This is a genomic window from Agrobacterium sp. 22-221-1, from assembly GCF_053522445.1.
This window is the reverse complement of the sequence record NZ_JBNWCL010000008.1, coordinates 115,344-173,014: the sequence shown is the minus strand read 5'-3', so window position 1 is coordinate 173,014 and position 57,671 is coordinate 115,344. Positions and strand designations below refer to the sequence as shown.

Genomic DNA, 57,671 nt, shown 5'->3' with positions numbered 1-57,671 from the left:
CGTCTTCAGGCCTTCGCGGCCGACTGGTTCAGTCGTATCGCCGCATTGGCGATGCGGCTTTCGGATATGGATCGCGCCACCCGCTGCAATGTCGGATAGCTGGCCCCCTCACCCGTGGCGATATAGCCCGGGCAAAGGAAATCGGCGGAACCTTCCGCCACCTTTCCGAGGGTCAGCGGCTCATAGGTTCCGCCGGCGTTTTTGAGAATGAGAATGGCGGCTGCCACATCCCAGGCATTGACGCCGAAACCGGCGGCCGCATCCGTCCAGCCGGCCGCGACATGGGCAATGCTGAGCGCAGCGCTGCCGGGCCGACGCAATGTCGAAAAGGTCTCAGTGAGAGTGCCAAAATTGGCGAGCGCCGCTTCCCGCCCATCCAGCCGGAAATCGCGCGAGACGGGATAGCCTGTGATGAGAGTCGCCCGCGTCTCATCTGCAACGCTGCGGGAATGCAGCCTTTCGCCATCAAGATAGGAGGTTTTGAGATCGGCGGAAAACATCTGGTCCGCCACGGGATCGTAAACCACGCCCGCGACGGCTTCTCCATCGATGACGGCAGCGATGGACACGCACCAGAAAGCAAGGCCGCGGGCGAAATTTGCCGTGCCGTCGATGGGGTCGACATACCATTGCACCTCACCGCTACCGATCTGGCCGCCCTCCTCGCCCATGATCGCCGAATTGGGCTCCCGTTCGAGAATGACGGCGCGGATGGCAGCCTCGGCGCGCTTGTCATGGATGGTCACGATATCGTGGAGATCGACCTTGTAGTCCACCGCCATATCCGACCGAAACGCCGCCAGCAGCGGATCGCGCACGGCACGCGCCGCCGTTTCCGCGATCTTCATCAACCGCACAGAGCGGGAAAACGCATCCTCGTCTCCAGGTTTCCGTTCGCTCAATGAGGTCTGCATCGGCATGTCCAGTCCGTTCGTTCGCAAAAAGGAGGAGGCGGCGCGGCACGGGCCGCGCCAGCCGGGGTTATTTCGTATAGTTGACGCGCCAGAAATCCTGCCATTCCTCGCGGCGGTCGAAATCATCGAGACCGGTGGCGGAATCGTAGCCCATCAGCCGGTCGGCGACCTTCATCAGCCCCGAAGGCTCGTCATCCGGCATCTTGATGTCGGTATTGGTCGGCAGCTTGCCGTCCTTCATCTGCGGGGCGATGCCCTCTTCCGTCAGGACGTAATGGATAAAGAGCTTGGCCGTGTTCGGGCTTCTGGTCTTGGAGGCCATCAGGCCGAGCTTGATATAGGTCCAGCCGACCCAGGGATCGAGATCGGTGCAGAGGCCGAGCTTGTAGCCCTTGTCGGCATTGTCGCGAAACTTGGCCGAACTCAGCAGGCCGAAGAAGGGCTGCTTCTGGCCGGGGGCGCCCACCGCCTCCGCCACCGGGTCGTCGCCATCCGTGGCGAGCGGACCATTCGCGGCCAGCGCCTTGATCCAGGCGGCTGCGGCCCCCTTTTCCTCCATCTCCTTGCCGGAATGGGCCTTGTAGGCTGCCGCCACCTTTTCATTGCCGTGGGCTTCAAGCTGGTTGAACCAGTCCGTATAGGTGCTCTTGCTGAGCGGATCGACCATGGCGACCTTGCCTTTCCATTTCGGCTCGGTCAGTTCCCAGATATTCGTCACCGGGCATTTGTCATAGGCTTCGGTATTATAGGCCCAGACGTTGGCATTGGTGGAAATGGCCAGCGGGTTTTGAAACTGCGCCGGGATTTTAGAGGTCATGTCGCCCGGCAAATAATTCTCGACGAAACCTGCCGGCAGAAGCTGGGCGAGCGCCGATGGCGCATCGGTAATCAGCACCACATCGCCCTGCACATTGTTCGACTGGCTTTCGCGGATAATCATCTCCAGCTGGCTATTGGCGGAAACCTTCACTCCCGTCGCCTTCAGCCCGTATTTGGCGCTGAATTTATCGGCCATCTCAACGATCTTGCCAGTGCTGTCATAGATGTTGATCGGCTTCTCCTGCTTCGCAGCCGCAAGAACAGCATCGAGATCGAAAGTCTCTTCAGCCGCGGCGGTGAGTGCGGAAACGCCCATAATCGCTGCAGCTGCGGCCATGGCCGAGGCGGTCCTCAAATTGGTTCTTCGCATCGTTTCCCCTCCCAAGGAAAAGACAGGCGGGCTCGCACCCGCCTTCCGTTTATTTTTTGTAGTTCACACGCCAGAAATCCTGCCAGCCTTCGCGCTTGTCGAGATCGTCGGCCGCCGTTGCGGCGTCGAAAGCCATCAACTCATCGAGATGATTGGCGACCTTCGAGGGCTCATCCGCCGGCAGGGCTATTTTCATATTGCCGGAGAGTTTGCCGTCAGCGGTCTGCGGCGCGATGCCTTCTTCCGTCATCAGGTAATGCAGGAAAAGCTTCGCCGCATTAGGGCTTTTCGTTTGCCCGGCAATCAGCCCGAAACCGGGATAGAGAAAACCGGAAAAGGGCTTTACGCCGCTGCAAAGACCGAGCTCCAACCCCTTGGCCTCGTTGTCACGATACTTCGCTACCGAAGTGATGACGAAGAAGGGATCGGCCTGCCCCGGCGCACCGGCCGCATCCGCCACCGAACTCGAATCCGTCAGCAGCGGCGCATTTTCGGCAAAGGCTTTCACCCAGGCCGCCGTTGCGCTTTTTTCGCCCGTCTCCAGCTTCTTGCCGTAAAGGTCCTCATAGGCCCTGGCGACATCGGCATCGTGATGGGTTTCGATCTGATTGAACCAGTCGGCATAAAGCGGCTTGTCGAAGAGATCGAGCATGGCCAGCTTGCCCTTCCACCGCGGCTCCGTCAGCTGCCAGATATTGTTGACCGGGCACGTATCGTATTTCTCGGTATTGTAGGTAAACACATGCGGGTCCGAGACGACGACCAGCGGATCGCGCAGCTTTTGCGGAATATCGCCTTCCATATCCGGCGGTGACCAACTGGTGGCGATGCCTTCCGGCAAAAGCTCCCCCATGGCGGAGGCGACATCGGTTGCGACGCTGACATCGCCGACGACATTGCCGGCCCGATGCTCGCGGATCATCAGCTCAACCTGCGTCGCCTCGTTCACCTTCTTGCCGCTCGCCTGCACGCCGTATTTGGCGGTGAAGGCCTGCGCGGTATCAACGATCTTGCCGGTCACCGCATAAACGGTGATCGGCTTTTCCTTCTTCGCAGCATCGATGAGCGCATCGAGATTAAAAGCGTCCTGCGCATACACGGCCCCGCTGAGTGCCAGCGAGAAGCCAAGGCAAATTGCGGAGGCGGTCCCCCGCCGCCTGCGCTCATTGCCATTCTTGTTCTGAGTAGTGATCGTCACCAAGTGCTCCCCCGTTATTTTTTGTAGTTCACGCGCCAGAAGTCCTGCCAGGTTTCGCGCGCATCCCAGTCGTCAAGGCTGGTGGCCATGCTGTAGGGCAGGATGTCATTAAGAACCGCGCCGATACCCGAAGGCTCGTCGGCAGGCAGGCTCACCTCCTTGTTCGTCGACATCTTGCCGTCGATTGCCTGCGGCGCGATGCCTTCAGCGGTCATGATGTAGTGAATGAAGAGCTTCGCCGCGTTCGGGCTGTTAGTGCCCTTGGTAATCAGGCCGACGCCCGGATAAAGCCAGCCGGCCCACGGCTTCAGCTCCTTGCAGAGGCCGAGTTTCATTCCCTTCTCGGCATTGTCACGGAACTTGGCCGAGCTGATGAGGCCCATGAACGCGTCCTTCTGGCCGGGCGAACCCACGGCTTCGGCGGCCGCCGCATCGGCGTCGGTCAGCAGCGGGGCGTTGGCGGCAAGTGCCTTTACCCAGGCTGCGGTCGCGCTCGTCTCTGCTGTTTCGAGATCCTTGCCATAGAGCGCCTTGTAGGCGGCTTTCACCTCGCCATCGCCGTGCTTGGCCATCTGGTTGAACCAGTCGACATAGGATGCCTTGCCGAGCGGATCCTGCATCGCCACCTTGCCCTTCCACTTCGGGTCGGTCAGTTCCCAGATGTTGGAAACGGGGCATTTGTCGAAAAGCTCACTGTTATAGGCCCAGACATTGGCGCTGGTGACGACGGTAAGCGGGTCCTGATATTCCGGGGGAATATTGCCGGCCATATCCGGCGGCAGCCAGCTTTCGACGAAACCGAGCGGAATAAGCTGCGCCATTGCCGCAGGCGCGTCGCTGATGATCGAGACATCGCCCTGAATATTGTTGGCGCGCGCCTCGCGGATGATCATCTCCAGCTGGGCCGAGGCCTTCACCTTCGCGCCCTCTGCGCCGACACCATATTTTGCCGCGAAGTTCTTCGCCATTTCGACGATCTTTCCCGTGCTGTCATAGACGGTGATCGGCTTTTCCTTTTTCGCCGCCTCGATCAGGGCATTGAGGTCGAAAGGTTCTCCCGCCTTCGCCGCGCCGCCAAGCGTTGCGGCGATCGCCGTTGCGCATAACAGCTGGCTCAGGCCCGTCATTGTCCGCTTCATACTGCTTCTCCTTCAGCCGTCTCGGCGGCGTTTTCAGTTGTAGGTGCTGTTGCGCAGAACGGCGTCCGCCTCGGTGATGCGCTGCCCCCTCACGTCAAAGGCGTGCAGGGCCTCGGGCGGCACGTGGAAAAACACGCGGTCGCCGCTGTCGATACGCGGCAGGGAATGGGTGGTCAGGAACAACGTGTGGTTCTCGCTTCTGAGTTCGAGAATCCAGCTGCCGCCGGTCGGCAGCACGCCGGTCACCGTCATCTCGCCGGAGAAGCTGCCCTGCGGCACATCCTCGGGCTTCATCGCATAACCCATCGCCTCTGGCCGCATGCCGATCGAGGCGATGCCGCGCAGTTGCGGATAACGCGTTGCGAAATAGGCTTCCGCCCTGTCGGCTATATCCGACACGCCGGGCTGGCCGAAGGTCAGGATATTGATCGGCGGGCTTCCCACGAATTCGGCGACGAAACGATTGGCCGGACGGTCATAGATATCGTTCGGCGTGCCCATCTGCTGCAGCGTGCCCTCGTTCATGACGGCGATGGTGGTGGCAAGCGTCATGGCTTCCCACTGGTCATGCGTCACGAAGACAATGGTGGTCTTGAACTCCTTGTGCAGCCGCTTCAGCTCGGCGCGCATTTCCAGCCGCAGCCGGGCATCCAGATTGGAGAGCGGCTCATCGAGAAGCAGAACGCCCGGATTGACCGCAAGCATGCGGGCGAGCGCCACGCGCTGCTGCTGTCCGCCGGAAAGCTGCGACGGATAGCGGTCGCGATACTTGGCGATATCGAGCGCCTGCATGACGCGCTCCACCCGTGCTTCGCGCTCCGCTTTCGGCAGCTTGCGCAGGCGCAGACCGAAATCCGTGTTGCGCTCAATGGTCAGATGCGGCCACAAAGCATAGCTCTGGAAAACGAGGCCCATTTCACGTTTTTCCGGCGGCACGAAGATGCCTTCGGTAACGGAATCGATCACCCGGTCGCCGACGCGGATTTCCCCGCCGGAGAGGTTTTCAAGGCCGGCGATCATGCGCAGCGTCGTGGTCTTGCCGCAGCCGGAAGGGCCGAGCAGACACATGAACTCGCCGTCGCGAATTTCGAGATCGAGATCGGAAACCGCATTTGCGGAGTTCACGCCATAGTTTTTCTGCGCACCGCGCAGGTTGATGGTAGGCATCAGCTTCCAAGTCCTTCTGCAAGATTTGTGCGGGTCAGCTTCTGGGCCAACAGCGTGCCGAAATAGGCGATGGCGGCGATGATCAGCACCACGGCGTTGGCGGCCTGCGTGTAGTGGTAGTCGACCAGCCGCAGCGAATAGGTGGTCAGAACATCCGTGCTCGGCACGGCGAGGATCACGAAGAGGCTCAAGCCCTTGATGCCCGAAATGAAGGGCAGGAGAACCCCGGTCACCAGCGATCCCTTCTGGATCGGGATAACGATGGAGATCATGCGGCGGAACCAGCCCGCGCCGGCGATCTGCGCCGCCTCTTCCGGATCCTTTCCAAGCTGCGTCATTGCTGAAATGCCGGCGCGCGAGGCATAGGGCATCTGGTCGGCAATCAGCGCCAGGATGAGGATCGTCACCGTGCCATAAAGCGCCGGCATCGGCCCGCGCGGAACGGCAAAGAGCGACAGATAGGCGGCGGCAAAAGCGATGCCGGGCACGAGATAAGGCAGGAACGTCACCTGTCGCAGATAGACCGACAGGGCCCGCACCGGTGTGCGGATGACGACATAACCGACAAGCAGGCCGAGAATACCGGATGTGAGCGAGGCAAGACCGACGATCATCATCGTGTTTTTCGCGGCTGCCCACAGATCGGGGCTCAGGAGCACGCCGGTCTGCAAAGCCACCGTGTTGAGATTGCTGCCGATCCAGTAATCGAGCGTGAAGTTGTCGAACGTGAAGCGGGCCGGCATTTTCATGACGGTCGAAAGCGCCAGGGTCAGAAGCGGCAGACCGACGCTGAGGATGAAGATGGCAGCCGCAAAGCCGGTTGCCGGAAGCCGCATCTTGCCGAGACGGCTCTGCCGGTTCATCGAACCCTTCGAACCGATGGTCACGAAACGGCGGGCTTCGCGAACGAGCCGGGCGTCGATCATGAGCGTAATGATGCCGATGAGCATGATCGAGGCCGCAACGACGCCGGCAACGCCGGTCTGGCGCGAGGCGATGCTGCGAAACAGCGAGGTCGACAGGACTTCGAACTTCACGGGCAGCCCGAGAACATAGGGTACGCCGAACTCACCGAGGCACTTCGCAAAGATCAGCACCATGGAAGAAAGCAGCGCCGGGCGCATCAGCGGCAGGATGACCTGCAACGCCACCTGATAACGATGGGCGCCGAGAATGCGGGCGGAATCTTCAAGCTGCGAATCGAAGCGGCGAAGCGCCGAACCGAACAGCAGGATGACGAAAGGCGTGTAGTGCAGGGCAAGGATAATGGTGATCGGGAAGCGCCCATAAGCCACCCAATCCGGCGGAGTGAGGCCTATCGCCTCGAACCAGCCGGGCTGACCGCCAACGGTGCGATTTTTAAACAGCGTCGTCCAGGCAAGCGCAAAGGTCCAGGCCGGCAGCATATAGGGCACGATCAAGGCGGTGGCGAACCAGCGACGGCCGAACATGTCCGTCCGGCTGATAAGCCAGGCGAGCACGGTGCCGATGACGAGCGAAAGCGCAATCGCCCCGAATGCCACGGTCAGCGTATTGAAGAGCGGACGCCAGAAAAGATCCGATGCGACCGGCGAAAAAAACGCCCTGTCGAGATAATAAAGCGTGAGATCGCCGACATCCTTGCCGAGACGCCGTTCGTGGCCGAACTGGACGCGGACGGCGTCGAGAATGATCGAAATGATCGGAACGACGATCAGATAGGTGAAAAGCAGCGCCGTCAGGACGCCGATCAGCGTCGTCGGTTCCCTGAGCGCGACCTTGAGACGATACCGCCAGGCCTGCCATGCCGAAGGCGCGGTCGCCGGGGGACTTCCCAGCGCTTCCGCCTTCGTCGATTCGCTTAAAAGAGCCATTATCTCTCCCCATATGGCCACGCAATTGCCGCCACACGCCGGCAAGCACCCGCCTTCGCGCGACCCGCGGAACAGGCGGCGCGTGCGTTGACCTTCAGCAATGCGTCAATGCTTCACAAGCGGGCGTCCAGCCCACAAATAACGATGATCCAGCTCCTCCCGAAAACATCGCCGGCAAGGCTGATGTAGAATAAAAATTCTATATCTTCCTTAACCTTGGAATGCATGATCCGTCTTAAAAGACATTTTGTCAATGAAAAAATGCACACGTGATCACTAACTTATTTATTTGTTTTAAAATAGTTTTTTGTCACAAAACTGTAATTTTTGAACGAGCTTGCATGGGAAATGTTTTTCCCCTGCATGGCGACAATGGAACGGATGAGACATTTTCCTGGAATGCGGGCGGCCTTTTCTCAGCGTGGCCGAGCACAGGTGAAAAATTTCAATTGGAATAGCCGACATCATATGGCCTGTGATATCAGGCATAGGATTTCGCAACGGGGGAGTTGAATGGCGAGAGGGTTCGTGACGGCCGAAGAAGTGGCGAAAAAGGCCGGGGTTTCGCGCTCCGCCGTCTCGCGTACCTTCACACCCGGCGGCAGCGTATCGAAGGCCGTCCGGCGCAAGGTACTGAAAGCCGCGCAGGAACTCGGCTACCGCGTCAACCGGCTGGCGCAGGGCCTCAACAATGACCGCTCCAATCTCATCGGGGTCGTCGGCGCCAACCTCAGCTCTCCCTTCATTTCAAAGCAGCTCGATCTCCTCAGTATCGGCCTTCTGCGTCGTGGCCTGCAATGCCTGCTGCTGAATGCGGCGGATGCCCGCAAGGACATTGCGCCGCTGATCGAGCTTCTCTTCGAATTCCGTGCGCAGGCCATCGTCGTTCTCTCCGGCGAACCGCCGGCCTCGATCGTCGATGAATGCATCGCCAATGGCGTGCGGCTCATTCTCATCAATCAGCGTCTTGATCGCACCGATACGAATATGGTGCTGAGCGACGATTCGCGCGGCGCCGATCTTGCTGCCATGCGGCTTGTGGAAGCGAAATGCAAAAAGGTCGCGGTTATTTCCAGCGGTAGCCAGACGCCGGCACAGTTGCGCCGCGCCGCCGCCTTTACCCAGCGCATGACCATCGAAGGCATCGAGGTCGTTCCATGGTCCGGCGGGCCGACGAGCTATGACAGCGGTTATCAGGCCGGCTGCGAGTTGCTATCCGACAAGACGATAGACGGCGCCTTCTGCGTGACCGATCTGCTGGCGCTCGGTTTCATGGACGCCGCGCGGCTGGAAATGGGCCGCCGGGTGCCGGAAGATCTCTCGATTGTCGGCTTCGACGATATTCCGCAGGCGGGCTGGAAAAGCTACCAGCTGACCACCGTTGCCCAATCCTTCGACGCATTGACCGAGAAGGTTTTAACCGCGCTCGATAGCGATGAACCGGAAACCCGGCTTCAGGTCGTACCCGTTTCCATGGTCGAGCGTATCACCGCGCGCTAGAGCAAATGCATTCCAGGCATAAGCCGCCATGCAGCTTTACCATATCCCCTAACCGACCTGCTTGATGCGGCTTTCGATAAGAAGGCCGCTTTCATCGAGGATCGGATGGGCGACGGCGGCAATATGGGCGTTGATGCGTTTCAGATCGCGCAACATGTCGAGATGCACCGAGCTGGTCTGAATGCTGTCAGCCCGCCCGTCGCGCAGGCGCTGGAGATGGCGCTCCGACGACTGCTTTTCGAGGCGCCGCACATCTTCCTTCACCTCCACCAGCCGGCGTGCAAGCGCGGCATTGCGGGTTGCGAAGACGGATTGCGCCATGCGGATATTGTCGAGAGTGACGGTAAAAAGACGCTCTAGCTCGCTCTTGCCATCATCGGAAAACCGCAGTCCGAGATCGATCTTCTTGGCGATTTCCGGGCGGATGCCTTTCTCGATGATATCGCCGATATGTTCGAGATTGATGGCATATTCGACGATATCCATCGCACGCCTCTGGTCTTTCCCGCTCAAGCCGTCCTGCCCCACCTTCGAGACATAGACCTTAATGTCGTGCTGTATCCGGTCGACCCGGCCTTCCAGCGCGCTGATATCATTGAGTTTCGCAACGTCGCTGTCACGCATGGCCTCGCCCGCCTGCCGCAGCATGCGCTCGATCAGATCGCCGACCAGCAGGACCTCGCGGCTCGCGCCGGCAAGAGCGGCAACCGGCTGATCGAGATCGTGGCTGTCGAGATAGCTGCGATGACTTTCGCTTTTCTCTTTTTCCGGAAACAGCGCCGTCGTTACCCGCAGCAACAGCGGCGAGAGCGGCCAGGCGATGGCGGCGACGGCCAGGTTGAAGAAAAGATGCGCATCGACCGCAAGATTGGCGTGCAAGAAAGGCGACATCTCCAACAGCGCAGCGCCATATCCGGCAAGAGGCAGCGCCGCGAGACAGCCGATTGCCCTGACGATGAGGTTACCGACGGCCACCCGGCGCGCTGCAACCGGTACTTTCAGCGTCGCCAGCACCGGCGGCACCGCGCCGCCGAGATTGGCGCCGAGCACCAGAACGATCACGAGGCTCGTTTCAACCCCGCCGCTTGCGGCAAGCGACAGAATGAGAACGACAATCGCCAGACTGGAGGAGGCGAGCGCGGCCAATACGGCGGAGAAGATCAGCGCCACCGGCCAGGCATTGCCGAGCATGCCGATGAAGAGACCGAGCACCGGCGATTGCCTTATGGGATCTGTCGCAGCCGAAAGAAGATGCAGCGAAAGCAGCATCAGGCCGACACCGGCGAGCGCCGCACCGGCCCCCTGCGGTTGCACCGATTTCCCGCGTGACAGGACAACACCGGCAAGGATGAGCATCGGCGACAGCCAGCCAAGCCCAAGCGCCACAATCCAGGCGGTCATCGCCGTGCCGACATTGGCCCCGAGCAACACGATCTGCGCCATGGCCGGCGCGATGAGGTCCTTTTCGACGAAGGAGGCGACCATCAACGCCGTGGCGGTCGAACTCTGCAGGGCGATTGTCGCCACGAGACCGGCGATGAAAGAACGAAACCCACCCCGCGTGCCGGCCGCAAGGCCGGTGCGAAGACGGGCGCCGAAGGCGCGCGACATTCCGTCCTTGATTTGCCCAAGGCCGAAAAGCAGCAGCGCCACTGCGCCGAACAGATTGATGCTGACCACGACAGATTCCATCGGATCACCCCGCTTGTCATCCTCGCCGCCGGTCTGGGTTCAGCCCCAGCATGGCGGCCGCGCTTGTTGCAAACACCTCAGATCAAACCGCAACCCGTTCACGCTGCGGTACAAGCCCAAGCTCCAGATCGCGCGGGCTGCCTTCGGCACGCTCGAGAAACAGGCCGAGGGCTCCGAAGAAGATTTCGAGAAAGCTTTCGACCGAACCATCGTGATGATCCGGCTCTCGGCCGAAGCGCTCCGCCAGCATTCGGTAAAGGGAAAGCCGTTGCGGCGCGATGTGCGGCAGCGCCAGACCTGCGCCCTGGCGCAGGCAATACCAGTCGGCAATCAGTTCGAACATCGGCAGGTCCAAGGAAAGGACAGCAGCATCGGACGAAGATCGGCCTTCCCCTCCAAGCAGGCCGAGAACCTCCCGAACGCTTTTATCGGCGATTGCCGTAACAACCTCGGCCGGCCATTCCTTGGGGAAATAACGGTGCCTGATCAGCGCCCGCTTGTGGCCCAGCAGAAATTCACCGTAATTGCCGGCGGCAAAAGCCAGGTCGTTCGCCTCGCCCGCCAGTGCTGTCTCCTGCGCGTAACCATCGCAAATGCGGCCATTGACCGGCAGGGCAGCCATCTCCACCGTCTCGACAAGGATTGCCTGCCGCGACGGGTGAACGACCTTGAAGGCGGGTGGAAAGGCGACGAGCGACGGCACGGCGATATTGGTGAGCGAGTTTTCGCCTTCCCCGCGACGGGTCACGCCTTCCACGTGCAGGTGCCCGCTGAAATGAACGGCAAGCCCGGCCTGTAACAGCGCATCCTCCACCGCCTTGCGAGGCGTGCGGCGCACGACATTGGTTTGACCGAACAGGGCGCCTTCCGCACCGCTTGCGCCATCGAAAGGATCGAGCGCCGGATAGTGGGAAAAGCCGAGCAATGTCTTGCCGTGCAGCTCCGCCCTGCGGCGCACATCAGCGATCCAGTCGATGAGGAAGGGCTTGCAGCGCAAAAGCGCATTCCAGCCACCGGAGGTGCTGTCGATGAAAGCCGCCTCCTCGCCCGCTTCGAATTCACCATCGAGCGGCTCGAAAATATTGGCGTCGATCATCAGCAGCCACAGACCCGGCTCCGGTTCGACCAGATAGGAGGCATCCATCAGGCGGTAGACATTGCGCCCATCGGGTGAACGCACCGTGTACAGCCGGTCCTCCGGCGCATCGGAAACACCGAAGGGGGTTTCCCAATGCAGATAATCCGGCTGGCGGAAATAACCGAAAGCCGCCATCGGGCCAAGACCTGCAGGATAGCCTTCGCAATACATCCCGTCGCTCACGACGACGCGCTCACCGGCCCGCCGCGCATCGCTTGAAACGGAAAGGCATTTGCCGTTCTCCGTCAGAAACTCCTTGGTATGGTGCCGGCCGCGCGGTCCGAAAATATCGTGGTTTCCGGGCAATGCGTAGAAGACCGTGCCGTGGGCGTCGCTATGGCGCTGCAGGATGCCCTTCAGCGTTTCGGTCGTCACCCGCTGGCCATCATCGGTATAGTCGCCAAGCAGCACCACATGGCGAATGCCGCGCTGCCGCACCTCCTCCAGCGCCGCATGCAATGCATCGGCGCTTTCGTTGAAAACCCGGGTGGATTCACGCGTATCCGACCAGCTGCGCATGGTGATGCGCTGGCCATCGATTTCGATGCCGGGAAATCCGAAATCGGCTGCCGTGTCATGGAAATGCGCGTCTGCGATGACGGCAACGGAGGGAAGCGTGCGTGTCAGCATGGTTGAGCGGTCTTTCTGCCCTCGACCATGTCGATCCAGTCGGAAGCACGGCGGGCGGCGGCGTAAAGCATCGGTTTCGGCGTCTCGAACCATTCGTCAGGCCGCAATTCCCGCTTCGTGCGGATCACGGCCAGCGCATCGTCGAGGGTCGGATAGAAATCCGGCTGCTGCTTGTGCAGGAAAAGCGCCACCAGTGAGACGGAACGGCTGCGGCCGCTGCGGCAATTGACGAGCACATTGCCGCCATCAGCAAAGGGATAGGTTTCCCGCTTCGGCATGGTCTGGCGAAGCGCGCCATCGAGAATGTAATAGGCGCCCAGCATCATGGTGTCGGGGCTGCCCTCGCCATCGATAAGGCCGAGCTTGTAATAACGGATATCGCCATAACCCACGGCGCGCCTGTCGCCCTTTTCCGCCACCGCCTGCACGAGATTGATATCCAGATTGACGGCGCAATTGACGACGGTGGTGATGCCATGCCGGCGCAGGAGCCCGAGATCGCTCGCACCATCGCTGCCGCCAATGTAAAGCGCGGCATTGTGCGGGCCGAGCCCTTCCGCAATCAGACTGATTGCAGGCCGGGCATAAACGGGTCCATCCATTTCATTCCTCCACATGCATGAAGCATGAGGCCCTCTCAGCGAAAGGGCCTCCGCCATAAATCACGCCGATACCGCCCGCGGACGATCCGACAGCTGCCGCGCGGCCAGCGCTATATTCGATGCCTGGCTGACGCCTCTGGCAACACCGGCGGCTGCGGCCAGCACCGGTCCGCCCTCCCGAAGACTGCCGATCTCCAGAAAAGGACACACATCGCCGCCAGCTTCGCTGACGAGTAGCAGCCCCGCAAGACAATCCCATGAATTCATGTGCAATTCGAGATAACCATCGGAACGGCCATCAGCCACATAGGCAAGCGCCAGCGCGCCGGAGCCGGCGCGGCGGACATTGGCGCCCATATCGAGCAGTTTCCTGACGACATCGAGATAAGTCGCATTCGCGATACGGGTGGACCACCCCATCTCGATCGAAGCCGCATCGAAGCGCTCCGTTTCCGCAGTCCTGATCGGTTGCCCGTTGCGCGTCGCTCCCTCGCCGCGGCGGGCGAAATAAAGCTCGCCAAGGGCGGGACTATAGATCGCCCCGATTTCGGTCTGGCCGTTTTCGACATAGGCGATGGAGATGCAGAAATGCGGAATGCCACGGGCAAAATTGGCGGTGCCATCGATGGGATCCACGACCCAGACGCGCTCACCGATCTCGCCGCCGCCCTCTTCTCCGAAAAAACTGTCTTCCGGGAAAGCGGCCATGATCGCGCCGCGAATATGCGCTTCGGAGGCAGCATCCGTCACCGTCAGAAAATCCTGCGGCCCCTTCATCGAAAAGCTGCGCGTCGCCTCGCCCTGAAAACCTTTCAGCACCAGCTCCCCGGCGGAAAGAATAACGCTGCGGCACAATTCGGCACGCGCCGCCAATGTATCGGGATAGTGGATCGAATCCATGCGCAAGAACCATTTCTCAAAGTTTGAACACGCGTTCATATTGCACACGCGTTCAAACTTTTCAAGGGGCGTTGAAACGGAGCTGATGAACATTGGAAGCGGGCAGACCGATCATGCCAATTCAATGAATTCGCCGCAACACGTGGCATGAAGCAAAGAGCTTCCTCCCCGATCAGGAATATCCCCGCAGGAAACATTTAATACTGAAAACATTGGAATGTTGCGAAACGCAGCGCCTGCATCTTGCGGTTGATGCAGTTGTCTGTCGGTTAACCCTGTGTATTTCCAATGATGTAACGGGAATTATGTTACAAATGCCGCTCTGTATTTGAAGAGCCATGAATGAAAATACTGACCGCCACACAAAAACTGCGGGACTTCATGTCCGTCCGGTCCGACAATCCTGATCTGCTGAAAGCACAGTACCGCGCTTTCACCAGACAGATGCCGATGATGTATTTCATCCTGCTTTCAAGCACATGGGCGCTTGCCGTGACGCATATGCGATTGGCGCCGCCTTGGCTCACCGTTGGAGTTCCCGCCCTCTTCACACTCGGCTGCACGCTCAGGGTCGCCTTCTGGTGGAGGACGCGCGGCATGGATCCCGAACCGCGGGTGGCGCATGCAGCCCTTCGGCGCACGAATCGCCTCGCTGCCGGCATCGCCATGGCATTCACGCTCTGGTCTTTCCTGCTGGTGCCCTATGGGGATGCCTATACGCAATCCCACGTCGCCTTCTATATGGCGATTACCGTCATTTCCTGCATTTTCTGTCTGATGTATGTGCGCTCGGCCGCCTTCATGGTGACGCTCATCGTCAATGGCGCCTTCATCGCCTTCTTTCTGGCCTCGCGGCAACCGACATTTGTTGCCATCGCCATCAACGTGCTGCTGGTCTGCACCGGCATGATGTCCATCCTGCTGACCAACTACCGCAATTTCGAGCGCATGGTCATTTCACAACAGCGCACGGAAGCGCTCAGCAACGAAAATCTGCTGCTTGCCAATATCGACAGCCTGACGGAACTGCCCAACCGCCGCGCCTTTTTCGCCCATCTTGAGGCCGAGCTCGAAAAAGCCAGGGCCAACGGAACCCGGCTGGCGCTGGGTGTCATCGATCTGGACGGGTTCAAGCCGGTCAACGATCTTTACGGACACTCCGTGGGAGACAGGCTGCTTGTCAATGTCAGCAAACGCCTCACCGCCAATCTGAAAGCCAGCAGGGCCTTTCGGCTGGGCGGTGACGAATTCGCCATCGTCGCCCCGATCATACCGGATGACGCGCAACTCGTCGCAAATGCCAATGCGATCTCCGAGCAGTTGAGGGCGCCCTACCATATGCCGGAAGGCACCGTGCATGTTTCCGCTTCCATGGGAATTGCCGTGTTTCCGAACCTCGCCTCCACGCTTGAACAGCTTTTCGACAGGGCGGATTATGCCCTTTACCACGCCAAGAAAACCCGGCGTGGCGATGCCGTTCTGTTCGATGCGGAGCACGAAAAGCAGATCAATATCGAAGCCCGCGTCGAGCACCTGCTCAAACAGCGGGATATGGAAAACGAGCTTTCGGTCGTATTCCAGCCGATCGTCGATATACGCGACGGAAGAACGGCAGGTTTTGAAGCGCTGGCGCGCTGGCACAGCCCGGTTCTCGGACATGTGCCGCCTTGCCAGTTCTTCCCCATCGCCGAGCGAGCCGGCATCGTCGGTTCGCTAACGCGGCCGCTTCTCAAGATGGCGCTCGCCTCCGCAGCCACGTGGGAACCGTCCCTGCGCCTGTCGTTCAACCTTTCGGCCCAGGACCTCAATTCCCATGAGGGCGTGCTTTCCCTGCTCGGCATCATCGAAAACAGCGGTTTCGATGCACGACGGCTGGACCTTGAAATTACCGAGACGGCTTTTGCCCATGATTTCGAACAGGTCAGGCAATCGGTCGAAATGCTGCGCCGTCTCGGCTGCGGCATATCGCTGGACGATTTCGGCACCGGCTATTCCAGCCTGACGCGACTGCATGCGCTGCCGCTGACCAAAATCAAGATCGACCGCAGCTTCGTCACGGACCTGCACGAAAAACCAGCTAGCTACAAAATCGTGAAATCCCTTCTCACCCTCAGCCGCGACATGGAACTGGAATGCGTGGTGGAGGGGGTGGAAACACCAGCCGAGCTCACCGCACTCGAAGGCCTCGGCGCCACGCTGGTGCAGGGCTATATCTATGCGCCGCCGCTTCGGGAAGAGGATGTCGGTGCGTTTCTTTCGGAGCAGGCGACTAGAAGCGGAACTTCCATGGGCAAACGCAGAAACAGGCTGCGCTAGTCAAACCGGAGACGCCATTTCACGGTCTCGTCCAAACCGCCACATGGCTCCGGTCAAGACTATGAGAGATGACCGGAATCAAGATGGTCATAGTCAAAGACACGCAACGGATCATCCCCGGCAAAAACCGCGGACAAGGCGAAAACTAACACGGATTTATATTAGCTTCTCTTTCTGCAAGAGAGATAAATATTTGGGGTCCGCTTCCGCAAAGAGATCGTAGCCTTCCAGCATGTATGCGCGCAAAAGATGTTCTTTCGCCGCAAAAGTATCTCCTAGCTCGAAAAAGGAAATTCCGAGTCCGAATTGAACAAATGCATTGGAGAAGCCGTTCCCACTATTTTCCGCCTCCCGAAAGGCACGACAAGCGTTTTCCCAGTCACCAACCTGTAGGAATGCATCACCAATGGAAGCGTTCAACCATACCGATGCATCCCATATCCGCTTCGGAGTTGGCAAAAGAGCGAGAGCTTGCCGCCACGAAGTTATCGCTTCCACCGGCAAACCGCGCTCATCGAACTCGTCACCGATGGATGAAAGGCGAACTACTTCACGGTAGATATCGTCGGGGAGTTCCTGCTCGTTATTATTCACGGCCTTCTTTCCGTTTGAGGTAGAAATCCAGGTACTGTTTTTGATCCCCTGCGAATCCTTTCTGCCCATATATTTCGAATATTCTACCAAATACGTAGTACGCTCGCTCTCTATCGCCGAGTTTGTACATTGCTTCCCCTTCCGTCATAAGAACAAGGTGGTCCTCATGATTTGGATCATCATACATTTTCGCCATGATTTCGATCCATTTGGAGGCGTTGTCCTTATCTCCCAGATCGACATAATCTTGGACAAAGCCCGCTGATAGGCTCTGCGGGTAATAGTCCCATTTTTCTTTAGGTTCAGGTACCAACGCCCAAGCCTGTAGCCCCAGTTCGACAGATCCCGCCAAATCTCCGGCCTGAAATTTCTGACCAGATAAATCCAGCAATTTGTCAATCTGTGCCTTCAGGCTTGCTTCTATTTCAGGCTTTCTAGTCATTTTTTTCCTCAGTTGACAGGCGGCAGGTAACGGGAGCGAGTTTGCCCCCCTCGACTCGAGTTTGATGGCCCCCATTCAAACCGATAATTGTCAGAGTTCAACATCCAATCTCGCACTTCTTGTGATCGGGCACCATGGAAGCGTCCCGTAGAATTCCAATAGTCGACAGCGTCAACCGGGTGGTGCCCCATATGCGTTTGAGGTGAATCGACCGGTCTCCAGACATTGTTTTCGTCAAGAAATTCATCCTGCCCCCTACGGTTCGTCCGCAACAGGCCTTCTTCACGCATCCGTTCACGAACCTCGTTGCCGGTGCGTGAGGTTTTGGAAGGAGTATTGCCCAGATACTGCCTGCGAAGGCTTATGCGCCGAGTACTTCTTGCACCTTGCTCACCTGTCTCCACCGCCGTTCGGCCAGCTGTCTGTGTCTGACTTCTCGCCAAAGCACCAGCCTCAGCAGTTGCGGCAGTTCTGCCTGCGACTTTCATGCCTGCAGCAACAGCTCCGGTACCACCTGCAACACCTTGGACCATTCCGACGGTGTTTTCGACCTGTTGTGCAGTCTGTTCGGATGCACCAGCAAGCCTAGCGACATCGCCGGAGGCGCTTGCAATGGCGGTTGAAGTCGCTTCACCCGTCCACGCCTGACGCAGGCCAGCCTGGAAATTATCATAGCCGTTAGCAACAAGAAGGCCACCGCCGATCATGGCCGGGATACCCGGTGCTGCACCGACACCCGTGCCGGTTGCCGCGCCCCCAACCCCGGCAAGGGCAGCGCCGGCAACTGCCTCCGCAGCACCGCCAACCGCCTGCAGACCACCTACCGTTCGAGTAACAATCCTCCCATTGTTTTCATCGAATTCGCTGATCGCCTTTCCAGCTTCATCAAGCTTCTGGCCGGTCCAGTCCAACGCTTGTTCATACCACGCCTTATCCTGCTCATCATTCGCGTCTGGCGGAGTACTTGTCTCGGTCGATTTGACGTTGACGTATTCGCCTGGGCAATTTCCGTTGTTGAGCGTGCAGCGATCTGTGTGCCGTTGAACAGGTATTCCGTTCGCCCTTACGATAGTGGACGAAGTGACAGGTTCAACGATATTACCGACGGTTCCTGACTTTACACCAAGGCCTACGCCGGGCTCATCGCCATACGAGCAACGGAACTGCGAATTCTGGCGCTTGACGACGAGGCCGTTTGATCGCACATCGGGCGAATAGTTGCTCTTGTCATCTCCTTTGCCCCAGCACATGTAAGGAACCGGTTTGTCCGGTGATTTGCAAACATCTGGGGACAGGCATACAGCCAACGCTGAAGCATCATCTGGAATAAATTCCGGCGGGCTCGGATCCGCGGTCGTTGGCGGCGGATGATATTCGTCTCCCTCTTCGGGGTCATTGAAGTATGCGCGCTGCTCTTCCGCATCAAGGCTGCTTTTGTAATCTACGTACCCTGCAGCGCGGTCGGGTTCGTGGAAGAGAGTGGTCTGCGGCAGGTTCAGTTCTTTCGCCAAGGCGATGTTCGGCTGAGGATCTGAGCCGTAAACAGTAATTGGCTCCAGAACGGTGACATCATCGCTCATGCCATCGTCTCCGCGTGCCTGTCGGCGATTGACAGTATCGGAACACCGCGCCGTTCGGGCCAAGAAAATCCTATCCGCCACGTAAGAAATACTCGGCCAATTCCGGGCCTCATGTCGAAGTGGACACCGTCGAGAACAAGAGGGGACCACTGAACGCCCCGTCCCTGGTCGAGCTCCACCCGCAGCGAGATGTCAGGTAAAAACCCTTCCAGAGTTTCAAACTGCGGCAAGAGTCTGTGAAGCTCAAATGCTTCGTTCCCCGTCAACCAAGGTTCGGCAACCTGGTCTTTCGGTGCGGCCTGCCAAAACGAGAAATTGAAATCCGCCGGAAGCAGGGGATGCCGCTTCTCCAACCATTCGTCATCATAGGTTCCTGCGAGATCGGCGCGATCCAGCCAGAAGGGTGAAATCGGAGCAAGACCTGCAGGCGTCGGCCTGTCGCTTACCGCGCGAATTGGCAGGTTTTCGTCTTCAATCTGCGGAGCGGGCCATTCGGATCGTTCCCTGAACCGCGATTCGTCTACGAGGCCTATGCCGACGGGATTTGCCTCTATAGCCTCATGGCCCAGCCGCCCTCCAAATGCCAGCCGCCAGTCCAACGGGACGTGAGGTACCGGTTGGCCTTCTGTGAGTTCCCAACCATCCAGGGCATCCTCATGCGCCCGATCCATCAAACCACGCCAAGTCTTGCGCGTTTTTGCCCGCCAGAAACGTGGACCGTGGACGCGGAGACGCTTCTCGATAGAGCCTACCCGTAAACCGCAAGTCCACGAGGATGAAGGCTCTCCACCCGGTGAAAATGTTGCGCCTATAAATGTCACGTCGGTTCCGGGCTTGAATGGCGCAAGATCGGTGCATACCATCTGAGGTGATTGATGCGGGTCACCGTCATAGACATCTGACATGACAAGGGGCGATTGCTTGTCCGAGAGTTGGAGAGGCCCTCCATTTGTCAGCTTGAAACTACCCCTTGCAACCACGACTCCCATCAGCTCCCCGAGCAAGTTGTATTGTCGGAAAGCAAGGGCGGGAAATGGCGTCCTGTTATCGACGGACATCTCAGATCAACCTTTTGCTGATGAGTCCGCCGATGTCGGCGCGGCGTCTGAAAAACCGCCGCCGGGTTTGTTCAAGTCAACGACCACGCCATTGATCTGTGTCGGGCCAGATGCGGTAAAATTAAAGTTCGTGCCGAGAATAATGACGGTGCCGTCTTTTCTCATGATGAATTTCGAAGCGCCGCACTCGATGACAAACTCCTCGCCGACAATTGTTTTTTTGAATTTCCCGACATTTTCCAACGAGGTCTGGCCGACATTCGTGACCTTGCTGACCCCAACCTGCTCGGTTTTCGCCACCCCGACGGATGTAGACTGAAACGAACTGACGATCGTGTTCATGATACCCGGCAGTGGAAACAATCCCGAAGCATCGGAACCGACGCCCGAACCGGAACCGGCGAGCGCCGTGCCCGCATCCGCACGCGGGCTTGAGCCGGAAACGACACCCTCACGCGAGGAAAGACCGCCTGCGCCGAGGAAGCCGAGTGCGGATGAGGCAAGCGTGGTGGCGAAGGCCGCGACGCCCGGGCCACCGCCGCCGGCGATCTGGGCGGCCTGCGAAAGCAGGCCCGCTGTCTGTCCTGAAAGGGCCTGCACACCCGCCATGGCCATCATCGCCATCGGCCCCGTGCCGCCGACGACGGTGTTCACCGAGCCGCCGATCTCGTGTTTCTGGTTGCCGGAAACTTCCACCGCGCGGTTGCCGCCGACCGAGGCGACCTCATGCCGGTCGATGCGCTTGGTCCGGTCATTCAATACCCGCGTCGTCTGGTCCTTCTGGGCGTGGAAGAACTGGTTTTCCTTGCCGGCCTCATCCTCGAAGGTGATTTCGTTGAAACCGTCGCCCTTGTGGCTGTTGGAACGCAGCACCATGCGTGTCTTGTTGGCCGGCAGGTCGTAGGGCACGGAATTGGCCGGATTGTTGACCACACCGATGACCAGCGGCTTATCCGGGTCGCCATCGACAAAGGCCACCATCACCTCCATGCCGATGCGCGGAATGACCTGCGCACCCCATGTGCCGCCGCCCCATGCCTGGCTGACCCGCACCCAGCACGTATCCGTGCCATCCTTCTTCGCCTTGCGGTCCCACGGGAACCACAGCTTGATGCGGCCATATTGGTCAGGATGGATTTCCTCGCCTTCAGGGCCGGCGACGATCGCCACCTGCGTGCCTTCGATACGCGGGCGTTTCGTTGACCGGTGCGGCGTCAGCGGCACACGGGCCGGAATTGCCTCGAAGATGTTGCGATATTCCGGCTCGTTGCCATTGGTCTCATAGGAGAGGTCGACGATGCTGTGGCTTGCCCTGATGATCACATGCTCTTCATAGGCGTGTTCGGGATGGGCGACCTCGTAAGGCGTGAAGCGGCGGCCGGCTTCCAGAATGCGCGCGGTCGACGAACCGAAAACCCGGTCGTGATCGGCTTCGATGGATTGGGTGCGCAGTTTTTGCGCGCGCTCGGCCTCTTCCACCGTCTTGATGCGGGCCGGATATTCGTAAAGCTCGCGCTTCGTCGCATCCGGCATCTGCACCAGCGACGGCGTCATCGTGCCCGGCACCATGCCCGGCGTCTCGAAATTCCAGTCGGCACCCGCACGCTGGCCCGAGACATAGGAAAAACGTCGCGCCCAGTCGTTGATGTGATTGCGATCCGACGACCCCTGCGCCAGACGCACCGTCCCCTCCCCCTGGGCGGCCGGCGACGGCCCAAGCCAGCCGCTGGCGCTATCGGCCACATGCAGCTTGTGGAAACCATCCTCGTGGCTGAACCAATAAAACAGGCCGTCCTCTTCAAAACGGCGGGTGAGATAATCGAGATCGGTCTCGTTAAATTGCACGCTGTAGTGCTGCGCAGGCGGCGGCGAGATGATGCCCGATGTATCGGGTGCCGGAATGCCGTGTTCGGAAAACAGCGTCTCGACGACCTCCACCGCCGTCTTGTCCATCCAGATACGGCAATCCGACCGGCGCGACAGTAGCCACATTTGCGGGCGGATGGTCAGCGCATAAGAGCGCATGCCGCGTGTGATCGGCGGGCCCTCATGCAGCTCCGTCACCAGGCCGTTGAACGGGCGGCGAACACCGCCGCCATCGCCGTCGCCCTGGCTTATCTCGATGGAGATATCGACCAGCCGTCCGATCAGTTCTTCGGGCTTGACCGCTTCCTTCTTCGCACGCACGGTCAGGCGAATGTCGAAGAGCTGCGATACGCCCTCCTCGACGGACAGGCGCTCCGGCAGAAGCTGGTCTTCGCCGAGTGGCGAAGACACCTTCAGAACGCGGCTCGCCTGAACGAAATCGGAAAACGAAGGCTGGTCGTTCATGGGATACTCCTAATCAGGACCCGCGGCTGGATTGCAGGGGCCAGAACCAGATCGTTTCCGAATTGTAGTAGCAGGCCGATGCGCATTGGGTAGCCTCCGAGCCGCCGCGCACAAGATCGATATGACCGCCGCCGGTGTAGCCGGGGATATTGTTGAACGCCACGACACCGTTGCGCGCGCCGATGCCGTTGCGCGCCGTCGCGGGGGTGAAAGGCTCGGGTTCGCTAAGATAGCTCGTCCGCTTCATCAGGTTGGCAAGGCGGCGCATGTTCACCTCTATGCCCTTACCGGCATGGGGGCCCTTCTGGATGCGGTGCGAGGCGGGCACGATGTTGATGCCCGACTTCACGAAAGCGATGCTGACGCGGATGGCGCAGGTATTGTGATAGTTCGGATTGCCGATGAAATCGTCCCAGCCGATTTCCGTGAACAGATCACGCTGGCTGAGATAGTTCGGATGCGACGGGTCGCTGCTCGGATAATTCTTATAGAGAGTGTCAAAGTTAACACGCATGGTTCGTCCCACTAGTTACTTTTCTGCTCACAGGGAAAGGAGACCTTGAGCGCCTCCCGCACGAGAGTGGCTGCCTGTTCATCCAGTTTTTCCGCAGGAAGATCGCCGAGATAGGTGTAAATCCGGTCGGTGAGTTCATGGGGCGCCACGGCACCCGCACCGCACCAGTCCGATCCGCTTGTCAGATCGGCCACACCGGCGATATAGGCGCTCGATTTTGCGACGGAAACCAGCCGCCGCATTTCCGGATCAGACACTTCCGGGGCAAGTTTGCCCTCGATGGCCTGCTTGAGTTCGGCACCGGAGAATATCCATGTCCGTTCCTCGGCACCCGCCGGCGAAAGACCGGACAGAGCCAGAACAACCGGCACAGAAACAAAAAACGCATATAGGGAGCGCATTAAAAACCCGCCTCGTCCAACGTGGATGAGAAACATCACGACGTGAGCTGCAAAACTGCAATGAAAACGTTCCGGTGCCGGCAAATGCCGACACCGGGTCGCGTCGCTATCAAGCGGCCTTCGTCGTCGCCAGATCGTAAGAGGCGATCATCGGAGACTGCGGCGAGTTGTTGTCGTCGAACGGCGTGTACTTCACTTCCATCTTGGTGAAGTTGAGCTTGATGGTTTCCACCGGGCGGTCGCCGCTGGAATCCACCGAGTAGCTGGCGATGAGTGTGTTCGTCAGCAGATACTCGATATAGGTGTTGCCCGGATTGCCCGTGGTCACCAGATGGATGGTTGCCAGCTTGCCAGTGCGGCCGGCGCAGGCTTCCTGGAAAAGCTTGGTGGAAGAAGAATCGCTAACCTTGGTCAGAATGACTTCCGAAATGGTCGGTTCGGATGCTTCGCGGTTTGCAGCAGAACCGGCAGACGTGTTCATGTTGCGAGCTACGTTCCAGTGAATGGCTTCGATGTCCATCCACTTGCGGTGTTCCTCATGCGTGGCGTCGCCCTGGATACCGTCAATCTGCAGATAAATTGGCATGCTGTAAGCTCCTGTAGCTGAAATGACCTCTTGCTTCGAGGCCGCGTTACCCTTCGTTTAATGCCGCATGCGTCGGGTAGCCCCATCCGACGCGGCAACTTTATCCACCCCACCCTCTTCGGACGCGGCGAATTCATCTGTTTCCCCAGCCGCTTCGGCACGAATGCCGAACCTGTTTTCACCAAAATCGACAACGATCTTGCCCACGCGTTCTCCCGCGATGACTTTTTCGAGGAAAAAGCTGGAAAGAGGCGGCAGGAGATCCTTGCCGATCATGATTTCGATGGCGCGTGCGCCAATTTCACTTGCACCGGCGCGCGCCACCAACGCGTCGCGCGCGGCATCGGAAAGGGTCAGGTCGGCGCCGTATGTTGCGAGCACGCGTTCCCTGATCTTGCCGATCTGCATATCCACGATCCTTGCGAGCTCTTCCGCACCGAGCGGCATGAAAGGCAGGATGATCGTGCGCCCGAGGAATGCGGGCTTGAACTGTCTGGTCAGCTCCGGCATCAGCAGCGCTTCCAGCGCCTCGCCTTCCGGCATCGTATCCGGATCGGCGGAGAGCGCGGCCAGCAGTTCCGAACCGGTATTGGCCGTCATGAAGATCGTGGTGTTCTTGAAATCGACATCGCGGCCTTCACCATCGCGGAGCACGCCCTTGTCGAACACCTGATAGAAAATATCCTGGACGCCGGGATGGGCCTTATCGATCTCATCGAGAAGGAGAACGCCGAACGGCCGGCGGCGAACCGCTTCCGTCAACACGCCGCCTTCGCCGAAACCGACATAACCGGGCGGCGAACCGAGAAGCAGCGAAACCTTGTGCTCCTCCTTGAACTCCGACATGTTGATCGTCGTCAGATGGCTGTTGCCGCCATAGAGCAGATCGGCGAGCGACAGCGCCGTCTCGGTCTTACCCGTTCCGGACATGCCGACGAGGAAGAACACGGCGGGCGGGCGGCGTGGATCGGACAATCCGGCACGGGCGGTGCGCATGGCATCGGCAATGCGGGTAATTGCAGCATCCTGCCCCACGACCCGCTGGCGCATGCGCGCATCCAATGTGCGCGCGCTTTCGATTTGGTCGGCCAGAAGCTTACCGAGCGGAATTCCGGTCCAGCGCGATACGACGGATGCAATCGCTTCACGATCGACCACCGTCGGCACTAGTCTTTCGGCATTTGCCGGTTTGGTCTCAGCCGCAGGCCGCAAGCGCGACACATTCGACGCGCCGGTTTCAACGGGCTGCTCTTCGCTGAGTTCAGCCATTTCCGCATCGTAACGGCCGCGCAGATCGTCGATCCCGCTCTCAAGCTTCTCGACTTCGTCGCGTATCGACTGGATACGGCTTTGCATCTCTTCGTCCTGCGGTTCACGCAGAAGCCAGTTCAACTCATCGGTCAGAAGACGCCGCTCGCTTTCCATGGCACGCAGCCGTTCCGGCAGGGTCTGCCGCGCCAGCGAAACGGCGGCCGCCGCCGTATCGAGAAGGCTGACGGCCTTGTCCGGCAATTGCCGCGCCGGCATGTAACGCGCCGATAATTGCACCGCCGCCACAATCGCCTCGTCACGAACGATAACGTTATGATGGCTGACGAAGCTGTCGGCGACACCGCGCAACATGCGGATCGCAGTCGTCTCATCCGGCTCGCGCACATGCACGGGCTGGAAACGACGCGTCAGCGCCGCATCCTTTTCGAAGTATTTCTTGTATTCGCTCCAGGTCGTCGCCGCGACGGTGCGCACTTCTCCCCGTGCGAGAGCGGGCTTGAGAATATTGGCCGCATCGCCCTGTCCGGCCGCACCGCCTGCGCCGACAAGGCCATGCGCCTCGTCGATGAACAGGATGACCGGCTCGGCCGAGCGTTTTACCGCATCGATCACGCCATGAAGACGGCGCTCGAACTCACCCTTCACGCCGGCGCCGGCCTGCAGCAGCGAAATATCGAGGTTCAGCAGGCGGACGTTGCGCAATTTTTCCGGCACATTTCCGGAAGCGATTTCCAGCGCCAGCGCTTCGGCGACCGCCGTTTTGCCGACACCGGCCTCACCCACCAGAATAGGGTTGTTCTGACGACGGCGCGTAAGAATATCAACGAGTTGGCGCAATTCATCATCGCGCCCGATCACCGGATCGACCTTGCCGTTCCGGGCGTCGGCGGTCATGTCCTGGGTGTAAAGGCGCAGAAAATCGTTCTGGCCGGCGGCCGGCGCGGCACCTGCCGCCGCGGAAGGAACCTCTCTTCCGCTGCTGTCTTCAACTGAACTGCGAAGGCGTTCGAGAGCCGCGCGATCCATCGCCTTCAGCGACGGAAATGCAGAGCGGACGAAAGAGCGGAGCGAGGTTTCCTCATCCATCGCCAGAAGCAGGTCGCAAAGCGTCACGCGGTCGCGCCCGGCCTCCAGCGACGCGAGAACCCATGCCTCGCGGCCCGCCGTCAGGACGTTCTGGGAGAGCGACAATGCCTCTCCATCGCCGATAACGGCCTCTTCCAGACTGCGGCCGATTTCCGCCTGCAATACCGGAAGTGGAATTTTTAATTCCTCGAATGTTTTCGCATAGATGCCGGCATCTACAACCGCCAGCAGCCAATGCGGGATATCCACGTACCTGTGCCCCATACGCACCGCAACGGAAGCCGCAGCTTCAAGGGTGACGCGCAGGTCAGGCTCAAGCGCTTCAACGAGGCGATTGAGATCGATATGCGACATGCAATGAGCCTCCTGCCCGGGTTCATTCCACAACGTGACGTGGAATAACTATGATGATGAAACCGGGTTGTCCACCCCGAAGTTTATTTTTTATCGGGTTAGATTAGGCAGTAGACGCCACAATTTAGACACATTTTGAATAAGTCTGTCTGAGGAATAGCCTTACGTAAGGGAAGTAACTACAAAAAATCCATTACTATTTTCTGGGGATAGACTGCTCTTGAACGCGCCGCATGTTAAAAGAGATATAGAATTTTTTGGAGATTGCGGAGAAAACATCCGCATCGATTCAAGAACGCGTGAAATATACTATAGAATTAAGGATGAAAGAAACCAGGCACGCACAGAAGAGCGCGCCGCGTCCCCACAGGATAACTTAAAGATCTCCAATAGCTGGGACAGTGTCAGCAATCTTGGATTGCAGATTATATATTCCGAAAGCAAGGACATAGAAATATTGGCGTGGCTTGCCGAAGCAAGCCTGCGGCTGCGCGGCTTTCCTGGACTGCGCGAAATCTATGAGCTTTGTGGCGATCTTTTTTACAACCACTGGGACTCATTGCGCTCCATCAGCGATGATAATGATGAGGAAAAATTTGCACCTTTTGCGGGATTGAACGGCATCGGCACCGAGGGAACGCTTGTGCAGCCGCTCCGGCTTGCGCCGCTGATCCCCGGAGGGAAATTTGGAGAGCACAGCCTCTGGGATTTCCAGCTGGCGCAACGGCCGAACGAGAGCAAACGGCGCGAAGAACTGTATCGGCTGGCATCCGAAGCAGGCGTTGCCGCCATGTCTTCCCATCTGGCCGAGGTCAACGCCTGTCTCTCCAGCTTCGACGCCATCATGGCGGTTCTTTCCGAACGCTGCGGCCAGTCCGCGCCACCCAGCTCCAATATCCGCAACACGCTCATCGAAGCTGCAGCGGCGATCCGCACGCTGGGCGGGCGCGAGCAGGAACCGGCACCGGTCGAGCAGGCGGCAGCCGCGGTTCCTGGAACCAACGACAACGGGCAACCGACGGCACGAACACCCGCGACGTCACCGGAAGGCATATCTTCACGCGACGAAGCGTTTGAAACTCTTCTTTCGGTTGCGCGTTACTTTCGCCGAACCGAACCGCATTCACCGATCTCGCTCTCCATCGAAACGCTGGTTCGCAGGGGGCGCATGGATTTTTCCGAACTGCTGGCGGAGCTTCTGCCAGAGGCACAGGCCCGCAACGCAGTTCTGACGGCCGCCGGGATCAAGCCCGGCGGAGACAACAACGGAAAATAACGAAGCAAGGGACGGAAACGCCGTCCCGTAACAGTCAGCCATGCCAAGGGGCATCAAGGAGGTTGAAATGGCAAGTGTACACGAAAAGCTGGAACGGGTTCGCAAGCCCCGCGTCCACATCAAATACGAAGTCGAAACCGAAGGCGCGATGGTGGTCAAGGAACTGCCCTTCGTCGTCGGCGTTCTCGGCGATTTCTCGGGCAATCCGACCCAGCCGCTGAAGCCGTTCGGCGAGCGTAAATTCGTTCAGATCGACCGCGACAATTTCGATGAGGTGATGCGCCGCATGACGCCTGGCCTCAACATTGCCGTTGCCAACACGCTGCAGAAAGACGGCACGGACATGCAGGTCAACCTGAAGTTCGAAAGCATGGACGATTTCGAACCCGGCGCCGTCGTGCAGCAGGTTCCTGCCCTCAAGGCGCTTCTGGACGCCCGCAACGAGCTGCGCGACCTGCTTTCCAAGGCCGACCGTTCGGAAGATCTGGAACGGATGCTGGAAGATATTCTGCAGAACAAGACCGATCTCGCAACGCTGGTTTCCGAACTCAAGGAAAAGAACGGCGCGAGCAAATAATCGCCTGTGCGGAGGAAAACCTCCCCGAACGGCCCCGATTGCGGGGCTTCAACTGTTCAAGCGGCATTTTTTTCAAAGCCGCATGTGGAAGGACTGAAACATGAGCGCTGAAAGCCTGCTGAAAAACGAAGCACAGGCAACGACCGCCGAAGATCAGGGACTGCTGTCCAAGGTGGTTGCTGCAACCCGCCAGACCGAACCGGACCGCGCGCAAAATCTTCTGCGCACGCTGACAGATCAGGCGCTGAAGGGAACGGTCAAATACGACCGCAACCTCACCGTCACCCTCAACCACGCCATTGCCGAACTGGACCGGACGATTTCCGAACAGCTCGCCGCCATCATGCAGGCGCCGGAATTCGCCAAGCTCGAAGGCACCTGGCGCGGGCTCAACTATCTCGTCAAGAATTCCGAGACGAGCGTCAACCTCAAAATCCGCGTCATGAACGCCGGCAAACGGGAACTGGCGCGCGATCTGGAAAAGGCCGTGGAATTCGATCAGTCGCGTCTCTTCAAGGCGATCTACGAAGACGAATTCGGCACACCCGGCGGCGAACCGCTCGGCGCGATCATCGGCGACTACGAATTCGACAATTCCTTCGATGACGTACAGTTGCTTCAGGGGGTTTCGTCGATTGCGGCGGCGGCTTTCGCACCGTTCATCTCGGCGGCAAGCCCGCAGATGTTCGGCTTCGAGGATTATCGCGATCTCGCCCGTCCGCGCGATCTCGAGAAGATTTTCGATACGGTAGAATATGCCAAGTGGCGCAGCTTCCGCGAAAGCGACGATTCCCGTTTCGTCACGCTCGCTTTGCCGCGTGTTCTGGCGCGCATGCCCTATGGCCCGAAAACCAACCCGATCGACGATTTCGCCTATGACGAAACCAGGGGTGCAGTGAATGGCGACCTGCAGCATGACGAATATTGCTGGATGAACGCCGCCTATGTCATGGGAACGAAGCTGACCGACGCTTTTGCAAAGAGTGGCTGGTGCACGGCGATCCGTGGTGCGGAAAATGGCGGCCGGGTGGAAAATCTGCCCATGCACGTCTTCTCCAGCGATGACGGCGATCTCGATCTCAAATGCCCGACCGAAGTGGGCATTACCGACCGCCGCGACGCGGAACTCGGCAAGCTCGGCTTCCTGCCGCTCTGCCACTACAAGAACACGGATTATGCGGTGTTCTTCGGCGCCCAGACCGCGCACAAGCCGAAGCTTTACGACAAGCCGGAAGCCACGGCCAACGCCGCGGTTTCGGCCCGCCTGCCCTACATCATGGCCACGTCGCGCTTCGCACACTATCTCAAAGTGATGGGCCGCGACAAGATCGGCTCCTTCATGGAAGCATCCGATTGCGAAGTCTGGCTCAACCGCTGGATCGCCAACTACGTCAACGCCAATGACGAAGCGGGCGAAGAAAGCCGGGCGAAATATCCGCTGCGCGACGCCAAGGTGACCGTGCAGGAAGTGCCGGGCAAACCCGGCGCCTACAATGCGGTCGCATGGATGCGGCCCTGGTTGCAGATGGAAGAACTGACGACCTCGCTGCGCATGGTCGCCCGTATTCCGTCCAAGAACTGAACCCGGACCGGGGTGGTCCGCCACCCCGGCCCCGTTCGTCACCCGGAGCCCGCTCATGGCGCATCAGTCCTTTCCGGACGCCCGCATTTTCGCCGACCAGCTCATCGCCCTCATCGACGATGCGCTGACCGGCCAGGTGAACGCCATTCTCCATCACCCTGATTTTCAGGCGATGGAAGCGAGATGGCGCGGGCTTGCCATGGTCGTTCGCGAGGCTGGTCGCGGCGCCGACGTCAAGGTGAAGATGCTGAATGCCAGCTGGCGCGATCTTGCCCGCAACACGGAACGCGCCACCGACTTCGACCAGAGCCATCTTTTCGAAGTCGTCTATAATCGCGAATTCGGCATGCCGGGCGGCGAGCCGGTCGGCCTGTTGATCGGCGACTACGCGTTTTCCCCAGACGATCTTCAGGGCGCCGATTCCATCACCACGCTGTCGCAGATCGGCATGGTGGCTGCGGCCGCCTTCTGCCCCTTCGTCGCGGCGGCAGCACCTTCCGCCGTCGGCCTGCAGGACTTCGTCGAACTCAGCCGGGTTCACGACTTTTCCTCGCTGAAGCAGGATAAATCGCGGCTGCGGTGGAATGCGCTGCGCGCACGCGACGATTCCCGCTTTGTCGGGCTTGTTGCGCCGCGCGTTTTGCTGCGCTCGCCCTACAGGCCCTATGCGCGGGGGCGCGATGACGGATTTCCATTCCGCGAGCATGTGGCGGAAAGCGGCGAGACCCTGCTGTGGGGCAACGCCGCCTTCGCCTTTGCAACGGTGGTGGTGCGCAATTTCGTCGATTCCGGCTGGTTTGCGGATCTGCGCGGCGTGACGCAGGATGCCGTGGATGGCGGCATGCTCTCTTCCCGGCAATTGCCGCCGCTTGATCTCGGCATCGAAAGCAACGGCCTTTCCGCGCAGCCGCCCGTCGAGGTGCAGCTGACGACCGGACAGGAACAGCAATTTTCCGATCTCGGCATCGTGCCCGTCTCCACCACCTATCTCTCCGGCATGGCGATCTTCAACGCCAACCAGTCTCTGCATGCACCCGGCCATTATTCCAGCGAAGCGGCAAGACAGAACGCCCGCCTCGCGGCCATGCTGCAATATGTGCTGTGTGCCTCCCGGTTCTCGCATTACCTCAAGGTCATCATGCGCGACGATATCGGCCAGCTGAGCGATGCCTCGACGATAGAGCGCAAGCTGGAAGGCTGGCTTTCCTCCTACACGCTCGGCAATGACGATGCGGAAGCGGCGCTGCGCACGCGCTACCCGCTGCGCTCCGCCGGGATCAACGTCTTCGAGGTTCCCGGCAAGCCCGGAACATTCTCCTGCACCGTGCGCCTTCAGCCGCATTTCCAGCTCGATGACGTCTCCACGAGCTTCCACCTCATTGCCGAAACCATGATGCCGCCCGCCGCCGCATCCCGGTCTCAGGCCGAGCCGCAAAGGATACCCGCATGACGCTGCGCGACGATATTTCCCGCCTTCTCGACGATGACCGGCTGCAGGACGCGATCGGGCTTGCGCGCGAACACGTCAAAACGAAGCCAACCGACAAGGATGGCCGCCATTTCTACATCGACCTGCTGGTCCTTGCCGGCGACTATGAGAAGGCCGATGCGCAATGCAATCTGGCCGCAACATTCTCGCCGCAGGAAAGCGTCGGCTTTTCTCTTTTTCGCCACCAACTGCGCGCCATGGCCGCACGCAATGCGTGGTTCGAAAACGGCGCGGTGCCGGATTTCCCCGGCGGTCCGTCCGAACTCGATCAACTGGCCATCCGGGCAAATATCGCTGCACGCAGCGGCGATGCGGATGCCGCCAGAACCGCACTGGCTGAACTCGATGAAAAACGCGGCAATGTACCAATCGGCCGCAACGGCAAGAGCGCCGGCGATATTCGCGATCTGGACGACCGGATTCCGCATGCGCTGGAGGTGCTGACCAATGGCGGCCGCTACCTCTGGATCGATTACGGTCGCATAGAAAGCCTCGCCATCGACCCGATGAGCCGCCCGCGCGACCTCGCTTTCCGCGGGGCTGAGCTGACGTTGCGCGACGGCGCGGTCGCATCCGTGCTGCTTCCGGCCATCTATCACGGTGCGAAGGACGATGTCAGCCTCCTCCTCGGCCGGGAAACCCGATGGAGCGAGGAAGACCAGCCTCTGGCAACCGGGCAGGGCCAGCGCTGCCTGCTGATTGGCGACGATGTGGTGCCGTTCCACGAGATCGGCTCCCTTTCCGCCGCCTCCGACGATGAAAGGCAGATCGCCCGTGGTTGATCCGCTCGAGCAATATCGCGCGCGGCAGAGAACGCTGTCGCGCTCCGTTCTGGACCGGCTGCTCGATGACGCGCCGGATGCGGAAACGGATATGCTCGTCAGCCTGAAGGATCAGGCGCGCGAGATGCGCGAGGTGATCCGCCGCGATCTCGAGGCATTGCTCAATACCCGCCGTAACCCCGCCGGTCCGCCGACAGCGCTGAAAGAGCTTACCGATGCGCTGGTGAGCTATGGCGTGGACGGCATTCTTTCGGCCAATCTGGTGACGGATGCCTCCAAGGCGCGGCTCGCACGCAGCATCGAGCGGCGAATTTCCTTGTTCGAAACCCGCCTTGGCGATGTGCATGTGACGATCCTGAAAAACCGCACGGATGGCGACCGGGCGCTTCGCATGCGCATACAGGCAAGTTTCCGCCTTCAGGAAGGCATGCCGCCGATCAGCTTCGAATCCCGGATCGATCCGTCCACACAGCGTTTCCTGGTGGAGGCGACGAATGGCTGACGGCTTTCTCGAAAAATACAATGACGAACTTTTCGCGCTCCGAAAACGCGCATCGCGTTTTGCGGCGGCGTTTCCGAAGATCGCCGGCAGGCTGCGCATGACGGGCGATGTCGCCGACGATCCGCATGTCGAGCGGCTGATTCAGAGTTTCGCCTATTCCGCCGCCCGTGTGCGCCAGAAGCTGGACGACGAGTTTCCGGAACTGTCGGACAGCCTCTTGGAAACGCTCTACCCGCATTATCTTGCGCCGATCCCGTCCATGAGCGTGGTTCAGTTCACCCCAAGTACGGCGCTCGCAACCGTGCAGACACTTCCCCGGCACAGCGAAATCCTTGCCGAGCCGGTGGGGGGTGAAAGCTGCCGTTTTCGCACCACGCAGGCGGTGGAGATCGCGCCGCTGCAAATCGCAGCCGCAACGCTTTCCGGCCAGCCGATCGACGCGCCTTTTTCGGCCTCGTTTGCCGGCGCCGCCAGCTGCCTGCGGCTTTCGCTGCGCAGCACGGCGCCGCGCAGCGGCACCTTCCCGGAAATGGGCCTGACAAAGCTTCAGATTTTTCTGTCCGCCGCCTGGCAGCAGGCCACGGCGCTTTACGAGCTTTTGACCAATCATTGCGTGGGCATGGCGCTTGCACGGCACGCCGAGGACAAGGAAGCCGTTTTCCTGCCCGCCGGCAATCTCACGCCATCGGGTTATACGCGCGATCAGGCCATGTTGCCCTATCCGGCCAACAGTTTTGACGGATACCGGCTTCTCACCGAATTCTTCGCCTTGCCGCAGAAATTTCTCTTTCTCGATATCGATGGGCTACGAAAATGGAGCGGCGGCGATTGCGAACTTTACATCTATCTGGATGCGGCGGACACGCAGCTTGAGCGCATGGTGTCGGTCCGGGATTTCGTGCTGAACGCCTCGCCGGTCATCAACCTGTTCAAACAAAGCTGCGAACCGCTCAGCCTCGATGGCACACGCACGGAATACCGCCTGCTGCCGGATGCACGGCGGCAGCGGACCCGCGAAATCTATGCCGTCGAAAACGTCCAGCTGACCAGCCGTTCCGGGCAGACCGAAAAGACCTCCCCGTTCTTCGGCCGTACCCAGCGCAACAACGGCGCGAACGTTTTCTGGCAGATACAGCGCCGTTTCGACGACGACGGTTCTTCCGATACGGACATCGCCTTCGTCGATCAGAAGCGCGGACCGCTGGGGCCGCTCGACATGGTGGCGAGCATCGATACGCTGTGCATCAATCGCGAATTGCCAAGCCAGCTTCCCTTTGGCGGCGGCCACCCCTTCCTGCAGCTTTCGACCGGCAACGAGGCGGTGAAATCCATCCATGCGCTGATGCCGCCGACGGCGGCGATCCGCGTCAACGAACGCTCCGCGCGTGAATGGCGGCTGATCTCGCATCTCCTCCTCAACCATCTCTCCCTCACCGACAGCGGCGGCGCGCCGCTGAAGGACATTCTCTCGCTCTATTCCTTCAGGGACAGCCCGGAAACCCGGCAGCTGGTGGAGGCGATCAGCAATGTCGAGGCGCAGAATTCCCATGCCCGGATCGGCTCGGCGATGGTGCCGGGAACGGACATCACCGTGGAGTTCGACCCCGCGCTGATCGCGCGGCCTGCCGCATTTGTTTTCGCCAATGTCCTCAATCATTTCTTCGGGCTCTACACCTCGATTAACAGTTTCACGCGGCTGACGGCGACGATGCGCGGCCATTCCAAACCGATTGCCCGCTGGCCTGCCCGTGCAGCCGACCGGCCGCTGCTCTAGGAGACCGGGATGGAACAGCAGACGCCAACCATGAAAGACCGGCAGGCCGCGCTTCTCAGCGACGATCCCGGCCGTTTTGAGCCCGCCACCGCGTTTCGCGTCGCCCAGCTCGTTTCGGCGGATGACGGGATTGTCGTCGTCGCCCATGGCGGAACACAGCCGACACCGCTGGCGATCAGCGGTTTCAACCGCAAACGCGGCCAGGCCGAACTGAAATCCGCCTTCGCGCCCATTGTCGGGCCGCTCGGTTCGCTGCCGCCGGCCTATGGCGAATTGCTGCAGCGGGAAGAACGCAATCGCTCCGGGGCGCTAGCGAGCTTCTTCAATCTGTTCGCAGCAAGGTTCAGCGAACTGTTCGTATCCGCGACGGAAAAATACCGCCTCGCAAGGGGATTGCGCTGGTCGGCCGAGCGTCAGGAAAACGGTTTTCGCAAAACCCTGCTTGCACTCACCGGGTTCCGCACAGCCGGTCTGGTCGAGAAGGCAGGCGTGAGCGAAGATGCGCTCCTGCGGTTCAGCGGCCTTCTGGCCGGCCGCAACCGCAATGTTTCGGCCCTGACCTCGATGCTTTGCGAATTCACGGGACTTCCGGTGAATGTCGAACAGTTTCGCCGGCGATGGGTGGCTTTGCCGCTTCACGAACAAAGCCAGCTCGGGCAGGCATCCGGTCTGAGGCTTGGACAGAACACGACGGCGGGAAGCGCTGTCGAAGATATGAGCGGCGGCTTCCGGATCGTGATCGGTCCCGTCGCCTATGCGGATTATCTGGCCCTGACGCCCGGATCGAAACGCCTTGCGGAGATATTTTCGCTGACACGCCTGTTCGTCGGAAGCGCCTTGCATTTCGATGTGCAGGTGATCCTGAAAAAGGAGGACATTCCCTTCTGCCGCCTCGGCCAGTCCGATGCCCCCGCCCGCCTCGGCTGGAACAGCTGGGCTCGCGTGGCGCCCGCCGAAAAAGACAGCGCCGATGCTGTGGTGACCGAGCGCGAAGGCTCGGCGATTTCCGCGTGAGGGCATGGATATGAAGCTTGCACTCAAGGACACACGAAATATCGGAGCCGCAAGAGCCAGTCAGTGGAGCTTCGAGCGCGGCCGCCGCGTCATCGGCCGGTCTCGCGATTGCGACTGGCAGATCGATGACAATGAGCGGCGCGTTTCCAAGCTGCACTGCACGCTCAGCCGCGATGGCGAAGGTTTTACGATCCTTGACCAGAGCGCGAACGGCACGCTGGTCGATGGCCGCCTGCTGCTGGAAGGCGAAAGCGCGCGTCTCCGCGACGGTTCGCAAATCAACATTGGCGGGCAGGTTTTTCAGGTCGCCATCAGCGGCGATGCCGAACTGGATTTTTCCGATCCCGATGCTTCCCTGCGCATGAGTGACGAGCCGCTGACCATTTCTGCGATCCTTGCCGATATCGCCCCGAATGGCCGTTCGGCCGGCGGCGTGATGGGCAATACCGCCTCCGCCGACGACTGGTCCGAAACATGGCGCGAGGGCGCGAAGCGGAAGGCGAAATCCATTTCGCGAAATGTCGAGATCGGCTGGAGCGAACCGCCCTCGGCGCGCGGAATAGGCGCCGTTCTGCCTGATAACTGGGACGAGGAGCCGGTTGCAAGCAGCGAGCACGAACATACCGACGCACTGAACACGCCGGTCATGATCTCTCGTCCGGTTTCGGCCTCAGATAACGAGGATTTCGACAGCGTTTTCCCGGAAGCAGGCGAAGACCTGACCCCAGAGGGCGCATCGGCTGCGGGCGCTTCGACCGCGCAGGAGATCGGCGATCTTCTGACCGTGCTGGAGCAGGAAAGCGCCGATTGTCTGGCCATTCTCGACATTGAAGGCGAGCGCGCCGGCCACGGTTCGTCAGCCTCCCTGAGCGAACGGGTGGAAACGCTCATCCGCCAGCAGCGGCGGCTCGCCGCCTCTCTTGAAACCCTGATCCACGGCTGCACGCAAAAGCTCGAGCCGAGGCTTCTCGAAGCCTCCGTCGATGCCGGCAACGATCTTCGTGCCAAAATCGAGCGCCGCGACTGGCAGGGGCTGATCATGAAGACCGACTACTGGTCCACTTACAAAAAGCAATTTGAGGAAAACGGCCGTCCATTGCCGGTCAGGCAGTTCCTGCAGCGGGCAGCGCGCGGTGAGGCCGCGCCGACGCAGGAACCTGACGCGATAACGGCCGATGCAAAGGGGGTAAACAACCACGATGAGACATGAGAACCGTGTTGCCTGGAGCGAGGGCATGTTTCTTCGCGTTCAGCATTTTCAGCAATCCGACCGCTGGACCGAGCGGCTGGTGCGCAACACCACGCGCAACCTCTCGCCTTACCCGTGGGGCATCGCCGAAATCGGCGTGGACCGCAGCGCGCTGTCGATAGGGCAATTCGCCCTGTCGAACCTGCGCGGCGTTCTTCCCGATGGAACGCCTTTCGAGGCGCCGGAGGATTCCGACCTGCCGCCGCCGCTCGATCTCGACGAAAGCGTCAAGAACGCCGTTATCTATCTCGCCCTGCCGGCCCGGCAACCCGGCAAGGCCGACATGTCCGCCAGCGGCCGCAACGATGCGAACAATGTGCGCTTCACCGCCTCCAGCTATGAGGTCTCCGACACCAATATCGAGACGGATTTCGTGGCCCCCATCGATGTCGGCCGTCTCAGCCTGAAATTCCTGAAAACCGGCGACGATCTTTCCGGTTACGATCTCATCGGTCTTGCAAGGGTCATCGAGGTCCGCTCAGACCGCGCCGTCATTCTGGACCCGGATTTCATTCCTCCGAGCCTGAGCTGCGCGGCGGCGCCCCGCCTCAACGAATTGCTGACGGAGCTTCTCGGGATCGTGCGCCACCGCGCCCAGGCGATTGCCGAACGCATCGGCGATCCGACGATCAGGGGAACGGCGGAAGTGGGCGATTATTTCCTGCTGCAAATCCTCAATCGGGCCGATCCGCTGCTGGCGCATCGCTGCGCCAACGCCACGCGTTTTCACCCCATCCGCTTTTACGAAGACTGCATCCAGCTTGCCGGCGAGCTTGCAACCTTCACCACGGACAAAAAGCGCGCGACGGATTTCCCGCCCTATCGGCACGAGGACTTGAAAGCCACCTTCGGGGCGGTTTTCGACGATCTGCGCACATCGCTGTCAGCGGTTCTGGAACAGGCGGCCGTGGCGATCGAGCTGGTGGAGCGCCGCCACGGCGTCCGCGTCGGCACCATCCACGACCGCACGCTGCTGCGCGATGCCGGCTTCGTACTCGCCGTGCGCGCGGATATGGCCGCCGAAGACATTCGTCGCCGCCTGCCGGCGCAGATCAAGGTCGGGCCGGTGGAGCGGATTTCCGAACTGGTCAATGTGGCTCTGCCCGGCATTCCCGTGCGCTCCCTGCCGGTCCTGCCGCGGCAATTGCCCTATCGGTCCGGCACCGTCTATTTCGAGATCGACACGCAATCACCCCTCTGGAAGCAGCTTGAGACCTCCGGCGCGATTGCCCTGCATCTGGCAGGCGAGTTCCCCGGGCTTGAGATGGAAATGTGGGCGTTACGCGAATGAGCAAGGAAAACCCTTCTTCCTGGCAGGATTTGCCGACGGTGGTCGAGATCACCGAGGAAAGCCGCAGACGCAACCAGAATGCCCGTAACATGGCGGCGATCCTCGAAGACATTGTCGAGACCAACGAGCCGACCGGGCGGCCGAGGGCGAGCGCGGCCGCCATGCCGGTCGATCAACTGCTCTCCGGTTTCCATTTCGGCGGCGGCGATGTGCCGACGCTCGTGCAATCGGCCGCTCCCCTTCTCAACCTCGCGCATCTCCTGCGCTTCAGCGATGCGGAGCCGGATCCCGATCAGCTTCGCCGCGCCTGCATTGAGGCGATCACCCGCTACGAACGCGATCTCGCCTCCGCCCGCATCAGCCCCGAGCGGGCAAGGGCGGCGCATTATGTCGTTTGCGCCACGGTGGATGATGTGGTTCTCAGTAAACCCTGGGGCGTGCGGGCAGGCTGGGCGCGCTCCGGCCTTGTCTCCACCTTCCACAACGATGTCACCGGCGGCGACCGGGTTTTCGACATTCTCGACCATTTCCATCAGTCGCCCGGCGCCAGCAAGGATCTGCTGCTGCTGATCTATCTGTGCCTGTCGCTGGCTTTCGAAGGGCGTACCCGTGTTTCGCCAAAGGGTGCGCTGGAGCTTTCGCGCATCCGCGACAGCCTCTACAAGACGCTGATCGGCCAATACGGCACCTTCGAACGGGAGCTTTCGCCGCACTGGAAAGGCGTGGAAGCCCGTCATACGCCATTGCGCACGATGGCCGCGCTGTGGACCCTGCTGTCCCTGATGGCGCTTGCCTTCGCGCTTGGTTATCTCTTCTTCACGCTGTCGCTCAACAACGCATCCGATGTGACCTTCGAGAGGCTCGCCCATCTGCCGCCGAACGAGACGCCGAGCGTGCTGATCGCAAGCCCGCCCCAGCCACCGGCGCAGGTCGAAACGCCCAAGGTCGTGGAACCGCCGAAGACGGTGGAGCCACGGCAACCCTCCCGGCTTGAAAAGCTGATGGCCTTCCTTCAGCCGGAAGTCGAAAAGAAGCTAGTCACACTGGCGGATGTAAACGGGCGGCTGCGCATTCGCATCAACAATTCGGGCCTGTTCTCCACCGGCAGCGCCGATGTCAGCCCGCAGTTCCGCGATCTCATCCAGCGTATCGGCGGCGCGCTTGCGGCTGAAAAATTCCGTGCCGTCGTCATCGGCTATACCGATACCGTGCCGATCAAGACGGTGGAATTTCCATCGAACTGGCACCTTTCCGAAGCCCGCGCCAAGGCGGTCGGGGACATTCTTTCACAATTCACCGGCCCGGAAGCGATCCTGACAGAAGGCCGTGCCGACAGCGACCCGATCGCCGACAACAAAACGGAGGAAGGCCGCCAGATCAACCGCAGAACGGAAATCATGGTCCTGACCAATCCCGATGAAAAACTGAGCGACGCCGGCATTCTCTCGCCGACCATCCAGAACAGTTCGGGACAGCAGCCGCAAGAGGCACAGCCATGAATCCATTGAGCTATTTTTATACGATCCGATCCTATGTCGAGAGCTATGCCGCTCTCATCGGCCGCCGTTTCCTGTCGCTGTTATGGGTGGTCGCGCTCTGCATCGTCATCTGGTTTTACGGCTATCTGGTCGCGCTGGGCGATTTCAAGCCATTGGGAACGACGCAGGCCCGGCTCATCGCCATCGGCATCGTTCTCGCCATATGGCTGATTTATATCGTCGTCACGATTTATCGCGGCCGCAAGCAGGACAAGGAACTCGTCGACAGTATCGAGCGCGAGGCTCTGGCCAACCGCCAGGCCGAAGTCGGCGAAATCCAGATGCGTCTCAAGGAAGCGCTGGCGCTGCTGCGGCGGGTCACGAAAAAGCGTTTCGGTTATATTTACGACCTTCCCTGGTACGTGATCTTCGGCGCACCCGGCTCCGGCAAGACAACGGCGCTCACCAATTCCGGCCTGCAATTTCCGCTTGGCGATGCGCTCGGCGAAAACGCGGTAAAGGGCATCGGCGGCACGCGCAACTGCAACTGGTGGTTCGCCGACGAGGCGATATTGATCGACACCGCCGGCCGTTACACCACACAGGACGACCTCGATGGCTCATCCAAAGCCGGCTGGGAAGGGTTCCTCGGCCTTCTGAGACGCTATCGCCGCTCGCAGCCGATCAATGGCGCGCTGGTGACATTGTCCATCCCCGATCTTCTCACCCGCGATCCCGAGGAACAACGGCAGGAACTGCGCTCCATCCGCCAGCGGCTTTCGGAACTGGACGAATATCTGCACGCCCGCGTCCCGGTCTATATCGTGCTGACCAAGGCCGATCTGCTGCATGGTTTCGTGGAATTCTTCGACGGTTTCAACAAGACCGACCGCCAGCAGGTGTGGGGCACCACCTTCAAGCTGGATGAGAGCTATACCGCCGAGAACCTGCCGCAACGCCTGACGGAAGAGTTCGAACTGCTGCAACAGCGGGTCGATGCGATGCTGATCGAGCGCCTGCAGCAGGAGCAGAATGCCGAGACGCGCGGCCGCATCTTCCGTTTCCCCGCCGAACTTGCGCGGTTGAAAGACCGGCTCCATGAGGCCCTGACCGAACTTTGCGCACGGTCTCCGCTGATCGAAGCCCCGCTTTTGCGTGGCGTTTATCTCGCTTCGGGAACGCAGCCGGAAACGGAAAGGTCTCCCGCAGCGGCCAGAACCCGCCGAAGCTACTTCCTGTCGCGGCTGTTCAAGGATGTCATCTTCCCCGAAGCCGCGCTGGTGATGCGCGACAAGCGCCTTTCCGGACGGCAATTGCTGGTGCGGCGCATCGCCTATGGTGTTTCGGCCGCCGCAGTCGCCATCGTCTTCACCGGCTGGATTTTCACCTATTTCGCCAATACGCAGGCGCTTGCCGAAGCGGATCGCAAACTTGGCGCTTATGAACAACTCGTTCAGGGCATTCCCGTGCGCGATGTTTCCGACGCCGATTTTCTCCGCATCCTTCCGGCGCTCGACAATCTGCGCGATGTCAATTCCGGCTTTGCCCGCGAGAGAGTGTGGAATGTCAGCTTCGGGCTCGATCAGGAAGACAAGATCGCCGGACGGCAGCGTGACGCCTATCAGCGCGCACTCAATGCCCTGCTCCTGCCGCGCATGATCGTGCAGCTCCAGAAACAGCTCAAGGACGAAAAGGATGTCACGCGCACCTTCAATTCGCTGAAGCTCTATGGAATGCTTGGCGGCATGGGTGCGCTGGACCCCGATTTTCTGACCGTGCAGACGCACCAGATGTTCGCATCCCTCTATCCCGGCGATGGAAGGGCGGCGGCGAGAGAAGCGCTCGACCAGCATGCAGAAGCGCTCGCGGACGGCGTGCTCGCCCCGATTGAGCTAGACGCACGGCTCATCGCCACTGCCCGTGAAACCATCCGCAACCAGGCTGTCGGCACGCGCGCCTATGATATTCTCGCCGGTCTTCCGCAGACGCGGGAACTGATGGAATGGACACCCGCCACGGCCTTCGGCCCGCTGGGAGAGCGTGCCTTCGAGCGGCGCAGCAAAGCGCCGATGGCGGAAGGCATCGAAGGTCTTTTCACGGCGGAGGGATATCGCAGCGTCGTCATTCCGCAGGTGGCCCATGCGGCCCGTATCGCACTTTCCGAAGGGTGGGTGCGCGGTTCCGATGATGCACTCCGTGGCGCAACCGTCGAGCAGGTGGCGCAGGCCGCGCTGCAAATCTATTTCGACCGTTTCGAGAAAAAATGGGCCGATACGCTGGCCGACCTTCGGGTCAAGCCGTCCCAGACCCTTGGCGACGCGGTGGAAACAACCCGCGCGCTTGCCAATGAACGCAATATCGTGGTGGAGGCTGCCAGATCGATCGCGGAGGCGACCGATCTGCGCCCCGGAGCGAACCCCGCCGCCCTCGCCTCCGCCGCTGAAGGCGACGCGACCGCAGTCGTTCTGGCCGCCACTGTAAACGCGGCCGATCCCTATGCGAGACTGCGGGACATGCTGGCGGCGAAAGGCGCGGCCACAACGGGCGAGCAGGCCAATGGCGGCAAGGCCGGCGGCTCGCCATCGGAACAGTTGCTCGCGCATTTCAAGATGCTGAACGAGCAGCTTGCCCGCTCGGCAACCACCTCCGATGAAGTCGCCAAGGTGTTCGACGTGGATAGTCAACTCACCAAGGCCAATCAGGATCTGTTGCAGCAGGCCCGTGAATTGCCGGCGCCCCTCGATGTGTGGGTGGCGGGCGTGGCGGCGGATGTCGGCTCGCTTGCGGTCAAATCCGCCCGCAGCCGCATTGCCGAACTCTGGGCGGCCGATGCGGCATCGCTGTGCTCTTCCATCGTGACCGGGCGTTATCCTTTCGACAGGTCGTCTTCCCGCGATGTCGCCATCGCGGATTTCACCCGTCTCTTCGGGCCGACCGGGGTTTTCCAGTCCTTCTTCAAACAGCGAATGGAAGCCTTTGTCGACAAGACCACCAACCCCTGGAGCTGGAAAGGCACTTTCGGCGCCGCCGGCATTCCAAGCAGCGCCGTCGCCCAGTTCGAAAATGCCGACAAGATTTCGCGTGCCTTTTTCCCGAATGGCAGCGAGACGCCGGCGGTGTCGATCAATGTCAAACCCGTTTCGCTCACCAATGCCTCCAGCGCGGTGATGCTGGAAATCGAAGGCGAGCGGGTGGTTTATTATCACGGCCCCATTCAGGCGAAATCGATCACCTGGCCGTCGCGTGAAAACACGGCGAGCCTGTCGCGCATCGCCTTCCAGCCGGGCGGCTGGCAGCAGGCGAAAACCGAAAACGGCGACTGGTCGCCATTCCGGTTGTTCGACGGCGCCGATATCGAAAACCAGTCGGGCGACCTGCTGCGGGTGCGATTTGCGAATGGCGCTCAGGCTGCCGAATTCGATATTCAGTTCGGCTCGGTTCTCAACCCGTTCAGGCTGGACGCCATCGCCGGCTTTGCCTGCCCCGCGCAATTTTAGCGGCGGGGCGGCGCACCGTTTTTTTAAGGAGGGGATCTATGATGAAAGCAACGACGAAAAGCACCGCGGTCAATAACGACTGATGGCCAATCAGGCATCGAGGCCCGCGGAAACCGCGGCGGAAAGTGATCGCATCGGCTTCTTCGGGAAGGTCCCCAGCCATGGCGACTTCATCTCCGACGGGCTTGAACGGGAGCTGATCGGGACATTTGACGACTGGATGCGATCCGGCCTGCACGCCTGCGCGGACCTGTTTTCGGGCCGATGGTCCGAAATATTTACGTCATCGCCGCCCATACGCTTCATCATCGAAAGCGGCATATGGGGAAACTGCGCCTATGCCGGCGTGCTGGTGCCCAGTGCAGACCGGGTGGGACGCAAATATCCGCTTGCCATCATTGCCCAGCTCAATAGCTTCCGGAAACATCCGAGAACACTCTATCTCGACGACACCTGGTTCATGGCCGCCGAGGCGCTGGCCGAAACATCCATGACCGGCGATTTCGATATGTCCCGGTTTAACACCTCTGTTAAAAAACTGCGCCTGCCGAAACCACGGGAAGAGGATGACGCCCCGGAAATGGTGCACGGCCGCGCACCGACGAGCCTCTGGTGGCGCATCGATCCCGTCAGCCGCCGCGCCCGCGGTCTCAAATTCGACGGCAAACCGAAAGCTTCCGATTTCCTGCGCCTCTTCAGCGACATGGCAGGTAAGGGCGAAGAGGACGGCTCGACACCCGTACAGGCGCAGGAAAGTGCGAAACACAAAACTCCGCCCGCGCCCGCACCGCCAACCGAACAGCCGTCATCGGTCATCTACAGCTATGCCACGCACCCCGGAACACGGCTTTCCCTGAACGCGGATTCGCTTTTCGTTTCCCAAACCCCTGCCCTCTTCGCCATAGCAGATGGACAGGGCGACACGCACAGCGCCGTGGAAGCCGCACGTCTGGCCACAAATATTCTTGCCGAGACGCCCGATGCCGAAAGCCCCGAGGTGATGGCGCAGCAGATCAGGGGAAAGCTCGGCACCGTCAACAGCCTGCTTCTGTCCCGGCAAACCATGGGCGCTGACGGCAGGCCGACGGCAAGCGTCATCATTGCCTCCATTATCGGCGGCAGGTTGAGCGTCCTGTGGTCCGGCGACGCGCGCGCCTATCTCCTGAAAAACGGAACCATGCATCAGCTTTCGCGCGATCACGTCGTTGTCGGCATGAAAAGGCAGCTCTCGCAATGTGTCGGCCTTTCCCAGCAGTTCCGGCCGGATATCGTCGGGGAAGACTGGGGGGCGCAGGACAGGCTGCTCCTGTGCAGCTATCCGCTGGTACAAATCCTGAAGGAGCGGGCCATTGCCGAGATTGTCGGCAACACCGCGATCAAGGATTGCGCCAGCGCCCTGATCCAGGAAGCGCTGATCGAGGACGCACGCGATAATGTCAGCGCCATCGTGATTGGAAACCGGCTTGAGCAAGGGTAAACAATCCGGCGACGGGCCTGCCTACCCGCAGGTTGCCGAGCGCTTTTCCGATCTGTGGCAAACCATCCGCCATGACGGCACGCGGGAAAGGCCTGCCGAAGAACAGAAAGACCTGATCGATCAGGTCAGAAATGCGCTGGATCGGAAAGTCTCGCATTTTTCCGATGCGAAACCCTGCTGGATCGCCGACAGTTTTGCCCTTGAACAGATTGCCTACGAAAGCGAAAACACGCTGCTGCTGCAGGTGCGGCACCGCGATCTCGGCTCCCTTCACGCCCTGAAAACCACGCCGCCGGCGTTGAGAAACGACGCGGCGCTGCTGCACAGATTACGCGAGGAGGCGCAGCTCGGCCTGACATTGCGCCATCCGTGTCTGGTGGAAACATCGGCGCTGCTGAGACTGGCCGATGGCCGACCGGGCCTGTTACAGCCATGGTTTCCGCAATCATTGGCGTCGCTTGCATCGCAGCCGCCGGTTACCGCGCCGCAGGCGATCACAATCCTTCGCCGCATGCTGGAAGGGCTGAGCGCCATGCACGTAAGGGGATATGTCCACTGCGATGTCACGCCAGCCAATATTCTGCTGGAGGACGGTGATTTCGAAACGGGCAGGCTTGGCGATTTCGGCATTGCGCTGGAAATCGGCCAAAAACACGCGGACCGAGGCATGAGCTTTGCCGCCTCGCGCGAATTTGCTGCACCGGAACGGATGCGCGACGCAACCGCAAAGCCGGATCAGGATATATTCTCCGTGGGGCGGCTTGCCCGGCGGCTTATCGCTACGGATGAGATGCGAACAACGCAAAGGCTGGCCGATTTTGCGGACGCCTGTTGCCAGGATGAACCCGCGTCGCGACCGCAATCGGCGATGGAAGCGCTACAGCTTCTGTAGCGCCTCATTGGTCAGTTGCCGCTGCCGGGAAGCGGTGCTGCCGCCGTCGGCACGCTCTTCTGGAACACGGTCAGGAGCTTGGCAGAATCCACCAGCGGCGCGTTGCTGGCATAGAGCACATCGCCCTTCTGCATCTGGAAGAGCTGCATGAGGGCAATGCTGGAAGCATCGCGCATATTGACGTGATAAATCACCGGCCGCATGGTCGTGGCCGTCGCAACCGGGCCTTTCGCGCCCGATGCGGTTGCCGACGGCACCTGAACGATCTCGTTGCGGAAAACATAGACATTGCGCGCGTCCGCACGGTCATCCAGCAATCCGCCGGCGCGGCCGACAGCCTGAGCGAGGGTCAGTTTTCCGGCTTCGAACTGGAATTCGCCGGCGCTCTTGAAAGCGCCGAGCGCGGTGTAGCTCGCCGCATCGCCATCGATCATGATCTGATCGTCCGGTGACAGGCGGATATTCTGGCGGTCTTCCCGCATAACGCGGTCAAGCGGCGCGCTCGCCCTGTGCGAGCCGCGAACGACGGTGACCGTGGCAGCACCCGGAGCGACGGTCGGGCCGCCGGCCTGATTGAGCGCATCGAGCACCCGCTCCTGACGGGCGGTGAGCGTTATTTTTCCGGGGTTTTTCACCGCACCGCTCAGCATGACGGCGCTCGTCGGCTTGTCAACGACGGTGACGACGGCCTGCGGGTTCACAGCCGACCCTTTGAGCCCGGCAACGACCTGCGATTGCAGCCCCTCGGGCGTCGAATCCACCACCCTCTGTTTGCCGACGAAGGGGATATTCACCGATCCGCTCTGGTCCACCGTAAAGCGTCCGAGATTGAGCGTCTTGCTTTGCGTCGGGGAGAAAAGCCCGTCTTCGCCGGTATCGAGCACGGTGATGTCGATCACGTCGCCGCGACGCAATCTCTGGGCGTTGTAACCGGTGTTGCGAAGCGCGGTGAGGCCGGGGCCGGAGGCATTCTGCAGGCTTCCGGCGGATACCGTGGCCGCCGGCGCATTCGCAAGCTCGATGACGGGGATTTTTTCGTTGGTTCGAGGGAAAGTCGCAGATCGGATATTGCCTGCGGTCGGTCCGTCAGATGGCTTTGCACATGCGCTCAAAAGAGCCACCAGCAAAACCGCCCCCAACTTTTTCATCCCTCATCCCCTTGATGATTCAACCTGACGCAGAGATAACATCCAGACACGTCATCGCAACAACTTTAGCGGTTGCAATTTAGCGAAAACTTGTCTTCCGGAGAAAAGGTGTGACCATTCCGCAACCTTTTCGGAACCGCCTGCCGCAAACCCCAACAATGTACCGATGAGAAATCACCTGTCTTCACCGACTGGCACGGCCAGCGACATTCGATGGAACGGTTTTGCGATGGAGGAGTTTGTTTTCTGCAAACCAAGACAGGAGCAAGAACAATGGATCACACCAATCACGTACGCCTGGTTGCAACGGAACTGACGCCGTCCGTTCTTGAAGGCGCCACCGTTTATGGTGCAGACGATCACAAGGTCGGCAAGGTCGATCATGTCCACGGCGTCGGGGCCGGCAGCACCGCCATCATCGATGTCGGCGGCTTTCTTGGTATCGGCGCAAAGCCGGTCGCAGTACCGCTCAGCGATCTTGATTTCATGCGGGATGAGGACGGCGATGTCCACGCGGTCACTTCATGGACCAAGGACCAGCTGAAGGACATGCCCGAGCATCGTCATTAATAGCATTGTCATTCATTAAGAGGAGCGCCCGGCTGTTTGCCGGGCGTTCTTTTATTTTCGGGCAAGCGTTTGCGCGTCAGACTTCCCCTACGCACATCAAACGGCGAGGAAACCGCCATCGACCGGCAACACGGCTCCGGAAATCATGCGGCTGTCATCCGACAGGAGCAGCGCGATGCTCTGAGCCACCTCTTCCGCTTCGGCGAACCGGCTGAGCGGATGGCGAACCATCATCGGCTGGCTTTTCGCCGGATCGTTCCATGCTTCCGCGGCCAGTTCGGTGAGGGTGATGGTGGGCGCAACCGCGTTGACGCGGATGCCGTGCGGGCCAAGCTCCTTGGCAAGAACGCGCGTCGCCCCTTCAAGCCCGGCCTTGGACGCCGCGTAGCAGAGGTGATCCTGAAAACCGCGGTGACCGGCGATGGAGGTGATGTTGACGATGGCGCCGCCGCCGCCCTTCGCCACGCGGGCGCAGGCAAATTCCTGACATGCGACCAAAGCCGCGCGCAGATTGATGCCGAGAACGGCTTCATAACCCGCATCGCTCATATCCAGCACGCTTTCGAGCACGTTGATGCCGGCGCTGTTGATCAGGAAATCGCAGGGGCCCGCTTCCTTCATCGCGGCGCGGGTGGCGGCGACATCGGCAAGATCGACGCGGATCGAACGGCCGCCGATTTCGCTTTTCAGGCTGTCGAGATCGGACTGGGTGCGGCTGATCGCCACCACTTCCGCACCGCGCGCGGCCATCAGGCGAGCGCAGGCGCGGCCGATGCCTTTGCCTGCGCCGGTGATGATGACGGATTTTCCGGAAAACTGCATGAAATCCTCTTTATTTTGCGGCCATGACGGCCGGATGATCTAAACTTTTGACAGCGCTCAGGAATGGCTGGCAGAACGAATGGCGCGCGCCGCATTTTGCAGCGCCAGAAACGCATCGTACCGCGCCTGATGAATCTTCTGAAAATCTGGATCGGGCGCAGCACAGCTGTCGATACGCGACATCGCGGGCATGGCGACCATCAGGTCCGGATAGGTCCCTGCGGCAACCGCACCGAGCATGGCCGAGCCGAGAAGCACCGGCTCCTCGCATTCAGTCAGTTCCACGGGGAGCCCCGTCGCGTCCGCCAGTAGCTGCCGGGCAAGCGGGTGCGCACCCGCCCCACCGCTGACGCTGATGGTTTCCACCGGCGCGCCGTTGCGGGCCTGTGTTTCGATGATCTGGCGAAGCCCGTAACCGAGGCCGAGAAGACCGGCCACATAAAGCGCCACAAGGGAATCCACGCCCGTCTCCATGCCGTAACCGGCAATGACAGCGCGGGCATGGGGATCGGCAAACGGCGCGCGGTTACCGAGAAACTCCGGCACCACATGAAAATCCTCGGCGATCTTTGCGGCAGCGGAAGCGGATGCGGCAAGATTGAGCGCCCGGTCAGCGAGCCAAACCGGCAATGCTTTATCTTCCTTAGCGGCAAGCGCCTTCGCCTCGGCATAGGCCGGGTGCAGCTGCACCAGATAATCAATGGCCGCGCCGGCGGCAGACTGGCCGCCTTCATTCAGCCATGCGCCAGGAACCATGGCCGAATAATAGGGTCCCCAGACGCCGGGCACGAAGGCGGGTTCGGCGGTTGTCGTCATAGTGCAGGACGAAGTGCCGAAAACATAACCGAGGCATCGCGATGCATCGCCACCCGCAGCCACCGTGCCGACGCCGCCGGCATGGGCATCGATCAGACCTGCCGCAACCGCGGTGCCCGCAACCAGACCCATGGCTTTTGCAGCGTCTTCCGTCAAACCGTTACCCAGCGCCGTGCCGGGATGGACAACGCTTTCACCGATGCGGCGAAAACCTTGTTCGGCGAGATCGCCAAGCCCGATGCGGGTGAAATATTCCGCATCCCAACGGTTTTCATGGGCCAGATAGGTCCATTTACAGGTCACCGTGCAGGCGGAGCGATCAAGCGCGCCCGAAGCCTTCCATGTCAGAAAGTCCGTGAGGTCGAAAAAATGCTCGGCACGCGCATAGATGTCGGGCCTGTTTTCGCTGAGCCACAACAGTTTCGGCGTCTGCATTTCCGGGGAAATACGGCCGCCGACATATTTCAGCACGGCGTGTTCGCCGGCATTGATGCGCTCCGCCTGTTCGACGGCGCGGTGATCCATCCAGACGATGATGTCGCGCTCGGGATGATCCGGTGCGCCCACCGGCAGGGTCTCATCTTCCGGTCCGCGCACCACCAGCGAGCAGGTAGCATCGAAACCGATGCCGGCGACCTCGGCGGGATCGATGCCGGCGCGGGAAACGCTTTCCCGGACGCTGTCGCAAACGGCCTGCCATACTTCGCCACTCGATTGTTCGGCAATGCCGCCGTCCTCGCGGTGCATGCCGATCGGGCGTTTGGCGGTGGCGAGAAGCTTTCCCGCGACATCGAAGACACCGGCGCGCGCCGAGCCGGTCCCGACATCGACGCCAATCAGATAGGAAGCCATTTGCGATACTCCTCGGAGCGGATCATCCGGTGCTTGAACAAGAGTTGAGCGGCGGGACCGTTTCCGGTTTTTCCGCCGCTCCGGAGATTTTTAAACGCGGTCGAAGTTGGTCGGCAAGACCAGCATGTCGCGGATGGTGACCGTGCGCTTGCGCGTCAGCATGTAGACAACGGCATCGGCCACTTCGCTCGCATCGATGAGGCTGCCGGACTCCTTGGCCTTGCGGAGATTTTCCTCCGGCCAGTCGGCGAGAAGTGCGGAAACGACCGGGCCGGGAGACACCTGCGCGACACGCACGCCGTGCGGGATCATCTGGCGGCGCATGCCCTGAACGAAGCTGGTGATCGCCCATTTCGAACCCGAATAGACCGGCTCCCAATAGGTCGGGAAGTGGCCGGCAATCGAGCAGGTGACGACGATATCGCCGGTCTTGCGCTCCGACATATGCGGCACGACGGCATGGACGTTCTTCATGACGGCGTTGACGTTGAGGTTCAGCATCTTGTCGATGGCTTCAGGCGTCGTTTCGGTGAGATCGCCGCCGATATAGGTGCCGGCATTGCAATAGAGAATGTCGATATGATCGACCTTCCCGAGGATTTCGGGGATCATGGCGTTGCAGCTGTCGGCATCCAGAAGGTTTGTCACCTGCGGGATGGCGCGCTCGCCGAGCTTGCCAGCGAGTTCATTCAAGGCTTTCTCGTTCCAGTCGACCATGACCACGGTTGCGCCCTGTTCCAAGAGCGCTTCTGTTGTGGCAAGCCCGATGCCGGATGCGGCACCGGTGATGACCGCGATCTTGCCTTGCAGCGATTCAGACATTTAATTCTCCTGCGTTTATGAAGATATTTCCGGGCCGGCTCAGCGCCATTCGCGCCCGATATAGATGGCCAGCAGAATGATGCCGCCCTTGATGACATCCTGCAGATAGGGGTTGATGCCCATCAGGTTGAGGCCGTTATTGAGAATGCCAAGCAGCACCGCGCCAATCAGCGTGCCGAGGATGAGACCCCTGCCGCCGGCAATCGCCGTACCGCCGAGAACGACCGCTGCGATGGCATCCAGTTCGAAGCCGACGCCGGCATTGGGCTGACCGCTCATCAGGCGGCCGGTGAGGATGAGGGCGGCAAGTGCTGCGGTGACACCCGAAATGCCATAGACGGCGAGTTTGACGCGCTGGGTCTTCACACCCGAAAGGCGGGCAGCCAGTTCGTTTCCACCGAGCGCATAAACATGGCGGCCGAAAGCCGTGCGCTGCAACAGCACCCAGGCGACCGCATAGATCACCACCATGATGACGACCGGCACCGGAACGACGCCGATACGGCCGACGCCGAACCAGGAAATCCAGCTCGGAATGCCGCTGACCGGATAACCGCCGGAATAAATGAGGCCGAGACCGCGCGCCATGCCCATGGTGGCAAGCGTGACGATGATGGCGGGCATCTTGCCCCAGGCGACAAGCGCCCCGTTGAAGATACCGATGCCGAGACCGATGAAGAGACCGGCAGGCAGGGCAACGGAGGCAGGCAGGCCCGAATTCACCATCAGGCCGGCGGACAATGTGCCGACAAGCGCCATGACCGCGCCGACCGACAGGTCGATGCCGCCGGTGAGGATAACGAAGGTCATGCCGACGGCGAGGATGCCGACGACGGAAACCTGCCGCAGCACGTTCATGATGTTGTTGAGGCTGAAGAAATTGTCGCTCGCAAGCCCCATCAGGATCGACACGACGATGAGACCCGCCAGAGGCAGGGCGAGCGGTGAACGCAGCATGGCGCTGAGACTGAAGCCGCCCGTTTTCGCGGCAATGCCGGTGTTTACATCAAGCGACATGTTCAACTCTCCCGGTGGTGGCGTTTGTCATTATTGTTTCTGAATTGATGTCTTCGCCCTCGACCGTGGCGACGATGCCGCCGGAACGGAAGACGCAGACCCTGTCGGACATGCCGATCACTTCCGGCAGCTCCGAGGAGATCATGATGATCGAATGGCCCCTGGCGGCGAATTCGCGCATCAGCGAATAGATTTCCGCCTTTGCGCCGACATCGATGCCGCGTGTCGGCTCGTCGAAGATCAGCACGCGCATGTCATGGTTCAGCCAGCGGGCGATGACGATCTTCTGCTGGTTGCCGCCGGACAGCGTGTCGACGCGGGCAAAGGGCCCCTGCGCCTTGACCTGCACCTGCGCCATGGCCTTCGTCGTGTGTTCCAGTTCCTTTTTGAGATCGAGGAACCAGTGGGCCTTGCGGTATTTGCGATAATTGTTCAGCGAAATATTCTGCAGGATGGAGAAGCTGGTAATCAGCCCCTCTTCCTTGCGGCTTTCCGGCAGCAGGCCGATGCCGCGCATCAGCGCCTCATCCGGGCCGGAAAAGCGCGTGTCCACACCGTCGACCTTGATCTTGCGGCGCGAGGCGGAATGCGCGCCGAGCATGGCGAGAACCGTTTCCGTGCGGCCCGAGCCGACAAGCCCGGCAAAGCCGAGGATTTCGCCCTTTCGCAGCGCAAAGCGCGAGACGGGACCGCCTTTCTTCAATTGCAGCTCTTCCACCTCGATCACCTTTGCGGCGGAAGGATCGAGCTGCGGCTTCGGCGGGAAGCTGGCTTCGATGCGCCGGCCGACCATCATCTCGACCAGACGGTCATTGTCGACCTCCGAGGTCAGGCAGGAGCCGATCAACTCGCCATCGCGCAGAACGGTGATGCGGTCGCAGATCTCGAATATTTCTTCGAGGTGATGCGAAATGAAGATGATCGCCACGCCCTGACGCCGCAGCTCGCGCATGACCTTGAACAGGTGTTCCGTCTCGGAGGGGGTGAGCGTCGCCGTCGGCTCGTCGAGCACGAGGATACGGGCATCCAGCGACAGCGCCTTTGCGATTTCGACGAATTGCTGCTGGGCAACGGAAAGACGATGCACCGGCACATCAAGCGGTACATCCACGGCCAGCCGGCTCATGATCTCGGCCGCGCGCTTGCGCATGGCGCCCTTGTTCAAAAGGCGCAGCGGCCCGCGGATCTCGCGGGCAAGAAACATGTTTTCAACGGCATTGAGATAGGGGATCAGGCTGAATTCCTGAAACACGATGCCGACGCCGGCGGCAATCGCCTCGTCATAATTGGCAAAGCGGCGATCCTGCCCGTCAATGCGGATCGTCCCCTCCGATGGCTGCAAAATGCCGCACAGGATCTTCATCAAAGTCGACTTGCCCGCGCCGTTTTCGCCCAGAAGCGCATGCACCTCACCGGCGCGCGCCTCAAGGTCCACGCCGCGCAGGACTTCGATCTTGCCAAAGCTTTTTCTTATTCCATTCAGTTCCAGCATTTCACCCTCCTCAATGGTCGGGACTGCCCCGCCCCCGTACAAGACGGGGACGGGACCTGGGAGGAGATCTTACCAGCTGAACTCGCCGGCGTTCTTGCTGTCGACGACCATGACGTCGATCGGCACTTCCTTCGGCACGACGCGAGCGCCCCACTTCTGGGCGAGCGCCATGGCAAGGCCAACGCGAACCTGGTCACGCGGGAACTGCGCGGTGGTTTCAATGAAAGGACCACCATCGGCAATTGCCTTCACCGCTTCCGGAGCACCGTCTACCGAGGTCAGCTTGATGTCCTTGCCGGAACCCTGAATAGCAGCGAGAGCGCCCATCGCGCCGCCGTCATTCACCGAGAAGATGCCGGCGAGGTTCGGACGCGACTGGATCATGTTTTCAACGACGCCGAGAGCAACGGAGCGGTCCTGACGGCCGTTCTGCGTGTCGACCAGCTTGATCTCGGGGAATTCGGCGAGAGCCGCCTTGCAACCTTCAACGCGCTGCAGGATCGGCACGACCGGGATACCGTCGAGAATTGCGACTTCACCCTTGCCGCCGAGCGCGTCACCGAGATGCTTGCACGACTTGTAACCCGCGTCACGGTTCTTCGAGCCCACGAAGGTGTCGACCGGGCCGTTGGCGTTGGCGTTGGCGTCAACCGCAACGACGATTACGCCGGCAGCCTTGGCAGCGTGAACGGCGGCTTCGATGCCGGCGCTGTCGGTGGGGTTCAGAAGCAGGATGTCGATCTTCTGCTGCAGCATGTCTTCGACGTCGGAAATCTGCTTTGCCACATCGTGGCCGGCATCCGTCACGACAACGTCGGCGCCGATGCTTGCGGCGGCTTCCTTCAGCGCTTCCTGCATCGACACGAAATAGGGGTTGTTCAGCTCCTGGAAGGTCATGCCGATCTTCAGCTTTTCCTGCGCCAGCGCCGGAGCGGCCATCATTGCAATTGCGGCTGTCGCCATCAGAAACTTGGACTTCATTTTCATCTCACTCTTCCTCCCGGTTGGAAAATTGGGGCAACAAGACCCCGTTTCCGGACAGCCCTCTGCCCGAATTCTAAAAAATCGGCGATGTGTCGCTGGTTTAATCCGCCATGACCGCTGCCTTCTGGGCTGCGAATATTGTGCGGAACCTCGACGGCGACATTCCCTTCAATTTCAGGAAATGCCGGTTGAAATTCGAAAGATTGGAGAAGCCCACATCGTAGCAGACCTCCGCCACCTTGACCTCCTGATCCGCCAGCAGCATCTGGCAGGCGAGATCGATGCGTAACTGATTGCGATACCGCACCAGCGTCGTCCCCGTGTGACGCTTGAAGGCGCGGGAAAAGGCGCTCGGGCTCTGGCCCACCATCTCGGCGAGGTCGATTTCCTCGACCTGTTCGGTCAGATGCTGGCGCAGATGCGACAGCGCGCGGTTGATGCCGCTGTCGCCGATGCCGGTCAGGTCCAGCTCGTAGCTCAGGCTTGCCAGCACCTCGGAAGACGGCGCATTGACCAGCAGATCGAGAATTTCCCAGAAAAGCGCGAGCCGCGTCAGCCCCTGCGCCTCGATCAGCCGAAGGATCAGCGGACGAACGCGATCGCTTGTTTCATCGTCGAACAGAATGCCGCGGCGGCTGCGGTCCAGCAGCGCACGCACCACCTCCATCTCGGACATGGAGGTGCAGGCATCCTCGATAAAAGCCTCCGGAAACTGGATCACGAGAGAGCGTGTCGGCACGATCTCGTCCGGCTCGATCTCGCTGATCCAGTTCTGGGGGAGATTGGGACCGGTCATGATGAGCTGACCGGGGCTGAAACGGCCGACGAAATCACCGATATAAAACGTGCCTGACGTGGCGACGACGAGGTGGATTTCGTATTCGGGATGATAATGCCAGCGCACGGTACGGAACGGATAGCCATGCCGCCAGGCGGCGAAGGATTCGCCCTTGCGGATGTGCACCAGTTCCAGATCGGGCTGCATCATAGTTCCTCCCATCGACACGTCCGCCGCATTTGCGGAGCGGAGCCATTCCTCTTTATGGCTCGTCCCAGGCGTTGATGAGGAGCATATGGCGTGCGCTATCTGTGCTTCCACATCACGCCGAAGAAATTACCGATACTTTTTTGACTCTTTTTTGTCGGGAATTGAATAGTCGCCGGATGGAGATGGCCAGAAACTCGGCGGCCGCGCCGATTTTTTTGCACAATTCGGCGTGATCCGCTCAAACAATGCTCACCCGGAGGCGATATCCGGTAAGTTTTTGGAGTGCGGACCGCCGGACAACGGCAGGCCGCACTCATACTTTTCCGCAGCATCTCCGCCACTCAATCATCGGTGGCAGGCATCGGCGGTCGGCACGCGATCTTTTATTGCGGCATCACGATCTGAAGTTTCACGTCCGTTTCCCGCGCCTCCACCGCACGGTCGAAGCCGGCGATGCTGTCTTCGAAGGGAATGGTCGCGGAAATCAGCGGCTTCAGGTCGACCTTGCCGGAGACGATGAGCGCAACTGCCCGGTCGTAAACATTGGCGTAACGGAAAACCGTTTCGACCCGCAGTTCCTTGGCCTGCAGGCCGACAATATCGACCGGAACCGGATCGACAGGCATACCGACCAGCACGATCGCGCCGCCCGGCCGCGCCAGCTTCGCCATGCCGAGCACGGCGGGTGCTGCGCCCGAGCATTCGAAGACGATATCGCAGCCCCAGCCGTCGGTCGCCGCCGAGACGGCCTCGGCGAGATTGCGTTCGCGGATGTTGACGGTTTCGATGCCATCATAGGAACCGATGATATCGAGCTTCGGCTGGGCGAGATCGGCAACGATGACCTTGGCGCAACCGCCGGCAAGCGCCGCCAGCGCCACCATCATGCCGATCGGACCTGCCCCGGTGACGACAGCGATATCGCCCGGCTGGATACGTGCCCGGAGCGCCGCCTGCATGCCGATGGCGAAGGGCTCTACCATGGCGCCTTCGGCGAAGGACACATTATCGGGCAGCCTGTAAGTGAAGGCGGCGGGATGAATGACCTCAGGCGTCAGGCAACCATGAATGGGCGGCGTCGCCCAGAAGCGGACAGCCGGATCGACATTGTAGATGCCGAGCTTGGAGGCGCGCGATGTGGGATCGGGAATGCCCGGCTCCATGCAGACGCGGTCGCCCACCTTCAGATTCGTCACCTCGGCGCCGGTTTCGATCACCGTTCCAGACGCTTCATGGCCGAGCACCATCGGCGCGTTGACGACGAAATGACCGATCTTGCCATGGGTGTAATAATGGACATCCGAGCCGCAGATGCCGACCGTATGGGTGCGGATGCGCACATCCCTGGGCCCCAGTTCAGCGGATCCTGCTCCACCCGGAATGTCAAAATCCCTGAGCGAGAGCTTGCCTTTTTCTTCCAGCACCAATGCCTTCATCTCATCCTCCGTGGTTTGCGATACGCCTGGCAGCGAATTCAGTGAGCGTGATGGCGTGCAACCCCGGCAAAAGTAAACAGAAATCGGCCGGATCGGCCGGTTTTTCTTCACGCCGGAAAAACTGTATCGGACAGCCCGCGATTTCTCATCATCCGCAGCGCGACACGATCCTTAAGAGGCAGGAAAACCGGCATGATTCGCCGGCCCATTTCGCGATCATCGCGCGCTTGAAAGCCTCTGGCACCGATATACCCGGTCGCTCACATTTTTTCGCCGGGCAACACGCTTGCCTGCCTCACCCACTCCACGAACTGCGCTTCGTCAAACGCATCCTCGTGGATATCGAGGTAACGGACTTTCGGATGTTTGGAGGTGCCGGGCGGCAAAGGCTGCAAGGATGCGCCGTTAAGGAAGGTCACCTTGATATATTTCGTAAAGCAGTGAAGGCTGAGGAACCAGATATCGTCCTCCATGCCGTAGAAGGGCGAATTCCACTTCACAGCCTTGCGAACGCCGGGCACGACACCTTCGATCAGCTTGTCGATACGGCCACCGACCCCGCTTTTCCAGCCCGGCATGGCGGCGACATAGGCCTGCACCGGCGCGTCGCCATATCCTTTTGCAATCTGGGGATTCCCGCCCGAAAGAAGCTTTGGCGATTGATCCGATGGCGCGCTTCCGGACGCTTTTTGCGACGGCTTGTCGACCATAATCTTGACCTCACAGGTGTCAAACAGGTGCTACCAATAACATGATCTGTATCTATTCCAGATATTTCTACACATTTTCCGTGATGATCGCCTAGCCGACCCGGAATAACAGATAGGCAGCTATGCAGGTCAGTCTTTCCTGACCCGCAATCCCTCCAGAAAGGTCCGGAAACTGCCGACAGCCCGTTTCGAGGTCGTTTCCGGGTCGTCGGAATTGGCTATCCATTGGGCGGCGCTGCTGCTCGCCGCATTGATGAAGCGGGCGCATGCCTCCGGATCGATGTCGCCGATGGTGCCTTCTTCCCGAAGCGCATCCAGGCTTCGGGCGACAGCCGAGATACAGCCATTGGCATTGGGCCAGCGCGACGGATCGCCGAGCACGGCCGGCCCGTCGCGAAACATGATCCGCTGGATTTCCGGTTCGAGAGCCATGCGCACATAACCAACATTCTCCTCGACGAAACCTTCCCATCGGGTCGCGGCCCTTGACGAGATGTCACAGAGCCTCTTCGTCATCTCCGCATCGATTTCGGCCACAACCGCCAGCAACAGACCTTTCTTGTCGCCGAAATGGTGATAGAGCGCGCCACGGGTGAGACCGGCTTCAGCGGTGAAGTCGTCCATCGACGCTTCCGCATAACCGATGCTGCCAAAGGCCTTGCGGCCGGCAGCCAGAAG

47 protein-coding genes (1 of these 47 only partly in view) are annotated in these 57,671 nt (G+C 60.3%); 17 read left to right on the top strand and 30 right to left on the bottom strand.

Going from position 1 to position 57,671, the window contains the following annotated elements:
- Positions 1–5: 5 nt before the first annotated feature.
- The 6 genes from ACQZ5N_RS14610 to ACQZ5N_RS14585 form a co-directional block, all read right to left on the bottom strand.
- Positions 6–920 (bottom strand): inositol monophosphatase family protein, encoded by a 915-nt coding sequence (locus ACQZ5N_RS14610; RefSeq protein WP_448733292.1) that lies wholly within the window; start codon positions 918–920, stop codon positions 6–8.
- 61 nt (positions 921–981) lie between these two features.
- Positions 982–2,103 carry an ABC transporter substrate-binding protein gene (locus ACQZ5N_RS14605; RefSeq protein ID WP_269828772.1) on the bottom strand — a complete coding sequence of 374 codons (1,122 nt, stop codon included), beginning with the start codon at positions 2,101–2,103 and terminating at the stop codon, positions 982–984.
- 49 nt (positions 2,104–2,152) lie between these two features.
- Positions 2,153–3,301, bottom strand: a complete 1,149-nt coding sequence (locus tag ACQZ5N_RS14600; protein WP_448733291.1) for an ABC transporter substrate-binding protein — start codon at positions 3,299–3,301, stop codon at positions 2,153–2,155.
- A gap of 14 nt (positions 3,302–3,315) precedes the next feature.
- Positions 3,316–4,440 carry an ABC transporter substrate-binding protein gene (locus ACQZ5N_RS14595; RefSeq protein ID WP_448733290.1) on the bottom strand — a complete coding sequence of 375 codons (1,125 nt, stop codon included), beginning with the start codon at positions 4,438–4,440 and terminating at the stop codon, positions 3,316–3,318.
- A 33-nt stretch (positions 4,441–4,473) separates the two neighbouring features.
- Complete coding sequence (locus tag ACQZ5N_RS14590; RefSeq protein ID WP_003522023.1) at positions 4,474–5,607, bottom strand: ABC transporter ATP-binding protein; 1,134 nt, start codon at positions 5,605–5,607, stop codon at positions 4,474–4,476.
- Positions 5,607–7,460: an ABC transporter permease gene (locus ACQZ5N_RS14585; RefSeq protein WP_020811110.1), complete on the bottom strand. Its 1,854-nt coding sequence runs from the start codon at positions 7,458–7,460 to the stop codon at positions 5,607–5,609. The genes ACQZ5N_RS14590 and ACQZ5N_RS14585 overlap by 1 nt, the downstream gene beginning before the upstream one ends.
- Positions 7,461–7,973: 513 nt before the next feature.
- Here ACQZ5N_RS14585 and ACQZ5N_RS14580 point away from each other — a divergent pair.
- On the top strand, positions 7,974–8,960 hold the full coding sequence (locus ACQZ5N_RS14580; protein ID WP_020811113.1) for a LacI family DNA-binding transcriptional regulator: 987 nt from the start codon (positions 7,974–7,976) through the stop codon (positions 8,958–8,960).
- 48 nt (positions 8,961–9,008) lie between these two features.
- On the opposite strand, the gene ACQZ5N_RS14575 is transcribed toward ACQZ5N_RS14580, so the two are convergent.
- The 4 genes from ACQZ5N_RS14575 to ACQZ5N_RS14560 form a co-directional block, all read right to left on the bottom strand.
- Positions 9,009–10,652, bottom strand: coding sequence for a Na/Pi cotransporter family protein (locus tag ACQZ5N_RS14575; RefSeq protein ID WP_448733289.1), 1,644 nt, complete (start codon positions 10,650–10,652; stop codon positions 9,009–9,011).
- A gap of 82 nt (positions 10,653–10,734) precedes the next feature.
- Positions 10,735–12,420, bottom strand: a complete 1,686-nt coding sequence (locus tag ACQZ5N_RS14570; protein WP_448733288.1) for a metallophosphoesterase family protein — start codon at positions 12,418–12,420, stop codon at positions 10,735–10,737.
- The gene (locus ACQZ5N_RS14565; protein ID WP_448733287.1) at positions 12,414–13,022 is read right to left on the bottom strand and encodes a dual specificity protein phosphatase family protein; all 609 of its coding nucleotides are present in this window, start codon (positions 13,020–13,022) and stop codon (positions 12,414–12,416) included. The genes ACQZ5N_RS14570 and ACQZ5N_RS14565 overlap by 7 nt, the downstream gene beginning before the upstream one ends.
- Before the next feature lie 60 nt (positions 13,023–13,082).
- Positions 13,083–13,922, bottom strand: coding sequence for an inositol monophosphatase family protein (locus ACQZ5N_RS14560; protein ID WP_448733354.1), 840 nt, complete (start codon positions 13,920–13,922; stop codon positions 13,083–13,085).
- A 342-nt stretch (positions 13,923–14,264) separates the two neighbouring features.
- Here ACQZ5N_RS14560 and ACQZ5N_RS14555 point away from each other — a divergent pair, with 342 nt between their 5' ends.
- Complete coding sequence (locus ACQZ5N_RS14555) at positions 14,265–16,238, top strand: putative bifunctional diguanylate cyclase/phosphodiesterase (RefSeq protein ID WP_448733286.1); 1,974 nt, start codon at positions 14,265–14,267, stop codon at positions 16,236–16,238.
- Between the two features lie 156 nt (positions 16,239–16,394).
- Here ACQZ5N_RS14555 and ACQZ5N_RS14550 read toward each other — a convergent pair whose 3' ends face one another.
- The 9 genes from ACQZ5N_RS14550 to tssH form a co-directional block, all read right to left on the bottom strand.
- On the bottom strand, positions 16,395–16,832 hold the full coding sequence (locus ACQZ5N_RS14550; protein WP_448733285.1) for a tetratricopeptide repeat protein: 438 nt from the start codon (positions 16,830–16,832) through the stop codon (positions 16,395–16,397).
- The gene (locus ACQZ5N_RS14545; RefSeq protein WP_448733284.1) at positions 16,825–17,274 is read right to left on the bottom strand and encodes a hypothetical protein; all 450 of its coding nucleotides are present in this window, start codon (positions 17,272–17,274) and stop codon (positions 16,825–16,827) included. The genes ACQZ5N_RS14550 and ACQZ5N_RS14545 overlap by 8 nt, the downstream gene beginning before the upstream one ends.
- 8 nt (positions 17,275–17,282) lie before the next feature.
- The gene (locus tag ACQZ5N_RS14540) at positions 17,283–18,854 is read right to left on the bottom strand and encodes a PAAR-like domain-containing protein (protein WP_448733283.1); all 1,572 of its coding nucleotides are present in this window, start codon (positions 18,852–18,854) and stop codon (positions 17,283–17,285) included.
- The gene (locus tag ACQZ5N_RS14535; protein ID WP_448733282.1) at positions 18,851–19,912 is read right to left on the bottom strand and encodes a DUF2169 family type VI secretion system accessory protein; all 1,062 of its coding nucleotides are present in this window, start codon (positions 19,910–19,912) and stop codon (positions 18,851–18,853) included. Before ACQZ5N_RS14535 ends, ACQZ5N_RS14540 begins: the two co-directional genes overlap by 4 nt.
- 6 nt (positions 19,913–19,918) lie before the next feature.
- Positions 19,919–22,243 carry a type VI secretion system tip protein TssI/VgrG gene (tssI, locus tag ACQZ5N_RS14530; RefSeq protein WP_448733281.1) on the bottom strand — a complete coding sequence of 775 codons (2,325 nt, stop codon included), beginning with the start codon at positions 22,241–22,243 and terminating at the stop codon, positions 19,919–19,921.
- A 13-nt stretch (positions 22,244–22,256) separates the two neighbouring features.
- Positions 22,257–22,757 carry a type VI secretion system amidase effector protein Tae4 gene (locus tag ACQZ5N_RS14525; protein ID WP_035260951.1) on the bottom strand — a complete coding sequence of 167 codons (501 nt, stop codon included), beginning with the start codon at positions 22,755–22,757 and terminating at the stop codon, positions 22,257–22,259.
- Between the two features lie 11 nt (positions 22,758–22,768).
- The gene (locus ACQZ5N_RS14520) at positions 22,769–23,158 is read right to left on the bottom strand and encodes a Rap1a/Tai family immunity protein (RefSeq protein WP_059761069.1); all 390 of its coding nucleotides are present in this window, start codon (positions 23,156–23,158) and stop codon (positions 22,769–22,771) included.
- A 109-nt stretch (positions 23,159–23,267) separates the two neighbouring features.
- Positions 23,268–23,744 carry an Hcp family type VI secretion system effector gene (locus ACQZ5N_RS14515; RefSeq protein ID WP_003504561.1) on the bottom strand — a complete coding sequence of 159 codons (477 nt, stop codon included), beginning with the start codon at positions 23,742–23,744 and terminating at the stop codon, positions 23,268–23,270.
- 57 nt (positions 23,745–23,801) lie between these two features.
- A complete protein-coding gene (tssH, locus tag ACQZ5N_RS14510; protein WP_448733280.1) occupies positions 23,802–26,456 on the bottom strand; it encodes a type VI secretion system ATPase TssH in 2,655 nt (884 codons plus the stop codon).
- A gap of 220 nt (positions 26,457–26,676) precedes the next feature.
- On the opposite strand from tssH, the gene tssA reads away from it, so the two are divergent.
- The 14 genes from tssA to ACQZ5N_RS14440 all read left to right on the top strand — a co-directional run bounded on the left by tssA (position 26,677) and on the right by ACQZ5N_RS14440 (position 45,336).
- Entirely contained in the window at positions 26,677–27,732 is a 1,056-nt protein-coding gene (tssA, locus tag ACQZ5N_RS14505; protein ID WP_448733279.1) for a type VI secretion system protein TssA, read from the top strand.
- Positions 27,733–27,799: 67 nt separating this feature from the next.
- Complete coding sequence (gene tssB, locus ACQZ5N_RS14500) at positions 27,800–28,309, top strand: type VI secretion system contractile sheath small subunit (protein ID WP_035263819.1); 510 nt, start codon at positions 27,800–27,802, stop codon at positions 28,307–28,309.
- 100 nt (positions 28,310–28,409) lie between these two features.
- Positions 28,410–29,891: a type VI secretion system contractile sheath large subunit gene (gene tssC, locus ACQZ5N_RS14495; RefSeq protein WP_059761077.1), complete on the top strand. Its 1,482-nt coding sequence runs from the start codon at positions 28,410–28,412 to the stop codon at positions 29,889–29,891.
- Between the two features lie 55 nt (positions 29,892–29,946).
- Positions 29,947–31,341 (top strand): type VI secretion system contractile sheath large subunit, encoded by a 1,395-nt coding sequence (gene tssC, locus ACQZ5N_RS14490; RefSeq protein ID WP_448733278.1) that lies wholly within the window; start codon positions 29,947–29,949, stop codon positions 31,339–31,341.
- Positions 31,338–32,162, top strand: a complete 825-nt coding sequence (locus ACQZ5N_RS14485; protein ID WP_448733277.1) for a type VI secretion system accessory protein TagJ — start codon at positions 31,338–31,340, stop codon at positions 32,160–32,162. Before tssC (ACQZ5N_RS14490) ends, ACQZ5N_RS14485 begins: the two co-directional genes overlap by 4 nt.
- Complete coding sequence (gene tssE / locus ACQZ5N_RS14480) at positions 32,155–32,664, top strand: type VI secretion system baseplate subunit TssE (RefSeq protein ID WP_448733276.1); 510 nt, start codon at positions 32,155–32,157, stop codon at positions 32,662–32,664. Before ACQZ5N_RS14485 ends, tssE begins: the two co-directional genes overlap by 8 nt.
- The gene (gene tssF, locus ACQZ5N_RS14475) at positions 32,657–34,438 is read left to right on the top strand and encodes a type VI secretion system baseplate subunit TssF (protein ID WP_448733275.1); all 1,782 of its coding nucleotides are present in this window, start codon (positions 32,657–32,659) and stop codon (positions 34,436–34,438) included. Before tssE ends, tssF begins: the two co-directional genes overlap by 8 nt.
- Before the next feature lie 9 nt (positions 34,439–34,447).
- Positions 34,448–35,452: a type VI secretion system baseplate subunit TssG gene (gene tssG, locus ACQZ5N_RS14470; protein ID WP_448733274.1), complete on the top strand. Its 1,005-nt coding sequence runs from the start codon at positions 34,448–34,450 to the stop codon at positions 35,450–35,452.
- Positions 35,453–35,456: 4 nt separating this feature from the next.
- A complete protein-coding gene (locus ACQZ5N_RS14465; RefSeq protein WP_448733273.1) occupies positions 35,457–36,662 on the top strand; it encodes a type VI secretion system-associated FHA domain protein in 1,206 nt (401 codons plus the stop codon).
- Positions 36,652–37,992 (top strand): type VI secretion system baseplate subunit TssK, encoded by a 1,341-nt coding sequence (gene tssK, locus ACQZ5N_RS14460; RefSeq protein WP_059761087.1) that lies wholly within the window; start codon positions 36,652–36,654, stop codon positions 37,990–37,992. Before ACQZ5N_RS14465 ends, tssK begins: the two co-directional genes overlap by 11 nt.
- The gene (tssL, locus tag ACQZ5N_RS14455) at positions 37,989–39,491 is read left to right on the top strand and encodes a type VI secretion system protein TssL, long form (RefSeq protein WP_448733272.1); all 1,503 of its coding nucleotides are present in this window, start codon (positions 37,989–37,991) and stop codon (positions 39,489–39,491) included. The genes tssK and tssL overlap by 4 nt, the downstream gene beginning before the upstream one ends.
- The gene (tssM, locus tag ACQZ5N_RS14450; protein ID WP_448733271.1) at positions 39,488–42,967 is read left to right on the top strand and encodes a type VI secretion system membrane subunit TssM; all 3,480 of its coding nucleotides are present in this window, start codon (positions 39,488–39,490) and stop codon (positions 42,965–42,967) included. The genes tssL and tssM overlap by 4 nt, the downstream gene beginning before the upstream one ends.
- 82 nt (positions 42,968–43,049) lie before the next feature.
- On the top strand, positions 43,050–44,444 hold the full coding sequence (tagF, locus tag ACQZ5N_RS14445) for a type VI secretion system-associated protein TagF (protein ID WP_448733270.1): 1,395 nt from the start codon (positions 43,050–43,052) through the stop codon (positions 44,442–44,444).
- Positions 44,431–45,336, top strand: a complete 906-nt coding sequence (locus tag ACQZ5N_RS14440; protein ID WP_448733269.1) for a protein kinase domain-containing protein — start codon at positions 44,431–44,433, stop codon at positions 45,334–45,336. Before tagF ends, ACQZ5N_RS14440 begins: the two co-directional genes overlap by 14 nt.
- Before the next feature lie 11 nt (positions 45,337–45,347).
- On the opposite strand, the gene ACQZ5N_RS14435 is transcribed toward ACQZ5N_RS14440, so the two are convergent.
- A complete protein-coding gene (locus ACQZ5N_RS14435) occupies positions 45,348–46,484 on the bottom strand; it encodes a polysaccharide biosynthesis/export family protein (protein WP_065654944.1) in 1,137 nt (378 codons plus the stop codon).
- 273 nt (positions 46,485–46,757) lie between these two features.
- Between ACQZ5N_RS14435 and ACQZ5N_RS14430 the strand changes: the two genes are divergently transcribed.
- On the top strand, positions 46,758–47,054 hold the full coding sequence (locus ACQZ5N_RS14430; RefSeq protein ID WP_080853686.1) for a PRC-barrel domain-containing protein: 297 nt from the start codon (positions 46,758–46,760) through the stop codon (positions 47,052–47,054).
- Positions 47,055–47,150: 96 nt separating this feature from the next.
- Here ACQZ5N_RS14430 and ACQZ5N_RS14425 read toward each other — a convergent pair whose 3' ends face one another.
- From ACQZ5N_RS14425 to ACQZ5N_RS14380, 10 genes are all read right to left on the bottom strand, one after another.
- Positions 47,151–47,876, bottom strand: coding sequence for an SDR family oxidoreductase (locus ACQZ5N_RS14425; protein WP_448733268.1), 726 nt, complete (start codon positions 47,874–47,876; stop codon positions 47,151–47,153).
- Between the two features lie 57 nt (positions 47,877–47,933).
- On the bottom strand, positions 47,934–49,544 hold the full coding sequence (locus ACQZ5N_RS14420; protein ID WP_448733267.1) for an FGGY-family carbohydrate kinase: 1,611 nt from the start codon (positions 49,542–49,544) through the stop codon (positions 47,934–47,936).
- 90 nt (positions 49,545–49,634) lie between these two features.
- Positions 49,635–50,366: an SDR family oxidoreductase gene (locus tag ACQZ5N_RS14415; protein WP_020812315.1), complete on the bottom strand. Its 732-nt coding sequence runs from the start codon at positions 50,364–50,366 to the stop codon at positions 49,635–49,637.
- A 39-nt stretch (positions 50,367–50,405) separates the two neighbouring features.
- Positions 50,406–51,383: an ABC transporter permease gene (locus tag ACQZ5N_RS14410; RefSeq protein WP_448733266.1), complete on the bottom strand. Its 978-nt coding sequence runs from the start codon at positions 51,381–51,383 to the stop codon at positions 50,406–50,408.
- The gene (locus ACQZ5N_RS14405; protein WP_448733265.1) at positions 51,373–52,875 is read right to left on the bottom strand and encodes a sugar ABC transporter ATP-binding protein; all 1,503 of its coding nucleotides are present in this window, start codon (positions 52,873–52,875) and stop codon (positions 51,373–51,375) included. Before ACQZ5N_RS14405 ends, ACQZ5N_RS14410 begins: the two co-directional genes overlap by 11 nt.
- Positions 52,876–52,944: 69 nt before the next feature.
- The gene (locus ACQZ5N_RS14400; RefSeq protein WP_448733264.1) at positions 52,945–53,862 is read right to left on the bottom strand and encodes an ABC transporter substrate-binding protein; all 918 of its coding nucleotides are present in this window, start codon (positions 53,860–53,862) and stop codon (positions 52,945–52,947) included.
- Positions 53,863–53,959: 97 nt separating this feature from the next.
- Positions 53,960–54,844: a helix-turn-helix domain-containing protein gene (locus ACQZ5N_RS14395; protein ID WP_448733353.1), complete on the bottom strand. Its 885-nt coding sequence runs from the start codon at positions 54,842–54,844 to the stop codon at positions 53,960–53,962.
- Between the two features lie 386 nt (positions 54,845–55,230).
- The gene (locus ACQZ5N_RS14390) at positions 55,231–56,283 is read right to left on the bottom strand and encodes an NAD(P)-dependent alcohol dehydrogenase (protein WP_448733263.1); all 1,053 of its coding nucleotides are present in this window, start codon (positions 56,281–56,283) and stop codon (positions 55,231–55,233) included.
- A gap of 260 nt (positions 56,284–56,543) precedes the next feature.
- On the bottom strand, positions 56,544–56,993 hold the full coding sequence (locus ACQZ5N_RS14385; protein WP_448733262.1) for a DUF1801 domain-containing protein: 450 nt from the start codon (positions 56,991–56,993) through the stop codon (positions 56,544–56,546).
- A 129-nt stretch (positions 56,994–57,122) separates the two neighbouring features.
- Positions 57,123–57,671 carry the 3' portion of a TetR/AcrR family transcriptional regulator gene (locus ACQZ5N_RS14380; RefSeq protein ID WP_020812322.1) on the bottom strand. It continues 45 nt past the right edge of the window, so the window shows 549 of its 594 coding nt (coding positions 46–594); the start codon falls outside the window, past its right edge — the gene reads right to left on this strand; the stop codon is at positions 57,123–57,125.

What these genes read in the sequence shown, in the direction of transcription:
- tssH (WP_448733280.1), bottom strand. Translation starts at nt 26,456, where the DNA reads ATGTCGCATATCGATCTCAATCGCCTCGTTGAAGCGCTTGAGCCTGAC.
- tssM (WP_448733271.1), top strand. Translation starts at nt 39,488, where the DNA reads ATGAATCCATTGAGCTATTTTTATACGATCCGATCCTATGTCGAGAGC.
- ACQZ5N_RS14575 (WP_448733289.1), bottom strand. Translation starts at nt 10,652, where the DNA reads ATGGAATCTGTCGTGGTCAGCATCAATCTGTTCGGCGCAGTGGCGCTG.
- ACQZ5N_RS14520 (WP_059761069.1), bottom strand. Translation starts at nt 23,158, where the DNA reads ATGCGCTCCCTATATGCGTTTTTTGTTTCTGTGCCGGTTGTTCTGGCT.
- ACQZ5N_RS14465 (WP_448733273.1), top strand. Translation starts at nt 35,457, where the DNA reads ATGGATATGAAGCTTGCACTCAAGGACACACGAAATATCGGAGCCGCA.
- tssK (WP_059761087.1), top strand. Translation starts at nt 36,652, where the DNA reads ATGAGACATGAGAACCGTGTTGCCTGGAGCGAGGGCATGTTTCTTCGC.
- ACQZ5N_RS14580 (WP_020811113.1), top strand. Translation starts at nt 7,974, where the DNA reads ATGGCGAGAGGGTTCGTGACGGCCGAAGAAGTGGCGAAAAAGGCCGGG.
- ACQZ5N_RS14485 (WP_448733277.1), top strand. Translation starts at nt 31,338, where the DNA reads ATGACGCTGCGCGACGATATTTCCCGCCTTCTCGACGATGACCGGCTG.
- ACQZ5N_RS14605 (WP_269828772.1), bottom strand. Translation starts at nt 2,103, where the DNA reads ATGCGAAGAACCAATTTGAGGACCGCCTCGGCCATGGCCGCAGCTGCA.
- ACQZ5N_RS14535 (WP_448733282.1), bottom strand. Translation starts at nt 19,912, where the DNA reads ATGTCCGTCGATAACAGGACGCCATTTCCCGCCCTTGCTTTCCGACAA.
- ACQZ5N_RS14560 (WP_448733354.1), bottom strand. Translation starts at nt 13,922, where the DNA reads ATGGATTCGATCCACTATCCCGATACATTGGCGGCGCGTGCCGAATTG.
- tssC (WP_059761077.1), top strand. Translation starts at nt 28,410, where the DNA reads ATGAGCGCTGAAAGCCTGCTGAAAAACGAAGCACAGGCAACGACCGCC.
- ACQZ5N_RS14545 (WP_448733284.1), bottom strand. Translation starts at nt 17,274, where the DNA reads ATGACTAGAAAGCCTGAAATAGAAGCAAGCCTGAAGGCACAGATTGAC.
- tssB (WP_035263819.1), top strand. Translation starts at nt 27,800, where the DNA reads ATGGCAAGTGTACACGAAAAGCTGGAACGGGTTCGCAAGCCCCGCGTC.
- ACQZ5N_RS14400 (WP_448733264.1), bottom strand. Translation starts at nt 53,862, where the DNA reads ATGAAAATGAAGTCCAAGTTTCTGATGGCGACAGCCGCAATTGCAATG.
- tssI (WP_448733281.1), bottom strand. Translation starts at nt 22,243, where the DNA reads ATGAACGACCAGCCTTCGTTTTCCGATTTCGTTCAGGCGAGCCGCGTT.
- ACQZ5N_RS14610 (WP_448733292.1), bottom strand. Translation starts at nt 920, where the DNA reads ATGCCGATGCAGACCTCATTGAGCGAACGGAAACCTGGAGACGAGGAT.
- ACQZ5N_RS14410 (WP_448733266.1), bottom strand. Translation starts at nt 51,383, where the DNA reads ATGTCGCTTGATGTAAACACCGGCATTGCCGCGAAAACGGGCGGCTTC.
- ACQZ5N_RS14570 (WP_448733288.1), bottom strand. Translation starts at nt 12,420, where the DNA reads ATGCTGACACGCACGCTTCCCTCCGTTGCCGTCATCGCAGACGCGCAT.
- ACQZ5N_RS14405 (WP_448733265.1), bottom strand. Translation starts at nt 52,875, where the DNA reads ATGCTGGAACTGAATGGAATAAGAAAAAGCTTTGGCAAGATCGAAGTC.
- tssL (WP_448733272.1), top strand. Translation starts at nt 37,989, where the DNA reads ATGAGCAAGGAAAACCCTTCTTCCTGGCAGGATTTGCCGACGGTGGTC.
- ACQZ5N_RS14385 (WP_448733262.1), bottom strand. Translation starts at nt 56,993, where the DNA reads ATGGTCGACAAGCCGTCGCAAAAAGCGTCCGGAAGCGCGCCATCGGAT.
- ACQZ5N_RS14585 (WP_020811110.1), bottom strand. Translation starts at nt 7,460, where the DNA reads ATGGCTCTTTTAAGCGAATCGACGAAGGCGGAAGCGCTGGGAAGTCCC.
- ACQZ5N_RS14415 (WP_020812315.1), bottom strand. Translation starts at nt 50,366, where the DNA reads ATGTCTGAATCGCTGCAAGGCAAGATCGCGGTCATCACCGGTGCCGCA.
- tagF (WP_448733270.1), top strand. Translation starts at nt 43,050, where the DNA reads ATGGCCAATCAGGCATCGAGGCCCGCGGAAACCGCGGCGGAAAGTGAT.
- ACQZ5N_RS14515 (WP_003504561.1), bottom strand. Translation starts at nt 23,744, where the DNA reads ATGCCAATTTATCTGCAGATTGACGGTATCCAGGGCGACGCCACGCAT.
- ACQZ5N_RS14390 (WP_448733263.1), bottom strand. Translation starts at nt 56,283, where the DNA reads ATGAAGGCATTGGTGCTGGAAGAAAAAGGCAAGCTCTCGCTCAGGGAT.
- ACQZ5N_RS14525 (WP_035260951.1), bottom strand. Translation starts at nt 22,757, where the DNA reads ATGCGTGTTAACTTTGACACTCTCTATAAGAATTATCCGAGCAGCGAC.
- ACQZ5N_RS14425 (WP_448733268.1), bottom strand. Translation starts at nt 47,876, where the DNA reads ATGCAGTTTTCCGGAAAATCCGTCATCATCACCGGCGCAGGCAAAGGC.
- ACQZ5N_RS14540 (WP_448733283.1), bottom strand. Translation starts at nt 18,854, where the DNA reads ATGAGCGATGATGTCACCGTTCTGGAGCCAATTACTGTTTACGGCTCA.
- ACQZ5N_RS14565 (WP_448733287.1), bottom strand. Translation starts at nt 13,022, where the DNA reads ATGGATGGACCCGTTTATGCCCGGCCTGCAATCAGTCTGATTGCGGAA.
- ACQZ5N_RS14430 (WP_080853686.1), top strand. Translation starts at nt 46,758, where the DNA reads ATGGATCACACCAATCACGTACGCCTGGTTGCAACGGAACTGACGCCG.
- tssG (WP_448733274.1), top strand. Translation starts at nt 34,448, where the DNA reads ATGGAACAGCAGACGCCAACCATGAAAGACCGGCAGGCCGCGCTTCTC.
- ACQZ5N_RS14555 (WP_448733286.1), top strand. Translation starts at nt 14,265, where the DNA reads ATGAAAATACTGACCGCCACACAAAAACTGCGGGACTTCATGTCCGTC.
- tssF (WP_448733275.1), top strand. Translation starts at nt 32,657, where the DNA reads ATGGCTGACGGCTTTCTCGAAAAATACAATGACGAACTTTTCGCGCTC.
- ACQZ5N_RS14595 (WP_448733290.1), bottom strand. Translation starts at nt 4,440, where the DNA reads ATGAAGCGGACAATGACGGGCCTGAGCCAGCTGTTATGCGCAACGGCG.
- ACQZ5N_RS14420 (WP_448733267.1), bottom strand. Translation starts at nt 49,544, where the DNA reads ATGGCTTCCTATCTGATTGGCGTCGATGTCGGGACCGGCTCGGCGCGC.
- ACQZ5N_RS14590 (WP_003522023.1), bottom strand. Translation starts at nt 5,607, where the DNA reads ATGCCTACCATCAACCTGCGCGGTGCGCAGAAAAACTATGGCGTGAAC.
- ACQZ5N_RS14395 (WP_448733353.1), bottom strand. Translation starts at nt 54,844, where the DNA reads ATGCAGCCCGATCTGGAACTGGTGCACATCCGCAAGGGCGAATCCTTC.
- ACQZ5N_RS14435 (WP_065654944.1), bottom strand. Translation starts at nt 46,484, where the DNA reads ATGAAAAAGTTGGGGGCGGTTTTGCTGGTGGCTCTTTTGAGCGCATGT.
- tssC (WP_448733278.1), top strand. Translation starts at nt 29,947, where the DNA reads ATGGCGCATCAGTCCTTTCCGGACGCCCGCATTTTCGCCGACCAGCTC.